The 57,171-nt window shown below is 70.2% G+C and carries 49 protein-coding genes and 4 pseudogenes (1 of these 53 cut by a window edge); 15 read left to right on the top strand and 38 right to left on the bottom strand.

Annotated features, from left to right (window positions below):
* Positions 1 to 48 precede the first annotated feature (48 nt).
* Positions 49 to 243 carry a hypothetical protein gene (locus OH809_RS33055; RefSeq protein ID WP_406425470.1) on the top strand — a complete coding sequence of 65 codons (195 nt, stop codon included), beginning with the start codon at positions 49 to 51 and terminating at the stop codon, positions 241 to 243.
* Between the two features lie 342 nt (positions 244 to 585).
* The gene (locus tag OH809_RS33050) at positions 586 to 1,098 is read left to right on the top strand and encodes a hypothetical protein (RefSeq protein ID WP_406418065.1); all 513 of its coding nucleotides are present in this window, start codon (positions 586 to 588) and stop codon (positions 1,096 to 1,098) included.
* 14 nt (positions 1,099 to 1,112) lie between these two features.
* On the opposite strand, the gene OH809_RS33045 is transcribed toward OH809_RS33050, so the two are convergent.
* Entirely contained in the window at positions 1,113 to 1,715 is a 603-nt protein-coding gene (locus OH809_RS33045; protein WP_406418067.1) for an ATP-binding protein, read from the bottom strand.
* On the opposite strand from OH809_RS33045, the gene OH809_RS33040 reads away from it, so the two are divergent.
* The 3 genes from OH809_RS33040 (at position 1,696) to OH809_RS33030 (ending at position 6,161) form a co-directional block, all read left to right on the top strand.
* The gene (locus OH809_RS33040; protein ID WP_406418070.1) at positions 1,696 to 2,259 is read left to right on the top strand and encodes a helix-turn-helix domain-containing protein; all 564 of its coding nucleotides are present in this window, start codon (positions 1,696 to 1,698) and stop codon (positions 2,257 to 2,259) included. The genes OH809_RS33045 and OH809_RS33040 overlap by 20 nt on opposite strands.
* 76 nt (positions 2,260 to 2,335) lie before the next feature.
* On the top strand, positions 2,336 to 4,324 hold the full coding sequence (locus tag OH809_RS33035; protein WP_406418072.1) for an N-6 DNA methylase: 1,989 nt from the start codon (positions 2,336 to 2,338) through the stop codon (positions 4,322 to 4,324).
* A 562-nt stretch (positions 4,325 to 4,886) separates the two neighbouring features.
* A complete protein-coding gene (locus OH809_RS33030) occupies positions 4,887 to 6,161 on the top strand; it encodes a sulfite oxidase (protein ID WP_406418076.1) in 1,275 nt (424 codons plus the stop codon).
* A gap of 244 nt (positions 6,162 to 6,405) precedes the next feature.
* On the opposite strand, the pseudogene OH809_RS33025 reads toward OH809_RS33030, so the two are convergent.
* Positions 6,406 to 6,537 (bottom strand): annotated as a pseudogene (locus tag OH809_RS33025) (S1 family peptidase); the annotation flags it as partial.
* Between the two features lie 389 nt (positions 6,538 to 6,926).
* On the opposite strand from OH809_RS33025, the gene OH809_RS33020 reads away from it, so the two are divergent.
* A complete protein-coding gene (locus tag OH809_RS33020; protein ID WP_406418078.1) occupies positions 6,927 to 7,820 on the top strand; it encodes an alpha/beta fold hydrolase in 894 nt (297 codons plus the stop codon).
* Between the two features lie 36 nt (positions 7,821 to 7,856).
* Here OH809_RS33020 and fxsT read toward each other — a convergent pair whose 3' ends face one another.
* From fxsT to fxsA, 4 genes are all read right to left on the bottom strand, one after another.
* Complete coding sequence (fxsT, locus tag OH809_RS33015) at positions 7,857 to 11,792, bottom strand: FxSxx-COOH system tetratricopeptide repeat protein (protein WP_406418080.1); 3,936 nt, start codon at positions 11,790 to 11,792, stop codon at positions 7,857 to 7,859.
* A complete protein-coding gene (gene fsxC, locus OH809_RS33010) occupies positions 11,789 to 13,135 on the bottom strand; it encodes an FxsC protein (RefSeq protein ID WP_406418082.1) in 1,347 nt (448 codons plus the stop codon). Before fsxC ends, fxsT begins: the two co-directional genes overlap by 4 nt.
* A gap of 115 nt (positions 13,136 to 13,250) precedes the next feature.
* Positions 13,251 to 15,530, bottom strand: coding sequence for a radical SAM/SPASM protein FxsBH, inactivated beta-hydroxylase extension form (gene fxsBH, locus OH809_RS33005; protein WP_406418084.1), 2,280 nt, complete (start codon positions 15,528 to 15,530; stop codon positions 13,251 to 13,253).
* A 30-nt stretch (positions 15,531 to 15,560) separates the two neighbouring features.
* The gene (fxsA, locus tag OH809_RS33000; protein WP_406418086.1) at positions 15,561 to 15,728 is read right to left on the bottom strand and encodes an FxSxx-COOH cyclophane-containing RiPP peptide; all 168 of its coding nucleotides are present in this window, start codon (positions 15,726 to 15,728) and stop codon (positions 15,561 to 15,563) included.
* A 225-nt stretch (positions 15,729 to 15,953) separates the two neighbouring features.
* Here fxsA and OH809_RS32995 point away from each other — a divergent pair, with 225 nt between their 5' ends.
* A complete protein-coding gene (locus OH809_RS32995) occupies positions 15,954 to 16,880 on the top strand; it encodes a DUF4231 domain-containing protein (RefSeq protein WP_406418088.1) in 927 nt (308 codons plus the stop codon).
* Positions 16,881 to 16,954: 74 nt separating this feature from the next.
* Here OH809_RS32995 and OH809_RS32990 read toward each other — a convergent pair whose 3' ends face one another.
* The 4 genes and pseudogenes from OH809_RS32990 to OH809_RS32975 form a co-directional block, all read right to left on the bottom strand.
* The gene (locus OH809_RS32990; protein ID WP_406418090.1) at positions 16,955 to 17,434 is read right to left on the bottom strand and encodes a hypothetical protein; all 480 of its coding nucleotides are present in this window, start codon (positions 17,432 to 17,434) and stop codon (positions 16,955 to 16,957) included.
* 190 nt (positions 17,435 to 17,624) lie between these two features.
* Complete coding sequence (locus tag OH809_RS32985) at positions 17,625 to 18,524, bottom strand: S1 family peptidase (RefSeq protein ID WP_406418092.1); 900 nt, start codon at positions 18,522 to 18,524, stop codon at positions 17,625 to 17,627.
* Between the two features lie 275 nt (positions 18,525 to 18,799).
* Positions 18,800 to 18,972 (bottom strand): annotated as a pseudogene (locus OH809_RS32980) (DUF1684 domain-containing protein); the annotation flags it as partial.
* Between the two features lie 24 nt (positions 18,973 to 18,996).
* Positions 18,997 to 20,148 (bottom strand): DUF5685 family protein, encoded by a 1,152-nt coding sequence (locus OH809_RS32975; RefSeq protein WP_406418094.1) that lies wholly within the window; start codon positions 20,146 to 20,148, stop codon positions 18,997 to 18,999.
* A gap of 367 nt (positions 20,149 to 20,515) precedes the next feature.
* On the opposite strand from OH809_RS32975, the gene OH809_RS32970 reads away from it, so the two are divergent.
* On the top strand, positions 20,516 to 20,959 hold the full coding sequence (locus tag OH809_RS32970) for a cell division protein SepF (RefSeq protein WP_406418096.1): 444 nt from the start codon (positions 20,516 to 20,518) through the stop codon (positions 20,957 to 20,959).
* Positions 20,960 to 20,998: 39 nt separating this feature from the next.
* On the opposite strand, the gene OH809_RS32965 is transcribed toward OH809_RS32970, so the two are convergent.
* Entirely contained in the window at positions 20,999 to 22,222 is a 1,224-nt protein-coding gene (locus OH809_RS32965; protein WP_406418098.1) for an acyl-CoA dehydrogenase family protein, read from the bottom strand.
* 73 nt (positions 22,223 to 22,295) lie between these two features.
* A complete protein-coding gene (locus tag OH809_RS32960; protein ID WP_406418100.1) occupies positions 22,296 to 24,020 on the bottom strand; it encodes an MFS transporter in 1,725 nt (574 codons plus the stop codon).
* 488 nt (positions 24,021 to 24,508) lie between these two features.
* On the opposite strand from OH809_RS32960, the gene OH809_RS32955 reads away from it, so the two are divergent.
* The gene (locus OH809_RS32955; RefSeq protein ID WP_406418102.1) at positions 24,509 to 25,540 is read left to right on the top strand and encodes a phosphatase PAP2 family protein; all 1,032 of its coding nucleotides are present in this window, start codon (positions 24,509 to 24,511) and stop codon (positions 25,538 to 25,540) included.
* Positions 25,541 to 25,633: 93 nt separating this feature from the next.
* On the opposite strand, the gene OH809_RS32950 is transcribed toward OH809_RS32955, so the two are convergent.
* From OH809_RS32950 to OH809_RS32935, 4 genes are all read right to left on the bottom strand, one after another.
* Entirely contained in the window at positions 25,634 to 25,849 is a 216-nt protein-coding gene (locus OH809_RS32950; RefSeq protein WP_406418104.1) for an I78 family peptidase inhibitor, read from the bottom strand.
* Positions 25,850 to 26,374: 525 nt separating this feature from the next.
* The gene (locus OH809_RS32945; protein ID WP_406418105.1) at positions 26,375 to 27,334 is read right to left on the bottom strand and encodes a helix-turn-helix transcriptional regulator; all 960 of its coding nucleotides are present in this window, start codon (positions 27,332 to 27,334) and stop codon (positions 26,375 to 26,377) included.
* Between the two features lie 48 nt (positions 27,335 to 27,382).
* A complete protein-coding gene (locus OH809_RS32940; protein WP_406418107.1) occupies positions 27,383 to 28,270 on the bottom strand; it encodes a transferase in 888 nt (295 codons plus the stop codon).
* A complete protein-coding gene (locus OH809_RS32935; RefSeq protein WP_406418108.1) occupies positions 28,267 to 29,550 on the bottom strand; it encodes a glycosyltransferase in 1,284 nt (427 codons plus the stop codon). The genes OH809_RS32940 and OH809_RS32935 overlap by 4 nt, the downstream gene beginning before the upstream one ends.
* A 355-nt stretch (positions 29,551 to 29,905) precedes the next feature.
* On the opposite strand from OH809_RS32935, the gene OH809_RS32930 reads away from it, so the two are divergent.
* Both OH809_RS32930 and OH809_RS32925 read left to right on the top strand, forming a co-directional pair.
* Entirely contained in the window at positions 29,906 to 30,688 is a 783-nt protein-coding gene (locus OH809_RS32930) for a hypothetical protein (RefSeq protein ID WP_406418110.1), read from the top strand.
* A 137-nt stretch (positions 30,689 to 30,825) separates the two neighbouring features.
* Positions 30,826 to 31,152, top strand: coding sequence for a hypothetical protein (locus OH809_RS32925; protein WP_406418112.1), 327 nt, complete (start codon positions 30,826 to 30,828; stop codon positions 31,150 to 31,152).
* 117 nt (positions 31,153 to 31,269) lie between these two features.
* Here the strand turns inward: OH809_RS32925 and der are convergent, their stop codons facing one another.
* From der to OH809_RS32895, 6 genes are all read right to left on the bottom strand, one after another.
* The gene (der, locus tag OH809_RS32920; protein ID WP_358858151.1) at positions 31,270 to 32,739 is read right to left on the bottom strand and encodes a ribosome biogenesis GTPase Der; all 1,470 of its coding nucleotides are present in this window, start codon (positions 32,737 to 32,739) and stop codon (positions 31,270 to 31,272) included.
* Between the two features lie 67 nt (positions 32,740 to 32,806).
* Positions 32,807 to 33,508 (bottom strand): lysophospholipid acyltransferase family protein, encoded by a 702-nt coding sequence (locus OH809_RS32915; protein WP_406418114.1) that lies wholly within the window; start codon positions 33,506 to 33,508, stop codon positions 32,807 to 32,809.
* Entirely contained in the window at positions 33,505 to 34,221 is a 717-nt protein-coding gene (gene cmk / locus OH809_RS32910; RefSeq protein WP_406418116.1) for a (d)CMP kinase, read from the bottom strand. Before cmk ends, OH809_RS32915 begins: the two co-directional genes overlap by 4 nt.
* A 158-nt stretch (positions 34,222 to 34,379) precedes the next feature.
* Positions 34,380 to 35,465, bottom strand: coding sequence for a prephenate dehydrogenase (locus OH809_RS32905; protein WP_406418117.1), 1,086 nt, complete (start codon positions 35,463 to 35,465; stop codon positions 34,380 to 34,382).
* Positions 35,462 to 35,824, bottom strand: a complete 363-nt coding sequence (aroH, locus tag OH809_RS32900) for a chorismate mutase (protein WP_406418119.1) — start codon at positions 35,822 to 35,824, stop codon at positions 35,462 to 35,464. The genes OH809_RS32905 and aroH overlap by 4 nt, the downstream gene beginning before the upstream one ends.
* A 142-nt stretch (positions 35,825 to 35,966) precedes the next feature.
* Entirely contained in the window at positions 35,967 to 36,158 is a 192-nt protein-coding gene (locus OH809_RS32895) for a hypothetical protein (RefSeq protein ID WP_406418121.1), read from the bottom strand.
* A gap of 242 nt (positions 36,159 to 36,400) precedes the next feature.
* Here OH809_RS32895 and OH809_RS32890 point away from each other — a divergent pair, with 242 nt between their 5' ends.
* Positions 36,401 to 36,865: a Rieske (2Fe-2S) protein gene (locus tag OH809_RS32890; protein ID WP_406418122.1), complete on the top strand. Its 465-nt coding sequence runs from the start codon at positions 36,401 to 36,403 to the stop codon at positions 36,863 to 36,865.
* A 163-nt stretch (positions 36,866 to 37,028) separates the two neighbouring features.
* On the top strand, positions 37,029 to 37,733 hold the full coding sequence (locus OH809_RS32885) for a DNA polymerase beta superfamily protein (RefSeq protein WP_406418124.1): 705 nt from the start codon (positions 37,029 to 37,031) through the stop codon (positions 37,731 to 37,733).
* A 221-nt stretch (positions 37,734 to 37,954) separates the two neighbouring features.
* Here the strand turns inward: OH809_RS32885 and OH809_RS32880 are convergent, their stop codons facing one another.
* From OH809_RS32880 to OH809_RS32825, 12 genes are all read right to left on the bottom strand, one after another.
* A complete protein-coding gene (locus tag OH809_RS32880) occupies positions 37,955 to 38,800 on the bottom strand; it encodes a DNA polymerase beta superfamily protein (protein ID WP_406418126.1) in 846 nt (281 codons plus the stop codon).
* 3 nt (positions 38,801 to 38,803) lie between these two features.
* Entirely contained in the window at positions 38,804 to 39,826 is a 1,023-nt protein-coding gene (locus OH809_RS32875) for an ADP-ribosylglycohydrolase family protein (RefSeq protein WP_398955870.1), read from the bottom strand.
* Entirely contained in the window at positions 39,823 to 40,554 is a 732-nt protein-coding gene (locus tag OH809_RS32870) for an NUDIX domain-containing protein (RefSeq protein WP_327247151.1), read from the bottom strand. Before OH809_RS32870 ends, OH809_RS32875 begins: the two co-directional genes overlap by 4 nt.
* Entirely contained in the window at positions 40,551 to 41,630 is a 1,080-nt protein-coding gene (locus OH809_RS32865) for an AAA family ATPase (RefSeq protein ID WP_406418127.1), read from the bottom strand. The genes OH809_RS32870 and OH809_RS32865 overlap by 4 nt, the downstream gene beginning before the upstream one ends.
* On the bottom strand, positions 41,627 to 42,280 hold the full coding sequence (gene pnuC / locus OH809_RS32860) for a nicotinamide riboside transporter PnuC (RefSeq protein WP_406418129.1): 654 nt from the start codon (positions 42,278 to 42,280) through the stop codon (positions 41,627 to 41,629). The genes OH809_RS32865 and pnuC overlap by 4 nt, the downstream gene beginning before the upstream one ends.
* Positions 42,281 to 42,420: 140 nt before the next feature.
* Complete coding sequence (locus OH809_RS32855; RefSeq protein WP_393307294.1) at positions 42,421 to 43,539, bottom strand: pseudouridine synthase; 1,119 nt, start codon at positions 43,537 to 43,539, stop codon at positions 42,421 to 42,423.
* Positions 43,539 to 44,195, bottom strand: coding sequence for an SMC-Scp complex subunit ScpB (gene scpB / locus OH809_RS32850; protein WP_406418131.1), 657 nt, complete (start codon positions 44,193 to 44,195; stop codon positions 43,539 to 43,541). The genes OH809_RS32855 and scpB overlap by 1 nt, the downstream gene beginning before the upstream one ends.
* Positions 44,192 to 45,400, bottom strand: coding sequence for a segregation/condensation protein A (locus tag OH809_RS32845; RefSeq protein ID WP_406418133.1), 1,209 nt, complete (start codon positions 45,398 to 45,400; stop codon positions 44,192 to 44,194). The genes scpB and OH809_RS32845 overlap by 4 nt, the downstream gene beginning before the upstream one ends.
* Positions 45,401 to 45,544: 144 nt before the next feature.
* On the bottom strand, positions 45,545 to 46,150 hold the full coding sequence (locus tag OH809_RS32840) for a hypothetical protein (protein WP_406418135.1): 606 nt from the start codon (positions 46,148 to 46,150) through the stop codon (positions 45,545 to 45,547).
* Positions 46,147 to 47,265: a ParA family protein gene (locus OH809_RS32835; protein WP_030917911.1), complete on the bottom strand. Its 1,119-nt coding sequence runs from the start codon at positions 47,263 to 47,265 to the stop codon at positions 46,147 to 46,149. Before OH809_RS32835 ends, OH809_RS32840 begins: the two co-directional genes overlap by 4 nt.
* 367 nt (positions 47,266 to 47,632) lie before the next feature.
* Positions 47,633 to 48,748, bottom strand: coding sequence for an alanine dehydrogenase (gene ald / locus OH809_RS32830; protein ID WP_406424837.1), 1,116 nt, complete (start codon positions 48,746 to 48,748; stop codon positions 47,633 to 47,635).
* A 143-nt stretch (positions 48,749 to 48,891) separates the two neighbouring features.
* Complete coding sequence (locus OH809_RS32825) at positions 48,892 to 50,955, bottom strand: tetratricopeptide repeat protein (RefSeq protein ID WP_406418136.1); 2,064 nt, start codon at positions 50,953 to 50,955, stop codon at positions 48,892 to 48,894.
* A 149-nt stretch (positions 50,956 to 51,104) separates the two neighbouring features.
* Between OH809_RS32825 and OH809_RS32820 the strand changes: the two are divergent.
* Positions 51,105 to 51,239 (top strand): annotated as a pseudogene (locus tag OH809_RS32820) (IS5/IS1182 family transposase); the annotation flags it as partial.
* A 115-nt stretch (positions 51,240 to 51,354) separates the two neighbouring features.
* Here OH809_RS32820 and OH809_RS32815 read toward each other — a convergent pair.
* The gene (locus tag OH809_RS32815) at positions 51,355 to 53,247 is read right to left on the bottom strand and encodes an amidohydrolase (RefSeq protein WP_406418138.1); all 1,893 of its coding nucleotides are present in this window, start codon (positions 53,245 to 53,247) and stop codon (positions 51,355 to 51,357) included.
* A gap of 101 nt (positions 53,248 to 53,348) precedes the next feature.
* Between OH809_RS32815 and OH809_RS32810 the strand changes: the two genes are divergently transcribed.
* On the top strand, positions 53,349 to 54,371 hold the full coding sequence (locus OH809_RS32810) for a LacI family DNA-binding transcriptional regulator (RefSeq protein WP_406418140.1): 1,023 nt from the start codon (positions 53,349 to 53,351) through the stop codon (positions 54,369 to 54,371).
* 183 nt (positions 54,372 to 54,554) lie between these two features.
* Here the strand turns inward: OH809_RS32810 and OH809_RS32805 are convergent.
* The 3 genes and pseudogenes from OH809_RS32805 to OH809_RS32795 form a co-directional block, all read right to left on the bottom strand.
* Positions 54,555 to 54,725 (bottom strand): annotated as a pseudogene (locus OH809_RS32805) (IS5/IS1182 family transposase); the annotation flags it as partial.
* Positions 54,726 to 54,859: 134 nt separating this feature from the next.
* The gene (locus tag OH809_RS32800) at positions 54,860 to 55,486 is read right to left on the bottom strand and encodes an NUDIX domain-containing protein (RefSeq protein WP_406418142.1); all 627 of its coding nucleotides are present in this window, start codon (positions 55,484 to 55,486) and stop codon (positions 54,860 to 54,862) included.
* 88 nt (positions 55,487 to 55,574) lie between these two features.
* Positions 55,575 to 57,171, bottom strand: partial view of a CTP synthase gene (locus OH809_RS32795; protein ID WP_406418143.1) — the 3' portion only. The gene runs 89 nt beyond the window's last position; the window shows 1,597 of its 1,686 coding nt (coding positions 90-1,686); its start codon lies beyond the right edge, outside the window — the gene reads right to left on this strand; the stop codon is at positions 55,575 to 55,577.

The raw sequence follows: 57,171 nt of genomic DNA, 5'->3' as shown, positions 1-57,171 counted from the left end.
CCCCGGCACTCCGCCCCTGGTCGCCGAGACGCGGCCATGGGCCGACGCGTGCCCACCGCCCAGTTCGTCGAGGATGTCGGCGATCTTGTCGGTCATCCTGTGGACAGTCTCGACCTCGCCTTGGCCGATCCGTCCGGCGGGCTCGGTGATCCGCTCCCGGTCGCCCGCGTTCGCCACGCGCTCACGCTGCCGCTGGCCACCAGGACCCGCGAGGACATCAACGCGAGCGTTCAACAGGTCTGAGGGCACCTCAACCTCTTGATGGGCGAGGAGTTGGGCTACGACTCCGAGGCTGACGTGCACGCTATGTTCCGGCAGGCGTACAGCCTGCTCGATCTCGGCCGGCGCCTCGACGAAGAAACACCTGTCTTCGAAGCGTTTACGTACCTCGGTGAGACGGCGGGTTTGACCCAACGCTTCCTGGACTCGAGGTCGGGGCCATCCCCGGCGCGGCCCCGGCGATCTGTCCCGGCGGGCCGACGCAACCAGTCGCAGAGGTCGGCGCCGAGCCCTTCATCCGCCCCGGGTACTGTCCGCTTGTTCGAAACGAGCTCCGAGCCAGGGGCTGCACGCGGGAGGGGCGTCATGAGTGGTACGGAATCGGTCGACAGTACGTGGAAGCTGAGCGACGAGGAGGGCGGGGCGCTCGCGGGCCGGTGGTGGAAGTGGGCCCTGTCCGCCCCTGACGACCGCAGCCCGGTCAAGGACACAACCGGCGAGCACGCCGCCTGGAAGCAGCCGGACGACCTCTGGTTCCTGGCCGGCACCTATGGTGGCCACGTGGTGCGGCGCTGCGCGATCCCTTCGGACCGGCCGGTCTTCTTCCCGGTGCTCAATATGCAGCACACCAGGTCGTACTCGAGGGTCCCTCAGTCCATGACGGTGGCAGAGGCCACGGCATCGCTCAACGGCATTCCGTTGCCGCTGCAGGAGTTCTCCGCACCGTTCAGGACGGGGCCGACCCAGCGCTACGCATGGGGCATCTGGGTCGGCATCGCGTCGCTGCCTCCCGGTCAGTACGTACTGGAGATCAAGGCCAGGGCCACGAATGGTTTCTGGGTCGACACGACCTACCACCTGGAGTCGAAGGCCTCCTGATCCGGGCCGCTTCCCTATGGGGTCGGCGTCGTCTCCAAGAGCGTCACCTCCGCCCAGACCGTCTTGGTATAGGCGTCGCGGACTGTGCAGCCCCAGCGCTTCGCGTAGGCGTCAATGAGCAGTAGGCCGCGGCCAGAAGCGGCGTCGGTGGGGGTGGGGGGCGGGTTCGGCAGAAGTCGGTCGGGGCGGGTGTCCGTTACCTCGATACGCAGGGCATGGGGCAGGAGCAGCAGCGTCAGCCGGAAGTCGCGGCCGGGTAGGTGGCCGTGGGTGATCGCGTTGGAGGCCAGCTCGGCCGTGACCAGGGCGACGGCCCGGGCCGAGCCGGAGTCGTACGGGAGGCCGCACCACTCAGTGAGCCGCTGGACGGCAAGCGTGCGCGCCAGCCGGGCGCCTCGTCTGGTGTTGCTGAGGCGGAGGCTGAACTCCGGCACGGTCGGGCGGGGTTCGGGGGTGATCGCCTGGTGCTTCACCGTGCCATCGTGGGTGGGTACATGTGGCGCTGACCAGGTGTGACGGCCGTACGCGGTGCAGGTCGTACGGGGTGGGGTGCGGGTGCGGGTCTTGGTTGTACGGGTGTTGTACGGGTCCGGGGCCGTGACCCACGAATGGCCCATCCTGTTGAACCATGCCCAGTCGCAGTGGGGTGAGCGGAAGGGCGTGAGGGCAATGCGGGATACGCGGAACGGCCGCGCGGCAAAGACGAAGGAGGACAGCGAACTGCCGGGAGTGTGGGTGGCCTATGGCACGCTCCTCCAGCATCTGCGCAGGCGAGCCGAGTTGAACCAGCAGGCCCTCGGGGCGGCCATCGGCTACTCACTGGAGCAGGTCGCCTCGGTCGAGCAGGGGCGGCGGCCCGCGAAGGAGGCGTTCACGCTGGCCGCGGACCGGATGCTGGCTGCAGGCGGCGTGCTGGAAGTTCTCCAGGCCGAAGTGGACCGGGCCAAGCAGTTCCGACGCGACGGTCTTCACCGCCACGGGCCGCTCCAGGTAAAGATCACGCCCCCGCCATACCTGCCCCATCACGCCACGCCCGAGCACGGACTCGAGCCGGTATCGGTCACGCAGCACCATTCCCGGCGCGAAAGTCTGCATTTCTCCCACCCTCCACACGATTCACACAGCGACACGATGATTCACACCTGTGAACAAAGTCAATGAGCGTAGTAGCCTGACACGTACTACGCCGCTGGGACGCCGACCTGCCCCGACCGCCAAAAGACCCCGGAGACCTTCGATGAGTACACCGAACGCCGTACCGGTCAGCCTGGCCGAGATCGCCCGGATCGCCGGTGTGGGACGTGCGGCGGTCAGCAACTGGCGTCGCCGCCACGACTCGTTCCCGTCCCGTATCGGTGGCACGGATGTCAGCCCTCAGTTCTCGCTGTCCGATGTCGAGCAGTGGCTCCGCGACAACGGGAAACTGACGGACGCCGGCGCGCGCGAATTCCTGTGGCCCCGGTTCGAGGCACTCGGCAGCCGGGACGAGTCCGGGCTCGCCATCGCCGAGTCGGCTCGCAGGATGCGCGCCCCCCGGGCTCGGGCCACGACATCGGAACTCTCGGCCGAGGCCAGGGATCTGGTCGGCGCGGCTGCCCGGCTGGGGCGGAGCGAGGGAACGCGCGAGACGTTCGAGTTCCTGTTGCAGAGGTGGCTGGACACCCACGTACGACAGCTCAGCACCACGCCTCCTCAACTGGCCTCCCTGATGGTACGGATCGCGCTCGGCGCCCGCCTGGGCGCAGGCGATGGCGGGCTGACCGTCTTCGATCCGGCGTGCGGCACCGGACACCTGCCCGCAGCGGCCGCTCAGGAGTACCCCGGTCCGGGCCTGGCCCTCCTGGGATGCGAACGAGACCCGGCCCTTGCCGCACTCGCCACCGCACGTCTCGGCTTCGCGACAGAGGACCGGAACGTACGCACGGAGATCGCAACCGCTGACGCGTTGCGCGACGACCCGTTCGCGGGGCTGCAGGCCGACATCGCACTGTGCAACCCCCCGTTCAACGAACGCGACTGGGGTTACGAGGAACTGGCCACCGACCAGCGCTGGACGCACGGACTGCCACCGCGCACCGAACCGGAGTTGGCGTGGGTCCAGCACGTGCTGACCCACCTCAGGCCCGGCGGCACCGCTGTCGTCGTCCTCCCGCCGGCCGTCGCCTCCCGCAAGGCGGGCCGCCGCATCCGGGGTTCCCTGCTGCGCACGGGAATGCTGCGAGCGGTCGTAGCCCTGCCGCCTGGGTGCGCGCAGCCGCACAGCGTCTCGCTTCAGCTGTGGGTCCTGCGGGCCACTGCCACCGGCGCCCCGGCGCCCCCGGGCCCTCAGGACGCACTCCTGGTCGACGCGACACGGCTCGGGAAGCCAGGAGCTACTCGCGAGCAGGGCCCTGACTGGGACGCCCTCACCGGCTTCGTTCTCTCTGCCGTGTCAGAGCTCGACGCTCCGGAGGCTGCGCTGCCCGAGGGTGCCGTGCGAGTGTCTCTCCTCGATCTACTGGATGACGAGGTGGACGTCACGCCCGGCCGGTACACCGCGTCGGGCACGGAACCGTCCGGCATCGAGCTCGCCGCGTCATGGAACGAATTGACCGGCTACCTGTCCGAGCTGTCCCACTTGGTCCAGCACCTGTCGAAGCTCGGCTTCGAGGGCGGAGAACCTCGCACGACAGCCACGGTGGGCGACCTGGTGAAAGCGGGGGCGCTCACTCTGCGCGCCGGTCAGCAGCCGTCGGACACGGTAACGGCACCCCGGGGTGCGGCCGTACCGCTGCTCACCGTGCCCGACCTGCTGATGGACGGCAGCCCCAGCGGCCTGACGGCGCCCGGCGCGGCCCACACCGTGGCCGAAGAGGGGGACGTCGTGGTGGCCGGAGTGGTCCGCGCCTTCAAGGCGTGGGTGCACGAAGGCCCCCCGGTGGCCCTTGGCCCACAGCTCTACGCCCTGCGTGTGGTCCCGGGGAAACTCGATGCCCACTTCCTCGCCGGCTGCCTGCGCGCACCCACCAACGGCCGACAGGCAGGCACCCACGCCTCCAGCTCATCCAGGGTCGATGTCCGTCGCCTTCTCGTGCTTCCGCTTCCTCTGGAAGAACAGGCAGCGTACGCGGAGACCTTCCGCCGCCTCACCAGCTTCGAGGCGCTGCTGACGCGAACCGACGCCCTTGGCAAGGGCCTGGTGAACGATGTGAGCGACCGGCTCTCAGCGGGTGGTCTTACCGTCTGACGCAGAAGACGGGACTCCCTGTGCCTGCGCCGCCTTGCACATCGCAGTCCGGTGCGCCGCCGGCCGACGTACTCGGCCAGCTGCCAGCCGTCCTCGCGGGAGACCGGGCCCAACAGCCCGTGCACACACGCCTTCGCTCGCCGCCGCAGATCCGCCCGCGGGAAAACATCGCCGACCTGCGGCTTTCCTCGCGGAACACCGTGGGCCCGGGCAGCACTTCGACGGACTGGGGGTTCACCCGCGCCGAGCTGATGGACAGGGCCGAAAGCAGCGAGCAGGCCGCGCCCCCGGAGCAGCCATGACACTGAACGACATCACTGAGACCATGCACGTGGACGCCCCTCCGGCCGCGGTCTGGTGCAGAAGGGCCCAACCCAGTGGCAAGATCGCCCCGTTGACGCCTTCTGACGCCGCATGCTTGCATCCCGTCATGTCGCCGCTGGATCCACTGACGCGCCGCCGCGCTGTGCAACTCGGCCGCCTTCGCGGCGCGCCGCCCTGTGCGCCGGCTCGCGCTGTCCTCTCCCATGTCGTTCTGCCGTCTCAACGATGAGGAACTGTCATGCCTTCACCCATCTCCGCCGCCCGCCACGACGAATCCGCGTACGACCGCCACAGGCTGAGCCAGTGGCTCTCCGGGGACGCCAGGGCGGACGGGGTCACCCGCCGCCGGCTGCTGACTCTGCTCGCCGCGACCGCCGCCGGGGCCGCGCTCCCCGCGCCAAACCTCGCCCACGCCGCCGCTCCCACGATTGTCAAGCCGCTGCCGCCCGAGTGGTTCATCCGGCGCGACACCAACGCCGAGACCCGTTGGGAGGCGCTGCGCGGCACCGGCCACCACACCCCCAACGAACTGTTCTTCGTGCGCAACCACACCGCCACCCCTGTCCTGGACGCCGCCGACTGGCGGCTGAGGCTGTGGGGCAGCGGGCTGCGCGGCGCGCCCGGTGAGGACAGGCCGGTGGAGTTCGGGTACGACGATCTGCGCGCCCTGCCCGCCGTGACCCGTACAGCGTTCGTCGAGTGCGCCGGAAACGGCCGCAGCTACTTCACGAAGCAGCAGGGCGAGACGGTCACCGGCACTCCGTGGACGCTGGGGGCGATCGGCGTCGCGCGCTGGCGCGGGGTGCGCCTGGCCGACGTCCTGCGCAAGGCCGGGCTGTCCTCGTACGCCGTGGATGTGCAGCCGCGCGGTCTGGACGCCGAGTTCTTCAGCGGCGGCGAGAACCTCGGGCGGGTACGCCGTCCGCTGCCGCTGGCCAAGGCGCTGGACGACGTGCTGCTGGCGTACGAGATGAACGGCGAGCCGCTTCCGTACGACCACGGGTATCCGGTGCGGGTGCTGGCGCCGTCGTGGGTGGGGATCGCGTCGATCAAGTGGGTCGGCGACATCGAGGTGTCCACGCAGCCGCTCTACTCGCCCTGGAACACCACCTTCTACCGTCTGTTCGGCCCCGCATACCCGGAGGAGGGCAGCGCACCGCTGAGCCGGCAGGTTGTCAGGAGCGCCTTCGAGCTTGCGAGCGGGGCGAGGTTCACGGTGGGGGAGGGGCAGGTGCTGCACGGCCGGTCCTGGTCGGGCGCGGGGGCCATCGCGCGGGTCGATGTCAGCACCGACGGCGGGGCGAGCTGGCGGCCCGCCCGCCTCCACGACCGGCCCGGTACCGGCACCTGGACCCGCTGGTCCCTGACCTGGAAGCCCGACACAGCCGGCGACACCCACCTCCTGGCCCGCGCCACCGACACGGCCGGCCGCACCCAGCCGGACACCGCCGTGGCCAACACGCAGGGCTTTCTGTTCGACGCAGTGGTGCGTCACCCGGTGACCGTGATCTGACCATCATCACCGCGGGCAGTCCACTCCCGGCCGGGCGTAGGCCTGCGGCCGGTACGCGGCCGGCTGGTAGTGGTCCCGGGCGATGGCCAGCGGCAGCGAGGTCTGCTCCTCGGTCGCAGCTTCGGGCTCGCCGGAACCTCGCCGAGCAGGGAAACCGCCCGGCCGAAGGGGGCGATGTCCTTGGCCTTCGGCGGCGTATGCAGCAGTTGGAGCAGTTCCGCCGGGTCCGTGGTCAGCTGGTCCAGGCAGTGGCGAGCTTTCCGGCCGCGTTCGCCGTCAGCGTCCGTACGGTGAACTGCGATACGTCGTCACTGGCATTCGCATTCTGGAATGTGATTCCCGCTGCGTCCAGGGCGACAACAGCCGAACCAGTCATCGCCGCACGCTTCATGGATATGCGTCGATGCTCCGACGTCGACCTCCTGTGGGGCCGCACACAGGCAAGTGGGGTGCCTGGGTACGGAGGATGGAGCCGCCCACGGTTCCGACTGGGCAGATAGCACACAAGGTCGACTTCAGGACGCACACACAACCGCTTCGTTTCGCCCTCACCCCGTTCACCTACCTGGAGCCGCACCAAGTCGGTTCCGTCTGCGAACACACCGTGCGACCGGCCGGTCGGCGATGGGCGAGGACTGGACCTGTCCGGTATTCGCTGTTGATTTACCTCAATTGCCATTCCATCCAAGGACTTTGATGGGTCATCATCGAATTGGTGGAGAAAGTCGGGCACTCCGTGCCCGCACGGAGTGGAGGAGGCGCGGAGTGCGCAATCGGGTGCGCGCAAAAGACGGGCGGCATCTGACGGTGGAGCGTCTGGGCGACCCGCAGGGGAGACCGGTCTTCCTGCTCCACGGAATGCCCGGCAGCCGGCTCGGTCCGGCGCCGCGCGGCATGGTGCTGTACCAGCGCAAGACACAGCTCATCGCCTATGACCGGCCGGGCTACGGCGGCTCCGACCGGCTGGCGGGCCGCTGTGTGGCGGATGTCGTGGAGGATGTGCGGGCCATCGCGGACTCGCTCGGGCTGGAACGGTTCGCCGTGGTGGGCCGTTCCGGCGGCGCCCCGCATGCCCTGGCCTGCGCCGCGCTGATGCCGGACCGGGTCACCCGTACCGCCGCTCTGGTCGGACTCGCCCCCTGGGGCGCGGACGGACTGGACTGGTTCGACGGGATGGCCGCCTCCAATGTGCTGGCGTACACCACGGCGGCGGCCGACCCGGACGGGCTCGCGGAGTCCTTCATCTCCCGGTCGGCAGTGATCAGACAGGATCCGGTCAAGCTCCTCGACGATCTCCGCCGGGAGCTGACCGACTCCGACCGGATCATCGTCAACGACGTCGGAATCCGTTCCATGCTGCTGCGCAACTACAGTGAGGGGCTGCGCACTTCGGCGTACGGATGGATCGACGACGCGATCGCGCTCTGCACCCCATGGGGCTTCGACCCGGCGGACATCACCGGCCCCGTGATGCTGTGGCACGGCGAGAAGGACGTCTTCTCACCGGTCGGGCACTCCCGCTGGCTGGCAGGGCAGATCCCGGGCGCCACCGCGGTGCTGGAACCGGCGGCGGCGCACTTCGATGCGCTGTCCGTGCTCCCTGGCGTCCTCAACTGGCTGTTGGAGGAGCAGGCCACCGCCGCCCCCTCGGAGGGTTGACCCAGGCCGGGCCCGCCATCGGCGGGCCCGGCCGGCTCAGATCGTGATCGGTTCCAGTTCGCGCTGGAACCGGCTGTCCTCCCGCGCGATCCGGGTCAGCGGATGCTCGTCGCCGAGCTGTCGGGTCAGCTCTTCGACCACTTCCGCCCGCACCTGCAACGCCTCGTCCTTGCGCCCCATCGCATCGAGCGTGACAGCCATGTTCGACGTCATGGCCAACGTCTCCGGATGGTGCGCCCCGAGGGTCTCCCTAAGCTGCGCGGACACCTGCCGCTCCGTCGCCAGCACGACGTCGAGGTCGCCGAGGTCCGCGGTTGCGTTGGCCAGGTTCATGACGCAGAACAGGGTGTGCGGATGCTCGCGTCCGAACACCTCGCGCATCAAGGCGACCACCCGTTTCAGCTGTTTCTCCGCCTCCTCCGCCGCACCGGCCCCCGAGACATAGACGCCGAGGTTGTTCTGGGCGGCCAGGGTGTACGGGTGCTTCTCCCCCGGGACCTTCGTGTACTGGTCGACGACTTCCTGTGCGGTGTCCCTCGCCTCGACCGCCTCACCGGCCGCGAACAGGTCGGCCGCCATGTTGAGATCGCAGGCCAGCGATTCGGGGTTGGCCGAGGTGTACTTGGCCCGGTACCTGGCACGGGTGGCCACCGTCAGTCTGCGGGCGTCCTCCAGCCGGCCCGCCCTGCGCAGCGAGACCGCGAGGCTCTTCGCCGCACTCAGCGTGCCGGGGAAGGTTCGCCCGAGGTGTGTCTTGTAGCTGTCGTAGGTGCGGCTGAGCAGACTGACCGAGTCCTCGTACCGTCCTACGTCCCGCAGATCACGACCCAGGCTCATGGCGGAGGACAGGCTGTACGGATGGTTCGGGCCGAGCACCTCGGTGCGCCGGTCGTAGACGTCCTGATCGATCTCTCTGGCCCTGGCGTGCTGCCCGACGAGGCGCAGGTTCAGCGCCAGGTTGTTGGCCGCCGCGAGCGTCCTGGGGTGTGCGTCGTGGAAGATCTGGCTGAAACCCTCGTGGGCTTCGGTCGCCAGCTCGATCGCCCGGTCGTACTCGCCGAGGGTGCCGAGGTCCGTCGCGAGGCTACTGGTGGTCATGTACGTGTGCGGGTGCTCCGAGCCCAGTACCTCCCGCTGCCGGGCGAGCGTGATCTCGTCGAGTTCCTTCGCCTCCACATAACGTCCGCGCGCACGATAGATGTTGGAGAGGTGGAAGCAGAGGTAGAGGTATTGGAGATCCCGCTCGCCGAGCATCTCCTCCCATGCCTCGCGCAGTTCGGCACCGAGGGTGCCGGCCGTCCTGAAGTCACCGCGCTTCCACAGGTAGCGCACCCGGTCGATCAGGAGCCTGCGGGTCTCGGGTTCCTTGCAGTTGCGCGCATCGGACGGGCCGAGGTGCGGCCAGATGGTGGCGAACCGCGGCCAGGTCAACGGGTTGTCGATCGGCTCGTCGTCATCGGGCCGGGCACCCGCCAGAATGCGGTGGACGACATGCCGGGCGTCGCGCTGCTCCTCCTCGCTGAGCTGTGCCCGGATGACGGCCTGAACGAGGCGGTGCACCTGGATGGAGTTGGAGACCTGGTCGACCTTGGCGAGGGCGAACCGGCCGATCTCCCGGATGACCCGCCCGAGCACCAGCTTCTCCTGGAGCGAGGCGTCGTACGGCTTCAGCGCCTCGATCATCTCCTTGCTGTAGAGCAGATTGGCGTTGATCGGCTCGGGGGCGAAGAAGGCACAGAGCTGCAGCAGCCGCACCGCGGCAGGCGAGCGCTCCTTGAGGCGCTGGATGGAGATGTTCCAGGTGGCGGCGACGGGTTCCGGGTAGCCCGCGGGCTGGTTGAGGGCCAGGACCTGAGGGGCCTGCTGGGCGAGCTGTTCCAGATAGGCGTCGATAGGCGTGGCGGTCTCCGCGATCCAGGCCGCCGCCTGCTCGACTGCGAGCGGCAGGTCACCGACAGCGGTGGCAACCTGCGCGGCGTCCTCGACGCTCAGCCCCGGGGCGCGGCGCTGGAGGTGCTCGATGGACTCCTCCCGCAGGAAGACGTCGACAGGCAGTGCGTCGCCGTGCTGGGACCAGGTCTGGTTCCTGGAGGTGACCAGGATGTGACCGGAGCCGCCCTGCGGGAAGTAGCGCCGGAGCCGTTCGGGGTCGTCGGCATTGTCGAAGACCAGCAGCCAACGGTCCGACGGAACTCCGCGGCGCAGCAGGTCGACGGCCTCCTGGGAGGCCGCGGCCATGTCGTCTCCGCCCTGGGCACCGAGCCGGACGGCGAGTTCGGCGAGGCTGGCCACCACGTCGTCGGTCTGCTCGGACGATATCCACCACACCAGGTCGTAGTCGGCCATGAAGCGGTGCACGTACTCGAGAGCGACCTGGGTCTTGCCGACGCCGCCCAGCCCGTACAGGGTCTGCGGCTGCGGAAGCACGACGGCCATGCCGCCGCCGAGCTGGTCGCGCATCCGTTCCAGGACCAGGGAGCGGCCGGTGAAGCCCGGGTTGCGGGGTGGTGCGTTCCAGATCTTCGGCACGGTGCCGGGGAAGCGCGGCCCCGGCGCGACCCCGTCGACGAGCTGCACCGGGCGGTCCAGGGCACGCATCAGCGCCGCGGTGGCGTGCACCTCGTCGAGCCGGAACAGGTCGACGGGGTTGCGGTCGATGTAGGCCGCGGAGAGGCGTACGTCCCCGACCCTGAGGGGCAGCAGCTGACGCCTGCCACCGCCCGGGTCCTCGGCGGCCGCTCGGTCCCACAGGCCCACGGCCCGCTGGGACTTGAGATAGGCGCTGGAGAGCAGGACGACGGTACGGGTGGCGGTCTCGTCCGCAGTGTTCGCGGGGTCGGCCGCGCCCGGTTCGGCGGAGACATCGCGCGGGACGACGCGGAAGCCGGCCCGGGTGAGGACCGATTCGATCCAGTCGGCCCACATCCGGTTCTCCGCCACATAGTTGAGGAAGAGGTCTGCGGGCAGCGCGGGCCTGCGCCGGGTGAAGGCGTCGCGAATACGGAGCCGCACCTCTTCCCCCACAGGGGGCATCGAGGTGATCTGCCGGTCGGTGATGACGGCGGTGAGCCGCTCGAAGGCGGAGAGCAGCGAGTTGGTCAGACCTGCCTCGTCGCCGAAGGTGGCCAGGGTCTCCTCGTACGCGTAGTAGGGGCGGTACGGAATCTCCACCGCTCCCCAGTAGGCGGTGAGTTCGTCACTGGACAGGTCTCGGGGCAGCCGGTCGAACTTCAGCCGGGCCAGGGCGCGGCCCGCGTCGGCCTTCTCCTTCTCGCCCTCGTCGATGCGCATCGGGACGGGGAAGATCGAGATGGGGCGGCCGGTGTAGCGCTCGGAGATCTGCCGGGCGACGGATGCCGCGCCGTCGATGGACTGGTCGCTGAGCGTGAAGCAGTCGACAAGCAGGTCCGGAAGGTGGACGGTGCAGATGTCGGCGATGTCGCTGAGACCGGTCCGGCTGTCGATGAGGACGTAGTCGTAGTTGGCCTTCATGTCGTCGCGCAGGGCGTCGAAGAAGTGTCCGCCGCCGAGCCGGTCGTAGAAGTTGTCCCAGTCGAAGGTGGAGACGGTCGCGGAGTATTCGCGGTTCTGGCGCCCGGCGGAGACGAAGTCGAGGGTGCCCCCCTGCGGGAACTCCCAGCCGAGTGCTTCCGGGGTGAGGGAGACGGCGTGCGGCTGGATGCGGGCGTAGTCGCGGTGCCAGTCGTCGGCGCGCTGGACCGGGCTGGTCGCGGCCCAGGCGTACTCGGTGATCAGGTCGATGACACCGGTGGTGGCGCCGAGTGTCGAGGGGTCGAGGAAGGGATGGAAGAACCGGTGGAGTCCGGGCGCCTCCAGGTCCCAGTCGACGGCCAGTACCCGTTTGCCGTTGGCAGCCAGGATCCAGGCGGTGTTGGCCAGGGCCATCGTGCGCCCGGTACCGCCTTTGTACGAGTAGAAAGTGACGATGCGTCCGTCACGCCCGGCCGTCATACGTCCTCCGCATCCGTCGCAGGGTCGTGCATGTCCGGTATGAACTGTGTGTTGCCCATGGGCCCCATCAGTCGTGTTCGTTCAGTGTGGCCGCCGCCCGTCGCCGGTGGATAGACCGCCGCGTGGCGCAGATACTGCTGGGCCGCCGCCTCCACGACCTGGGGCAGGACCTGTCCGAAGGCATCCATGCTGGGTACTCCCCTTGCCGCGGCGCGGCAGTAGGCGCGCCCTTGACGGATCTTGGACGGCATGGTCTGTTCGAGTTTCTCGGTCAGCTCGGCCTCGGCGGCTCTGCTCTGGGGGTCCTCACGGTTCCAGGGCACCACCATGGTCACCCACGGACGGTTCTCAGCATCGAAGGCCGCGAGCCTGCGGCGTCGGTCCTCGTCCATCAACGCCCAGCGGTCGACGACCAGGATTTCCGGTCTGTTCGGTGGCCCCTTGCTCTCCGCGTGGCCGGACTCCTCGTCGAAGGAGGTGATGGTGGCCTGGTAGTTGAGTGCGCGCACCAGGTCCTCGGCGACATAGGCCAGGGGGCGCGCGGAGGCCGGGTGGTAGGGGTTCCAGTCGTGCGGGTTGTCGCCGTAGTAGTCGGCGTTACGCCCCTCGGGCAGGTCGTGCCGGGTGGGGGCCACGATGGTCACCTTCATCGGGCGAGGTGCACCGGCACCGCTGCTCAGTGAACCGAAGGCGCTGGGGGCCAGCCGGTAGTCGACGGGGCGGCCCACTTCGATCCGGGCGGTGGCCGCGACGCTGACGATGCGTTTGGCGAGTTCGTAGACGGCCCGTTCGTACTCCTGGGCGAAGAGCCTGAGTTTGATCAGCCCATAGAGTCCGTCGCTGACGTAACGATCCCCGAAATCACGGTGATTGAACTGCAGCCGCTCCGCCGGCCCGGGCAGCTGGTTCGGCGGAACCGGCACCCAGAGCGCGGGCACGATCGCCTCGGCGGGCTGGTTGAGGCGGGCCCGGTGGGCGATGGCGCGCTGTTCGAAGGCGTGCCACTCCTTTCCGCACATCTCGCTGGCGAAGTAGCGTGGCGAGAAGAGCGGAACGAACACCCGGCAGGTGGCCAGCACGCTGCCGAGCCGTTCCGACCACCCCTCGCCGGACCGTATCTCCCGGTCCATGAACCCGGCGGAGGCACCCGCAGGGAGGTCGGTCATGGCCATTACATGACCGCAGAGATCCTGGAACAGCCGCTCGACCCACATATCCGGGTCCGTTCCACCGCCGTACCCCGGTGTATGTGCATAGCTCAAGAAGAAGTACGGCCGATGGTCCGCCGCTCGCTGTTTCGTTGATGCGTGCACACGACCCCCGTCCTGTGTGAGCACTCGCATCCGAGGAGTGTGGAAAGAATGCGAGCGAATTCATCATTCCGGAGCGGACCTTGCTCCACCCCCATGGCGTTCGGTCATTCACCGCTGCTTTTCAGTCATCCATCCTCGCGCTCGGTCAATCAGGTTCTTGATCGAAATCAGTCTTGCAACTGTTCTTCCCGGATGTCCCGTGTGTCCCGCTGATCTCCTTTCGGACTGCGGCGAGCAGCTGCTTTCCGTCGATGGTCAATTCGGCCGCCGCTTCGAGCGTGTCGAGTGCCTGCGGCACTCCGTCCAGGAACCGGGGGTCGAAGAGGCCGAGTCCCACCCGCTCATAGGTCGCGGTCAGCAACCGGGAGAAGGGAACGGACTTTTCCTGCCAGGGCGTCCGATGGTCCCAGGCTCCGTCCGATGCGTACAGATCCGTGACGTCCACAAGGGCCGTCAGCTTGGCCCGCCGGAATCCGCGGAGCAGGCCGAGCGCCAGTTCCTCGCCATCCATGTCCGCCCCGATCCCCAACGCCCCGTAGCCGTGCCGCCCCACCGCGGGGTGTCCGGTGGTGAGCGGCGTCAGCGCGATCAGGCTGCCGGCCATCTCGGCCGCCTGATCCGGTACGACCGTCGTCAGCCGTTCCCAGGCCCCGCAGAGGCGCGCGCTCCACGCATCGGCCTCGGACTGCCCGAGCCGGGGAGCGACGGGCGTACCGAAGCAGTCGCGGTACGGGTCGAGATCGTCGAGTACGAAGCCGGGCGCCCCGACGCCACCCACTCGACGCACCGGAAGCCAGCCGGAGTCCTCCGTCGACGTCCGTACGATCCGCCGTTCGGCGGCGTGCCCTTCCCGCCGGATCAGGAATCCGTCGTCGGTGGCGCGCACGAGGGCAGTGCCGTGCTCCCCCGCCCCACCGATCCGCACCTCCCCGAGGGTGGGGAGGAAGATGCTGCCGTCCCGGCAAGCGACGGGGACGTCCCGTTCGAGTCCGGCGCGTACGGCGGCAGCGGCCACGGACGACGACAGCCGCAGCGTCGCCGCCCGGTCGGCGCCGGGCCGTTCGGCGTACACGGCGTCCAGCGTGTCGAGCAGCCAGGCGCGGGTGTACGGATGGGCCAGTACACCGTCCAGGCCGTCGGCGCCCGCTTCCGTCCGCTCCAGGGCCTGCGCCAGCTCCCAGGCCTCGTCCCAGCGCTCCCCGCCCCGGCCGTCGAGGTCCGCGTGGAGCCGGGCGAACAGAGTGCGCGTCAAGTCCTGGTCAGCGGCGATCAGCTCGTACGGCTGCGCGACCGCGGCCGACTCGGTTTCCGCGGCCGTCCGCACCTCGACGCCCTGCACCAGTGCCTCGAGATCCGTGCAGTACACCGAGGGGTTGTCGAATCCACTGTCCGAACGGTAACGGTGTGTGTAGAGACCTCCGCCGCACGAACGTACGACGGGGCAACGGCGGCAGGTCTCGCTGACCCCGGCCAGCCCGAGCTGCCGTGCCCGGACCCCGGGATGGGCTGCGACCTCGTCGAAGGCGTGCGTGAAGACGTCGAACCCGGTGGAGGCCGCACCTTCGTAGGCACTCTTGAGCGAGTCCACCTGTTCCAGCTGCCCGTCGGTCTCGACGACGACGAGATCGGTGGGAGCAAGGCCCAGGGACTCGGTGAGACTGGGTCCGCCGCTCAGGCTGGACAGGACCGAGGAGAAGATCCGCACCGGCACCGGCCGGCCCTGTTCCCTCCAGCGGTCGAAGATCGCGAGGAGCCAGTCGGCATAGGCCGTGGGTGATCCGTCCGGACGCGGCGGCGGCTGGTCCCAGGTGGCGTGCGGAAGAAGGAAGTCGATGAGCGGTGGTTCGAGTTCGGCCAGGGCGTCGAGCACCGCGTGCGGATCGTTCCGGATGTCGACGGTGCACAGAAGGCCGAGGTTGAGATGGCGGTAGCGCTCCTGGCGCAGCAGCGCGACAGCTCGGAGGACCAGAGGGTGACTGGTGCGTCCGTCGGCGAACCGGCGGTGCCGGTCGTTGGCGGTCCGGTCGCCGTCGAGCGAGATGCCGACCTTGACGCCGAACTCGTCGAAGAGGTCGAGATAGCGCGGGCTGAGCTGCAGGCCGTTGGTATGGATCCGTAGATCCAGATCGGCGACGCCGTCCAAGGCGGCGGTGAGTTCTTCGCAGATGCGCCGCAGTCGCGCGGGGCCCGCCAGCAGAGGCTCCCCTCCGTGCAGGATCACTGACACGGAGGGCAGTGCATGTGTCTTGGCATGCTCAGCCAGGCGCTGAGCAGTCCGGAAGATGACTTCGTCAGAGATAGTTTTCGGACGGGTACGCCAGCTCTGATCTGCATGTTCATAGACATAGCAATGGTCGCAGGCAAGATCGCACCTGCTGTGAACCTTGAGAACGATTTCACGGAAAGGGACCAGGGGTCCTGTCATTCCGCCAGTCTAGCCAGCCCGGAGGGGTGACTAGAGAGCCGAGTTGAAGGTGGGTGCCTGGGTCGGGCGTCCGGCGGAGGCAGCATGCACCCGTCCGAGCTTCCGGGTGGCTTCCTTGCCGCGCGCGTCGATCTCGGCGAGCGGCACACGGCTCTTCTTCGCATCGGCGAAGGAGCGGGAGGATTCAGTGTTCTTCACGGCCGTCCTTGATGGGATTGTTCCGGACACGGAAACTGCACCGTCCAGCTGCACCATTGCAGTGTCCGGCGGCACGACTTTACTCTCATGACCTCGGTTGGCAACTGAGGCCATCCTCTTGCAGCGCCAGCGTCACGTGGGACTGCCCAAGACGCAACGGAACCACCCATTCCGCCATATGGGTGAAGACGAACCGCAGACGCAAAACCGCAGACGGGAGTGAACATGACGGCGATTCCCGGACCACTGCAGAGCCTGGTCTTCCGGAACGCTGATCTTCCGGCGCTCTTTCACCACACGGATGCCATCGCGATCGCACGGCAACGGGAGGCCGTGAACACCACCCGCTGGCAGCTGATCCTCCTGGTCGTGGGCGCAATACCGGCAGCGCTTCCCTGGCGCTGGGAGGTTGCTGACACGTTTCAACTCACCGATGGAGTCGGAGCGTTGGCCTACCTGGGTGTCCTGATCACGACCTACCTCTCCTCCCGCCGCAAAGCAAAGTCGCATTGGCAACTCAATCGCTCGGCGGCAGAGTTCATCAAATCGATGTGCTGGCGTTACTCGGTGCACGGGTCACCTTTCGACACCAGCACCCAGCACCCGGAGGCGGTGTTCGCCAACCGGCTGGAAGAGGGGCTGCAGGAGCTCAGAAAAGTCGGCTGGGCGGACCCGCGCGACCAAACGGCGGATTCGGGCGGACTCATCACGGATTCCATGCGCGAGTTACGGGACAAAGCGTTCACCGTACGCAAGGAGACATATGTACGGGATCGACTGATCGAACAGCGCAGTTGGTACCGCCGCCGCCAGGAGGTGTCCCGGCGCGCCACCCTGGTCTGGTCGACCACGATCGCCGCACTGACCACCTTCGCCCTGGTCCTCGGCCTGTTGAGGACGTTCTCCGTCGCCCAGTCCTTCGCCGCGACTGGAGTGCTGTCGGCGGCTGCGGCGGCCTGCCTGGCGTGGAGCGAGATGCGCCGCCACCATCCGCTGATCTCCGCCCACTCGCTGGTGGAGAAGGATCTGGAGTCGATGCAGGTCGCGATGGAGACCACGCTGACCGAACGGCAGTGGCCCCGGGCGGTGTTCGAGACCGAGCGCGTCGTCTCCCCGCAGCACACCGACTGGCTCGCCCGGCACCAGATGTGACGAGCGGCCAGTAGATCCGTACACGAAGTGCTGTTGCACATCCGGCCGCGTACGACCGGCGCCTGCAGATCCGGTCAGGCGCGCTCGACCCCGTCGCGCCAGATCACCGTGACCGGGCGGCCGAGCGTCCGCGCGTACGTCACGATGTCGCCCGTGCCGCCGAAGCCGCGGGCCGGCCGGCCGTCCCACACCGCGAGCAGCCGGTCGCAGTGATCGGCGATATAGGCACCCGCCGCGTAGTACGCCTCGTCGGTGGAGTGCGGGAAGTCCAGCAGCACCTCCCGGGCCGCCCGGTCCTTGAGGCTCCGGTACCGGGCCAGTTCGGCGCCCGCGGCGAACGATGTCTCGTAGTCCCCGCTGGGGATGACGACGGTCAGTTCGGCCCCGTGGTCGAGTGCCAGGTCGGCGAAGAGCTGATCCGCTCCCACGGCCAGGCTGGAGAGGGCTTCCAGGGAGCCGTCGAGCCCGCAGAGCGCCGCCCGGATCCCGGCCAGCACATGGGCGTGCGCCTCCTCGGGAATGCTGCGATGGCCGGTCACTCCGATGCGTTTCACGGACTGGAACCCCCTGGAGTGTCTCCGGGGGGTTCCCGGAGGACATCCCTCCGGGAGGCACAGCATCCGCCCCCGTTGTTCCTGCGCGACCGACCTCCCCACATCCTCTCAAAAGCCGCGGGGTGCGCGGGAGCCCCCGCCCGGAATTCGGGCGAGGGCTCCGTCATGTGTGCGATCGGGCGCCGGTGCGTCAGTAGACGCTGACGCCGTATGCGCTGAGCGCCTCGGTGACCGGCTGGAAGTACGTCGTACCGCCGGAGCTGCAGTTGCCGCTGCCGCCGGACGTGAGTCCGATCGCCTTGGTGCCGGAGTAGAGCGGACCGCCGGAATCGCCGGGCTCCGCACAGACATTCGTCTTGATCATGCCGTAGACGATGTCTCCACCGCCGTAGTTGACCGTGGCGTTGAGACCGGTGACGGATCCGCTGTGGATGCCGGTGGTGGAGCCGCGACGGGTGACGGACATGCCGACCGTCGCGTTGGCCGCGCTGGTGATGTCCTGGCTGCCGACGGTGCCCGCGTGGGCGACGGAGGTGTTGTCGTACCGCACCAGGCCGTAGTCATTGGTCGGGAAGCTGGATCCGACCGTCGGGCCGATGTACGTCGAGTTCGACGAGTTGGTGTACCACGGCGGATTGCCGTCGGTGCAGTGACCGGCGGTCAGGAAGTAGTAGGTGGTGCCGCTGCGGACGTTGAAGCCGAGGGAGCAGCGCCAGCCGGGGGCGTAGATGGCGTCGCCGCCGGAGATCAGCTTGCTGAAGGTGCCGGACGTGCGCTCGATGCGCAGCGCGCCCGCGTTGGCGCCGGCGGACTTCTTGATCTGCTTGATCTCGGCCTGGGTGACCGTGCTGTCGGCGGTGACGACGAGGGTCTTGGTCGCCGGGTCTATGTTCCAGGCGGTACCGGCGATGTCGGCGCCGAGCACCGCATCACTGGCGGCGGAGAGCTGGTTGGCGCTGAATGTCGTGGTGGAGTTGGCCTGGGCGTTGGGGACGGCGATTGCGGCGACGGCCACCAGGCCCGCGGCGACCGCGACGATCCGGCTGCGTCTCGCTGTGGCGCTGAGGGGGGTGGTGCGCTTGTTCCTCACTTGTCATTCCTCCCGAGGGGAAACGGGGGTCCGCCTGTGGGGTGGTCGGACCCGTGAGGCGCAGTCGGGGGCACGGCCGCGTGTCCACGTTCCGGATGCGACGTGCTCCTGACAAGCGCTGCTCCGGAGTATTCAAGGCCTCAACTTCTCGCGCAAGAGGGCCCTTTGGCCTGAACTCGGCGGAACGGGCCGGCCATCCGTACCGCCACTCGCCCACAAAGGCCCCGGCAGCGCGCGGACTGCCGGGGCCTGAACCGATCGGGTGCGGTGGTGCGTCAGTGGTCGATCCGGTTTCGCTCCCCCGCCCCGACGGCGATCGGCAGGGTGTTGCCGGGCGGCCGGAAGGGGCAGATGAAAGGGTCGGCGAGGCGCACGGCGGCAGCAGTGCGCGGTTGAGGTCGACGGTCACGCTGCCGTCCTCGGCGGGCGCGGCCGGCCGCAGGAATCTGCCGAGCCGCGCCCGAAGCACGGCTCAGCAGTCGCACCCGCAGTCGCAGCAGTCGCAGTTGCTGCAGCAGTCACCGCAGTTGCTGCAGCAGTCGCAGGCATCGCAGCAGTCGCATTGGCTACACAGCCCCTCGCGGCGCTGACGGCTCCACGGGTCCTCGAAGGTCCCGCAGCACATCTGGCAGGTGCAGGCGAGTCCCGCCCACACCAGACAGCCCATGATCAGCCCGCGCCGGTCGCGCGGCGGCTCCGGCGGGGGCGACGGCGGGCCGAACGGGCTGCCGGGGGTGTCCGGTGCGTACGGATTGCCGGGCGGCGGCCCGAAGGCCCCGGTGACGCCGTGTCCACCGGCCCGGCGGGCATCCGCCTGGTGGGAGCACGTCTCCGTGGCGAACGCGCGGTCCACCGATCGGCGCAGTTCATGCACGAGCAGCACATGAGCCAGCTTGTCGTCGGTGAACTCGGCGTCGCGCAGCGCCAACCGTACGCCGCGCAGCGCGTCGTCGCACAGCCGCCGGGCCTCGGAACGCGAGGTACCGGTGGCGGTGAGCGGGTTCCAGGCGCCCGACGCCGCGTCAGCTTCCTGGTCCTCCACGGCATCCAGCAAATGGGCCAGCCGCCCGAAGAGCCGGCCGGCCTCGGCGAGCGGCTCGGCGTTCTGCGGCTTGCCCGCGAGTACGGCGGTGTGGGCGAAGGCCGCCGCGGTGGCCGTCTCGGTGGGCTCGGTGACCGTCAGCAGCGGGGTGCCGAGCCCCGCGAGTCGCTCGATGCCGGTCTGCCGGTCGACGGCGTCGACGAGGACCGCGGTGTCGAAGCCCAGCTGGGCACCGGTGCGCGCTCCGGCCCTGTCCCAGCCCGCGGCGACCCGGCGGGCGGCCGCTGCGACCGGGCGGCGCTTCAACAGCCCGTCCCGGTCGGCGACGTGGTCCCGTACCTTCGCCGAGGCCAGCACCAGCGAGACGGCGGCGGCGAGCCTGGCCCCTTCGCCGCGGGCGACCGGCGCGGTCCGCATGGCGCGCAGCGGGCAAGGACCCGCGGTGCGCCTCCGGCCCGTGGTGCGCTCCGCCTGAGCCTCCGTCAGGACCGAGACGATCAGGCCGTCGTAGTTCGTGACGACCCGGGCGAACTGGCCGTGGTCCGAGCGAAGTGCGAGACAGAGCCCGCAGAGATGGGCCATCCACGCGGTCCTGAGCCCCTCGGACAGCCGATGGGTGCAGGGCCTGACTATTCCGAACACGACAATCCCCCGAGAGCCGTTCAGGCATGCGCAGCGCTCGTGCGGGTGCGCGACAGGCATCGTATCGAGTGACCCGTTCACCCGTACGTCCCCCATGTCACCCGTACGGGCCGGAGCATCATATTTTCTTTTCCCAGGGGTCCCATGCGGGAGGAACCATGACGAATCGCCAGATCTTCTGCACCAGTACCGTCACGAATCGCCTGCACGCCGACTATCCACTTGGCGCACGATCCGCATCATGGTCGACCATAGGGATACGAAAGAGATGCGGAACACCAAGGAACCGCGGTGAGAGGAGGCGTCCATGGGATCGGTGCGCAAGGCGAGTGCCTGGCTGGGCCTCGTAGAGGACAACGACGAGCGTTACTACGACGACGACGAGTACGCCGAGGGTGCACGGACCGGGACCGGCAATGCCTGGGTGACCGACCCACGGGTGCAGGTGGTCTCCGAGGCGGCCGAGGAGACGGGCCGCCGGATCGCCACCGTCACCCCGGACAGCTTCCGGGACGCGCGCGCCATCGGCGAGCTCTTCCGGGACGGCGTCCCGGTGATCATCAACCTCACGGCCATGGACCCTGCCGACGCGAAGCGTGTCGTGGACTTCGCCGCAGGGCTGATCTTCGGACTGCGCGGATCGATCGACCGCGTGGCCACCCGGGTCTTCCTGCTGACCCCGGCCGACACCCGAGTGCTCAACGGCGAAGCCGTCGGCCGGCGGGCCGACGGCTTCTTCAACCAGAGCTGAGCAGGGCGCTCGCCGGATCGGTCCGGCCGGCGTCCCGTTCTACCGGAATGCGTCCAGGCCGGTGAGCGCCTTGCCCAGCACCAGCTGGTGCATCTCCACGGTGCCCTCGTACGTGAGCACCGACTCCAGATTCGTCGCATGCCGCATCACCGGGTATTCGAGCGAGATCCCGTTGGCGCCGAGGATCGTGCGCGAGGTGCGGCAGATCTCGATGGCCTCCCGCACATTGTTGAGCTTTCCGAAACTGACCTGTTCCGGGCGGAGCCTGCCCGCGTCCAGCCGACGGCCCAGATGGTGGGCGAGCAGGATGCCCTTGTGCAGTTCGACGGCCATGTCCGCGAGCTTGGCCTGAGTGAGCTGGAAACCACCGATCGGCTTGCCGAACTGTTCACGGGTCTTCGCGTAGTCGACCGCTGCCTCGAAGCTGGCCCGGGCCGCGCCCATGGCTCCCCAGACGATGCCGTAGCGGGCGTGGCTGAGACAGCTGAGCGGTCCGCGCAGGCCGGTGACCCCGGGGAGTACGGCGTCGGCGGGCAGCCGTACCTCGTCGAGGACCAGCTCGCTGGTGACCGAGGCACGCAGCGACCACTTGTGCTTGATCTCGGGCGCGGAGAAGCCGGGGGTGTCCGTCGGCACGACGAATCCGCGGATGCCGCTGCCGTTACTGCCCTCGTCGGTCTGCGCCCAGACGACGGCGACCCCGGCCACCGAGCCGTTGGTGATCCACATCTTGCGGCCGCTGAGCACCCAGTCCCCCCCACCGTCGCGCTTGGCGTGCGTCCGCATCCCGGCCGGGTCGGAGCCGTGGTCCGGCTCGGTGAGCCCGAAGCAGCCGATGATCTCGCCGGCCGCCATGCCCGGCAGCCACTGCTGCTTCTGCTCCTCGGAGCCGAAGCGGTGGATGGCGTACATGGCGAGGGAGCCCTGCACGGAGACGAGGGAGCGGATCCCCGAGTCCGCCGCTTCGAGCTCCAGGCAGGCCAGTCCGTACTGGACGGCGGTGGCGCCCGCACAGCCGTATCCCTGCAGCGACATGCCGAGGGCGCCGATCGAACCGAGCTCGCGGGCGAGCTCGCGGATGCCGGGCAGCTCGCCGTTCTCGTACCACTCGGCAATGTGCGGCAGGATCCGGTCGGCCGCCCAGGCGCGGACGGTGGACCGGATCGCGAGGTCCTCGGGGCCGAGCAGATCGTCGATGCCGATCGGGTCGCCGGGGTCGAAGGGCGGGAGCTTCGACGGCTTCGCGGGAGATGGAGTGGACATGAGGGTGCCTCCGGCGGCTCGCACGATACTAAAACTAGCAGTGTTAGTTATGGCCTCGTGCTGACGTTACGGCTCAGGGTGCCGCGCGTCCAGAGCCTGCGGCCTCGGCGGGTTGCCGCCGGGCAGGCCCCGAAAGGGGCCCTTTCGGCAGCCCCTGGACCGGCTCGCCCGGGGAAGCAGGGAACGCGCGGGGCCCTCGCGACTCCACGGCGACGGTCACCTCGGCGGCCTCGCGGGGTTCGCAGATCTCCACCGGCGAGCATTCCATCACCCGCGGCAGTCGCAGCGCGGCGAGCGCGCCCAGCAGCAGCAGACCCGCACTGACCAGCAGCGTGACATGCAGCCCGTTGATGAAGGCATGCCGGGCCGTGCTCCGCAGCACCCCGCCCAGCGGACCGCCCAGCTGCGAGGCGACCTGATACGCCTCGCCCAGTGAGTGGGAGGCGGCGGCGGACGCTTCGGCGGGGACCCCCGCTCCGGGGAGCTTGGCCAGTCCGGGCACGTAGGCGGCATTCATCACGCTGCCCAGCAGGGCGATCCCCATGCCCGCACCCAGCTGGTACGAGGTTTCTCCGATGGCCGCCGCACCACCCGCCCGGTCCGCCGGAACCTCACTGAGCATCGATTCGTACGCCCCGAAGAGCGTGGACTGGAGCCCGAAGCCGAGCACGACGAACGCCACGGTCAGCAGGGCGGGCCGGTCATGCTGCCCCATCAGGGTCAGGATCAGCACCGAGGCGGCGGTGAGCACGAAGCCCCAGCCGACCATCCGGCGCGGTCCGATCCGGCGCAGGGTGTACGAGCCGGTCGCACCCGCGGCCATCGCGGCGAAGGTGAGCGGCAGCAGCCGCAGGCCGGTCTCCAGCGGGCTGAGGCCCAGGACCAGCTGCAGATACTGGACGGCGATCAGTTCCAGACCGACCAGGGCAAGCATGGCAAGGACGATGCAGCCGACCGCGGCGGAGAACGCGGGCCGCGCGAACATCGCGATGTCGATCAGTGGATGCGTACGGCGTTTCTGCCGACGGACGAACGCGACGAGCAGCGCCGCCCCGAGCAGCAGCGGCACGAGGGTGGCGGGGCCGAAGACGCCCTCGCCGGTGCCCGCGCGCTTCACGCCGAGGACCACACCGAGCACTCCGGCCGCGGCCATCAGCGCGCCGAGCACATCCCAGGGGCCGCCGTCACTGCCCCGCGATTCGGGGAGCAGCAGCCGGCCGACCGGCAGGATCAGCGCCATCAGCGGGATGTTGATCAGAAAGACCGAGCCCCACCAGAAGTGCTCCACGAGGAAGCCGCCGATGACCGGTCCGGTGGCCGCACCGACGGCGGCGACCGCGGTCCACACCCCGATGGCGACGGCCCGCTCGCGCCGGTCGGGGAAGACCTGGCGGAGGATGGACAGCGTCGCGGGCATGATCATCGCGCCGCCGACGCCCAGCAGGGCGCGCGCCGCTATCAGCACGCCGGGACTGTCCGCCATCGCGGCGATCGCGGAGGCGACACCGAAGAGCGCGTAGCCGAGCAGCAGGATGCGGCGGCGGCCGACCCGGTCACCGAGGGTGCCGAAGAGGATCAGCAGCGAGGCGCAGACCAGTGGATAGGCATCCACGATCCACAGCAGACCGACGGCGCTGGGCCGCAGATCCTCGGTGACGGCGGGTACGGCGACGTGGAGCACTGTCGCGTCGAGCGCCACAAGCAACAGACTGAGGCAGAGGACAACCAGGACGACCCATCGATTGGCACCGTCGGCGGCTGCGCGCAGCCGGAATCGGGCTGTGGTCGTCCCGGACATGCATGTACCTCCCAAAGGTCCCTCGCGCTCGGCAGGCCAACCGGGGATGCAGCGTGCGCTGCCCCTCAAGGCCCGGCATCGACGGGCGAGTGATCCGTCAGCGTACGCGAGTTCGACGTGGCCACACGTGGTCGATCTCATACCCCGACAGGTCACGAGGTGTGGCGTATGCCACGCAGGACCCGCTCCCGGCTCCGCGCCGGACCGGCCCGCCAACGGCGCGTGACCGTTCCGTGACCGGCCGGGCACCGTCCGTCCACCCGCCCAACACGGCCGGAGAAATGGACACCTGCACCGGCTCCCCGTTTATCCGGAGATACTCAAACACCCCTCCGGAATAAGCGCGGAAGAAATAGAGCACGAGGTCACCGGGATTCACTGACGGGTCAGGAATATTGACCTGACTGAGACATAGTCCACATCACATCGTCATCACAAAGCGGCCGGAACGACCGGATCACGCACTCACTCGCTGTAACGTCGATTGGGTGCGTACCGACATCTTTGCCCGGCTGGACCGGGAGCCGGAACCGCCGAAGATAGAGCCACCGCGGATGAGCCGTCACCGCATCGCTCTCTTCGGCGGGACGTTGGCGTTCTATCTCGCCATCGTCGTTGCCGTGCTGATCGGCTCCTGGCTGGTGACCCTGGACTGGAAGGTCATGCTTTTCCGGCCCTACCAGCAGTGGCCCGGAATCCATGCCTTCCTCGACTACTACGTCGTCCTCGGCCAGCGAGGCCCGACGGCCGTGATGGTCGCCTGCTGGCTCGGCTGGCGCTCCTGGCGGCAGCACACCCTGCGGCCCCTGCTGACCCTGGGCGCCTCGCTGCTGCTGCTCAATCTGACCGTGGGCGCCGTCAAGCTCGGCCTGGGCCGGCTCGGCCCGCACTACGCGACCCAGATCGGCTCCGCAGAACTCTTCGCCGGCGGCGATATATTTCCGTCCGGCCACACCGCCAACGCGGTGGTGACCTGGGGAATCCTCGCCTACCTGGCCACTACGCCGCGGGCCAGGCGCTACCTGTCGGCCATATCGGCGGTGGTCTCACTCGGGGTCGGGCTCACGACCGTCTATCTCGGTACGCACTGGCTGAGCGATGTGCTGCTCGGCTGGGCCGCGGGGCTGCTGATCCTGCTGGGCCTGCCGTGGGTCGAGCCGTTGATCACCCGTACCGAGGACTGGATCTTCGCGGTGCGCGAGCAGTTGCGTGCGCGCCGCCGGACCGCTCCCCCGGTGCCCGTCGCGGCCGGTGTGCCCCAGACCGTGCCGCTGCAGCAACCGGACAGTGGTGACGGCGCGGGCGGGAGCCCGGTGCTCGAACCGGTCGCCACAGGCGGCCGCCCGGCCGCCTCGGCACCTGCCGCTCCGGCGGCGGGGACCCGGCAGCGGGCCCACACGCCGCACATCGTGCGCTCGGAGCGGACGCCGGTCACCCCGGCCGGCAGCCGGCGCCCACCGCACGCGGACCGAACGCCGCGAGGCGGCACAAGCCCGGCCCGCCCGGTGGCCGGCGGCTGACGGACCGCCCCCCATGCGAGGACGGTACGCACAGCCTCACCCCGCACAGTCAGGGCCCCGACCTCGGTCGGGGCCCTGCTCATGACAGGGGTCTCAGCCGACCCAGCAGCGGGTCACCACGGCGTTGTCGACCTCGAAGTTGATCCGCCCGGCCAGGTACTCCATGGTGATGATCGCCCCCGGTGGCAGAGCCCTGACCGTGCGCCAGCCGCGGGCACGGGCCCTCCGCTCGGCGGCTTCTGCAGCGAGGCCGACATACGCGTCGGGCGTGTCATGGGGCTGGGCGGGAGGGGTCGGGATAGGTGCCATGCCACTCACCGTAGGCGGCCCCGGACGGGTACGGAAGCCGGACGCGGGCACCCGGCACGGCATCCTCACGTACGCCACCGGTCACGCTTGTGTCACAGGATCACGACAGCCGTTTCCCTCGAACCGCTTCACTCGAACGCGCGACTCTCAGGCCGACGCACAGTAATCACGCACACTTATAAACAATCACCGAACGGCTCGCGAAACCAGAGGAAATATGACATACCCGATGGTCGGAATTCCCTTCCCTTAAGGCCTTCCAAAACGGGCCCGTCACCGGGAATTCACGCTTCCTTATGGCAGCCTTATCTTCTGGTCGGGATATCCACACCATCGGACCGGGACCGCCGCCCGCATCCGCCCGTATACCGGACACAAGCCCGCCGTGACCGGCCGGACACAGCTGGCGAGCGGTCGGTCGAAAGTCCGCGGGTCCCTTCAGAGGCTGTCGGGCTACCTCTGATCGGGCGGTCGTGCCCTGGCACGCACACTTCCCGATCGCAGGTAGCCGACAGCCTCTCAGCCTCAGCCGAGGGCCCGGGAGAGCCGGTCCCGGGCCGCCCTGATCGCTTCGGTGAGCTCCTGCGGTTCGACGACCTCGAAGTCGAAGCCCATGAGCATCACGTGGATCACCAGGACGTCGAGGCTCGCCGCGCCGGTGCGCAGCAGGCAGCTGTCCGCGTCGATCGCCTCCAGCGCTCCGGAGGACGGCGAGATGCGCTCGGCGGCCAGCTCGACCGGCGCCTTCAGCCGGATCACCGCATGCGTCGCGTACGCAGTGGTGGAGACGCCCTTCGAGACATAGGCGGCCAGGTCCTCGGCGGGCGGGCGGCGCGGAACGAAACGGGGACCGTGCGGCGGCGTGGGGGTGATCCGGTCCGCCCGGAAGGTACGCCAGTCCGCGCGCTCCAGGTCCCAGGCGACGAGGTACCAGCGGCGCTCGGTGCACACCAGCCGGTGCGGTTCGACGGTCCGGCGCGATACGGAACCGCCGTGGGACCGGTACGCGAAGCGCAGCCGCTCGCTGTCCCGGCAGGCCCCGGCCAGCTCGGTGAGGACGCCAGGGTCGACGGTGGAGGCGCCGGGTCCGCGCATCATGGGCACGGTGAAGGCGCTCAGGGCACCGACCCGGCGGCGGAGCCGGTTCGGCAGGACCTGCTCGAGTTTGGCGAGTGCGCGTACAGAGGTCTCCCCGATGCCCTCGACGCCGTGACCGGCCGCGGTACGCAGCCCGACCGCCACCGCGACCGCTTCCTCGTCGTCGAGGAGCAACGGCGGCAGCTCGGCCCCCGCGCCGAGCTGGTAGCCGCCGCCGGTCCCTGGGCTGGCGTTGACCGGGTAGCCGAGCTCGCGCAGTTTGTCGACGTCCCGCCGGACGGTCCGTGGGGTGACGCCGAGCCGTTCGGCGAGATCGGCTCCGGACCAGTCCCGGTGGGCCTGCAGGAGTGAGAGCAGGCGCAGCAGTCGTGCCGAGGTCTCCAACATGGGGCGAGTCTGCCAGCGGTCGAGGACAACTGCTGTCCTCGATCCGCGTCAGTCGTGCTGCCGGGCCGGTTCCAGCCGTAGACAGAGGTCGTTGTCGGCCGAGTAGCAGGGGGCGGCGAGGATGTCCCCCGTGGTGGCTCGGGGCGGGTAGACGAAGATCTTCTTGCGGTCCCAGATGTCGTCGAGGATGCGCGAGATCCGGATCCTGCCGGTACCGCTCCCGCTCGGCCCGCCGGGGAGCAGCCACAGTTCCCACAGCTGCGGCGCGGTCACCGGTCCGGCGGTCGGCGGGTCGTACGGGAGGCTGAAGGAGAAACTCCCGTCCCTGCCGGTCACGGGCGCCCGGCAGCTCCGCTCGGGACGGCCGGCCGGCCGCGCCTCCACGCACGCGTCGTCGCCGAGCTCCGCCCCGTACAGCGTCCCGTCGACGGTCATCGCGGCCGGGCCGAAGGTGATCGGCCCGGCCTCCGCGTGCGGCGCGCGAACCCAGCAGCGCACGGCGAGCCGGCCGTCGGCGGTCGGGTACGGGATGCGGACCACAACGCCGCCGACTGCGCCGCCGGGGTCGGGCGTGCGGTCGACCAGAGCCCGCAGATCCCTGATGCCCGGTGCGACAGCCGTCTCGCCGTCCGTGCCCGGCTGCTGCACCCAGGCGTCCCAGCGGCCCTCGGCCAGCTCCGCCGTGCCCGGCAGCACGGCGCGCAGCCGCCCGTCGCCGTCCGGGCTCAGGGGCAGCCGCACGTCCTCGACCGCCCGGTCGCTCCTCCCCTTCGTACCGCGCAGGCGCAGGAGCAGGACGGCCCCCGATGCCCCTCCCTCTCGGCGGTCCCGGAGGAGATCGAAGGTGATCCGGCCGTCGGCGTCGGCGATACAGTCGGCGACGCAGCCGGCAGTGGACTCGGCGGGCGGCGTCGGCCGCAGCGCGGGCACGGTCACGCGGTCCTCCCCTTACGGAGCGCATCGCCGGCCTTGTGGCGCAGCGCGTACATGCCGTCCAGCACCGCGCCGCGGGCCCGGTGCACACCGGTGCGCAGGGCGCTGTGCGAGTACTGGCGCCCGCCGCGCCTGGTGAGTTCGGTGTAGAGCCCTTCGTGGCGTTCGGCGATCAGCGCAGGGTCGAACCGTCGCGATGCGGCGCGGGCGGCCCGTCCCATCCGGTGCCGTGTTCCGTCGTCTTCGATCAGGCCGAGCACGGCGTCCGCGACCGCGGCCGCGTCCCCGACCGGCACCAGCCGTCCGTCGGTGCCGTCGTCGATGATCTCGCGTGGGCCGTGCGGGCAGTCGGTGGCGACGACGGGCAGGCCGCAGCGCATCGCCTCGACGATCGTCATGCCGAAGGACTCCCGGTCCGAGGTGACCGCGGCGATCGCCCCCTTGGGCCACTCGGTCTCCAGTGGGTTGACCGAGCCCATCAGGAACACATGGTTGTGCAGGCCCAGTTGACCGATGAGCGTGTGCAGTGCCTGCCGTTCGTCGCCGGTCGCGTCGCCGCCGCCGTAGATGCGAAGACGCCAGTCGGGGCGGACGGCCACCACGTCGGCGAACGCGCGGACCAGCACGTCGTACCGCTTGACCTTGTGCAGCCGCCCCGCTGCGATCACCCACTTGCTGTCGCAGTCGGCGGGTGCGACCGCGGGCTCGGGTACCCCGTTGGGGATGGACTCGATACGTACGCCGGGCAGCCGCAGCCCGGTCCGGTAGGCGTGCGCGTCGGCCTCGGTGACGGTCGTGATCGCGTCGAGCAGCGTGTAGCGGTGACCGATCTCACGGCGCAGCCGGTAGCTGTGACTGTCAAAGGTGAGGTGCTCCTGCCCGATCCGGACCGGACCGCGTCGGGCCTGCCGGGTGATCTGGACATTGAGCCCGGGGCGGGTGCCGACGACGACATCCGCCTCCAGGGAGCGCAGATGGTCCGCCACCCGTGCGTCGGTGAGCCTGCTGTACTGCCGGTGCCGGCTGTCGCCGCGGGCGAAGACGGCGGCGGGCCTGGTGTGCTCGATCGCGTCGCCGTCGTACGTCGGGCTCTTCTTCCGCAGGTCGACGAGGTGACTCATCCGTACGCCCGCGGGGGCGCCCAGCGCGGGGGCGTCGCGGTGACGGAAGACCGACACGATCTCGATGTCATGGTGCTCGGCCAGTTGCCCGGCGAGGTTGAACGTCGTACGGATGGTGCCCCCGACCCCGTAGGCGTTGTGGAGCAGAAACGAAATGTGCATGACTTGCCGTGTCCCCCGGTTCGACCGATCTGCTGCGAGCTCCACCTGTCATGACGGTAAGAACCGATCGCCGGTTCACTCAAGGTATCGACGAGTTTCAGCCACTTCCGCGTTCGCAGATTTCGTGATTTGTCGACCTGTTGCCGAATCGATCGCCCGTTGGGCCAGGCAGACCAATGCGCTTCCAATCAGCAACGATTGACCGAAAGTAAACCCTTCGGGGCTCCGATTCACCCTCTGCGCCGGACGGTTCGATTCCGTTCCCTTTCGCGCGTGACCCCGGCCACGGATTGCCCGTTGTCTCTTCATGAGCCGGGAACCGCCCGGCGCACGTACCGAGTTCGAGGAGCCACCCGTGCCGCGCATGCTCGACGTCAGCGAGGACGTACGCGCCGAGATCGGCGATGCCGAAGCCGATCGGTTGCTCGTCGGCGACAACGCCCCAGGCAGCTACGACTGCACCTCCTGCCGCACCCCTGGCGATTCCGAGCAGGAGCGCACCAGCACGGTGCTGTTCGTCGGCGACGAGACCGCCGTTCTCGCCTTCGCGCACGCGACCTGCATCCCCTCCCAGGTCGTCCAGGTCTCCGAGGAGCAGCTGCAGGGCGCCGTGCGCAGCATCACCGGCAGCGAGCCGGAGGGCCCGGAGGGGCTCATGCCCGGCCAGGCCGTCCTCGGCGTCACCAGCGGTCTCGTCCTGATCGACGACGAGCTCCACCCGGCGCTGGTCGTCGAACCGACAGGCGCGATCGCCCGCCCCGGTACGGACGGCAGCGGAGGCGACGATTTCCTGCAGCTCCTGCTGGAGCAGGGCTTCCAGCCGGTCCACCGGATGGGCCGACTCCCCGCCCTGCTGCACGGCTGGTCGATCCTGCTCGCCATGGGCCGGCTGCACGCCGTCCTGCAGCCGGGCACGGCCGGCGGCGCCCCCGTCGCCTGGTGGCAGGCGCACGCCCCGCTACAGGTCACCGAGGGCTGGCGGACCGCGGCCAACAAATCGCAGACCGTTCTCGTCTTCGCCGCCCCGGCCGGATCGATCGGCCAGCAGCCCCGCGAGGACCTGCTGCGCGACGCACTGGAGAAGGCCGCGACCGGCGGTCTCCTGGTCGCGGCGGCGATGCCGCTGGCCGGGACCTGATCATGTCCGTACGCTCCTCGCACCCGCAACGAACAGCTATTTCTTCGCCGGGCCCGCATCCGACGGCCGGTGGGGTCGTTGGCACCTACGTGCACTCATACGACCCCTCCCACCAGCGCCCGAGCCCGATCCCTGCCATGCGCCCGTCGCGGGAGCCATCGGGCGGCCAGTCCCACACCCCGATCTACGACGCGTTGTACTCCGAGTACCGCCGGTCGTTCCGGGCGCTGCCAGGTGATCGGAGCGGCGAGGAGGGCCTGGCCTTCATGGCCTTCGGTACGGGTCTGTTCGGCACCCGCACCCCGCTGAGCGTCCACTCCGGCCATGCGAGCCACTCCGGCGGCGCCTCCGGCCCCTCCGGTCAGGGGCCGCGCGCCGGAAACCTCGGCTCCTGGCAGCGGGTCGGCCGGCACGCCGGGCGCACCACCCCGGCGGCGCTGCCACCGGGCTCCGGAGGAGCCTGACCGTACGACGAAGCCCCGCACCGCTCACAGCAGGAACGGTGCGGGGCTTCGCCATGTCCGGGACGGACAGACAATCGGCCGGCCGGCCCGCCGGTCAGTCAGCGGGCCGGCCGGGTGTCACTTCTTACGGCCGCGCTTCTCGCGGACCCGCACCGAGATGTGGATCGGGGTGCCGTCGAAGCCGAACTCCTCGCGCAGTCGGCGCTCGACGAAGCGGCGGTAACCGTGCTCCAGGAACCCGGAGGCGAAGAGCACGAAGCGCGGCGGCTTGGTGCCGGCCTGGGTGCCGAAGAGGATGCGGGGCTGCTTTCCGCCACGGACCGGGTGCGGGTGGGAGGCGACGATCTCACCGAGGAAGGCGTTCAGCCGACCGGTGGGAACGCGCGTCTCCCAGCCTTCGAGCGCGGTCTCGATCGCCGGGACCAGCTTCTCCATGTGACGGCCGGTGACAGCCGAGACATTGACCCGCGGGGCCCACGCGACCTGCGCGAGCTCCGTCTCGATCTCGCGCTCCAGGTAGTAGCGGCGCTCCTCGTCGAGGGTGTCCCACTTGTTGTACGCGATCACCATCGCGCGCCCGGCCTCCACGGCCATGGTGATGATGCGCTGGTCCTGCACGCTGATGGACTCGCTGGCGTCGATCAGGACGACGGCGACCTCGGCCTTCTCGACGGCGGCCGCGGTACGCAGCGAGGCGTAGTAGTCCGCGCCCTCCTGGAGGTGGACACGGCGGCGGATGCCGGCCGTGTCGATGAACTTCCAGGTGATGCCGCCGAGCTCGATCAGTTCGTCGACCGGGTCACGGGTGGTGCCGGCCATTTCGTTGACGACGACCCGGTCCTCGTTCGCCACCTTGTTCAGCAGCGAGGACTTGCCGACGTTCGGACGGCCGATGAGGGCGATGCGGCGCGGTCCGCCGAGGGCGGTACCGAAGCGCTGGGCCGGGGCCTCGGGCAGTGCTTCGAGGACGGCGTCGAGCAGATCGCCGGTGCCGCGGCCGTGCAGCGAGGAGACCGGGTGCGGCTCACCGAGACCGAGCGACCAGAGCGCGGTGGCGTCGGCCTCGCCGCTCTGGCCGTCGACCTTGTTGGCGCACAGGACGACGGGCTTCTTGGCCCGGCGCAGCAGCTTGACGACGGCCTCGTCGGTGTCGGTCGCGCCGACGGTCGAGTCGACGACGAAGACGACCGCGTCGGACGCCTCGATCGCGTACTCGGCCTGGGCGGCGACGGAGGCGTCGATGCCCAGCACGTCCTGCTCCCAGCCGCCGGTGTCGACCACCTTGAAGCGGCGGCCGGCCCATTCGGCCTCGTAGGTGACTCGGTCCCGGGTGACTCCGGGCTTGTCCTCCACGACCGCCTCGCGGCGGCCGATGATCCGGTTCACCAGGGTCGACTTGCCGACATTGGGGCGGCCGACGACGGCGAGGACGGGCAGCGGTCCGTGACCGGCCTCGTCGATCGCGCCCTCGACGTCCTCGACGTCGAAGCCCTCCTGCGCGGCGAGCTCCATGAACTCCGCGTACTCGGCGTCGCCAAGCGCTCCGTGCTCGTGGTCCGAGCCGCCGGAGTGAATCTGGTCGTTCATGAAGTCCGTTCCTCTTTGCATCATCATCGATGGACCACGATCACGCGGCCCACTACTCAAGTCTTACTTAGCGCCCGGTGAAGCGCCTGGCCCCGTCCAGGTGCGAGGTCAGCCGCTCCTGGATCCGAACCGTCGCCTCGTCCAGCGCCTTCCGGGTACGCAGGCCACTCCCGCCCACCCGTCGCCCACCGCCACCCTTGGCCGAGCTTCGCGCACCTTCTTGTGCTTCGAAGGCGTCGCCGAAGACGACATCGACCCGGCTGCGCAACGGCGGCAGTGCCGATATCAACCGCCCGCGGCGCCCGTTGCTTCCCAGGACGGCCACGGGGACGATCGGCGCCCCGCTGCGTACCGCGAAGTACGCGAGTCCGGCCCGCAGCGAGGCGAAGTCTCCTTCACCCCTGGTGCCCTCGGGAAAGATCCCCAGCACCCCGCCGTTCTGCAGCACGCCGAGGGCATGGGTGATGGCGGTGCGGTCGGCGCTCGTACGGTCCACCTTCAGCTGACCGATTCCGCGCAGGAACGGGTCGAGGGGGCCGACGAACGCCTCTTTCTTGATCAGGAAGTGCACGGGCCGGGGCGCAGTGCCCATCAGCATCGGCCCGTCGATGTTGTGGGAGTGGTTCACCGCGAGTATGACGGGTCCGGAGGCGGGTACCCGCCACGCACCGAGGACGCGGGGCTTCCACAGCCCGTACATCAGCCCGATGCCGATCCCGCGCCCGACCGCCGCTCCACGCAGCGTGGGCGTGCCCGTGGCAGGGGTCACTTCGCGGCCCGCTTCTCCTCGACGAGGGTGACGACGCACTCGATGACCTGCTGCAGGGTCAGCTCGGTGGTGTCCACCTCGACCGCGTCGCCCGCCTTGGCGAGTGGCGAGGTCTTCCGGCTGGAGTCCGCGGTGTCCCGCTTGATCAGCGCCTCCTTGGTGGTGGCGAGATCGGAGCCCTTGAGCTCTCCGCTGCGGCGGGCCGCGCGGGCCTCCGGGGAGGCGGTCAGGAAGATCTTGAGGTCGGCGTCGGGCAGCACGGTCGTGCCGATGTCACGGCCCTCGACGACGATGCCGACCTCGGCGCCCGCGGCGATGGACCGCTGCAGCTCGGTGATCCGGGCCCGCACCTCGGGGACCGCGCTGACGGCGCTGACCTTGGAGGTGACCTCCGGCGTACGGATCGGGCCCGCGGCGTCCTCGCCGTCGACCGTGATCGTCGGGGCGGCCGGGTCCGTGCCCGAGACGATGACCGGCTTGTCCGCGGCGGTCGCGACCTCCCCGGCGTTCTGCACGTCGATGCCGTTGTTCAGCATCCACCAGGTGATCGCCCGGTACTGGGCGCCGGTGTCCAGGTAGCTCAGGCCGAGCTGGGCGGCGACGGCCTTCGACGTGCTCGACTTACCCGTGCCGGACGGGCCGTCTATGGCAACGATCACTGCGGCCGGGGCCGTCCGGGCGGCGGCGCTTACGGTTTCCACGGTGGTGGACACCTTCCTGGTACTCGGGGTGGGCGGGACGGGGACGCGCGAACCCGCCCCGCTCAAGGTTACCGAGTGTCTGGACGGGCCTTTGCACCCTGTGGACAAGTGCCCCCGGACCTGGCCACCGCGGGCCCGGGGGCGTCCGGCCGTGATGCGCGGGACGCCTCCTACTGGCGGATCGACCAGCCCCGCTCGCGCAGCGCCGTGGCCAGTGCGGGGGCCGCGCTCGGCTCGACCATCAACTGCACCAGACCCGCCTGCTGCCCGGTGGCGTGCTCGATGCGGACGTCCTCGACGTTGATCCCGGCCCGGCCCGCGTCCGCGAAGATCCCGGCCAGCTCGCCCGGCCGGTCGCTGATGAGCACGGCCACGATCTCGTACGACGCCGGGGCCGCCCCGTGCTTCCCAGGCACCCTGACGCGGCCCGCGTTGCCGCGCCGCAGCACGTCCTCGATGGAGTCGGTGCCCTCGCGGCGCTTGTCTTCGTCGCCGGTCTGGAGGCTGCGCAGCGCCCGTACCGTCTCGTCGAGATCGGCGGCGACCCCGGCGAGCACATCGGCGACCGGGCCGGGGTTGGCGGAGAGGATCTCCACCCACATCCGGGGGTCGGAGGCGGCGATCCGGGTGACGTCCCTGATGCCCTGGCCGCAGAGGCGTACGGCCGTCTCGTCGGCCTCCTCCAGGCGGGCGGCGACCATCGACGAGATCAGCTGCGGGGTGTGGGAGACCAGGGCGACGGCCCGGTCGTGGGCGTCGGCGTCCATGACGACCGGAACGGCGCGGCAGAGCGCGACCAGCTCCAGGGCGAGGTTGAGGACCTCGGTGTCGGTGTCGCGGGTCGGGGTCAGGACCCAGGGACGCCCCTCGAAGAGGTCGGCGGTGGCGGCGAGGGGGCCCGAACGCTCCTTGCCGGCCATCGGGTGCGTACCGATGTACGGCGTGAGGTCGACGCCCAGGGCTTCCAGCTCGCGGCGGGGGCCGCCCTTGACGCTGGCGACGTCGAGGTAGCCGCGGGCGACGTCGTCCCGCATGGCGGTGGCGAGCACCGAGGCCACATGGGCGGGCGGTACGGCGATGACCGCCAGGTCGACGCGGCCCTCGGGCGCCTCGTCCGTACCGGCGCCGAGCGCGGACGCGGTGCGGGCGGACGCCGGGTCGTGGTCGACGAGGTGGACGTGGACGCCGCGCCCGGCGAGGGCGAGGGCTGCGGAGGTGCCGACCAGGCCGGTTCCGATGACGACGGCGGTTCTCACTGGGCGATGTCCTTGCGGAGGGAGGCGGTGGCCCCGAGGTAGACGTGCGCGATCTCGGACTTGGCGAGGTATGTCTCGACATGGGCGAGGATGCGCACCACGCGGGGCATCGCCCCTTCGATGTCCAGCTCCTGGGCGCAGATCAGCGGTACGTCGACGATGCCGATGCCGCGTGCGGCGGCGGCCGGGAAGTCGCTGTGCAGATCGGGGGTGGCCGTGAACCAGATGCTGATCAGGTCGTCCGCAACGAGGCTGTTGCGCTCCAGGATGGCGGTGAGCAGGCCGCTGACCCGCTCGTCCATGTGTCCGGCCTCGTCCCGGTCCAGCTGGACAGCTCCACGGACCGCTCGTACCGCCACGTCTGGCTCCTCACTTCTTCGTGCCCTTGTTCTTCGTGCCGCTGCATGGTTGTCGCGCCTGCTCGGCGCCAACCTGCGCGTTTTCAGCCTAGAGGGGCGAGGCGCCCGACGACCGAGGTGCTCTGTCCGTGAGACACAGCGGTCATCGGGACGCGGTGGTGGCGTGCACGGCGAGCAGCGTCCGCCGGACCCGACCGGCCAGCTGCGCCGGACAGGCATCGATCCGGCCGTGCACCCAGTCGGCGAGGACGCCGGTGAACAGTCCCGCGCCGCCCTTGTCATCGCCCAGCGCGCCCAGCAGCGCTCCGACGACGTTCCCGGCGCCCGCCGGCACCCCCGCTCCGGCTCCCGCCGCCCAGCAAGCTGCCCAGCAGGCTGCCGAGGTCGTTTCCTGCCATGGTTCTGCCCTCCGGAAGAGGGCTGGAATATCGACAATGTCGGCCAGAACCGGTGCTTCTGCCACTCGGGCGAGTCTGCCGCCAGGTTGCTAGGCCCTCGGCGTCCGCGGAGTCACGATGCCCATGCCGGGAGCAGACGGCTCACCCGGTCGCGGCCTCACCACACAGGGAGCAAGCCATGGATGCACGACGAAGGACGGTCCTCACGGCAGCCGCGGCGGGCGCCGCCGGGCTGGTGACCGCTTGCGGCTCGTCCGGAGACGGAGGCAGCACGGCATCCGCACCGAAGACCTCACCGGGCGCCACCCCGAGTACCACGGCAAGCACCACGGCGCCGAAAGGTTCCACCGCGAGCGGCACGGTTCTCGCCAAGACCTCGGACATCCCCATCGGCGGCGGCACGATCTTCACGGAGCAGAAGGTCGTGGTGACCCAGCCCAAGGAGGGCGAGTTCAAGGGCTTCTCCGCCATCTGCGCCCATGCGGGGTGCACCGTCGACTCGGTCAGTGACGGCACCATCAACTGTCCCTGCCACGGCAGCAAGTACCGCATCACGGACGCGGCGGTCGTGGCCGGTCCCGCGCCGGGCCCGCTGCCCACCGAACGGATCACCGTCACCGGTGACACCATCCGGCTCGTATGACACCGGCCGTCCCGGCGGGAGCCGAAGCCCCCGCCGGGACGGTCACCCCAGGGCAGTCTGCGGGTGCCCGCGAGCGACGCGGCCTCGGCGTGTACGGAGCAGGACGGCCGTCGCCTCCGGCTCCCTGCCCGTAACGCAATGACCCTCACGTACGCTCACCTGCATGACCACCCCGGACGCCGAGGCCCTGGTACGCGACCACACGATCTACTCCTGTGTGATGGGCTCACGCGCGTTCGGGCTCGCCACGGACGGCAGCGACACCGACCGGCGCGGTGTCTTTCTGGCGCCGACCCCGCTCTTCTGGCGGTTCGAGAAACCGCCGACCCACGTCGAGGGCCCGGCGGAGGAGCAGTTCTCCTGGGAACTGGAACGCTTCTGCGAACTCGCGCTGATCGCGAACCCCAATGTCCTGGAGTGCCTGCACTCCCCCCTGGTGGAACGGGTCGACCCCATCGGCCGCGAACTCCTCTCGCTGCGCGACGCGTTCCTGTCCCGTCTCGCCCACCGGACCTTCGTCCGCTACGCGCTGGGCCAGCGCAGGAAGCTGGAAGCGAATGTCCGTCAGCACGGTGCGCCGCGTTGGAAGCACGCCATGCATCTGCTGCGGCTGCTGGCGAGCGGCCGGGATCTGCTGCGTACGGGAGAGCTGACGGTCGACGTGGGCGCGGCCAGGGAGGAACTGCTCGCGGTGAAGCGCGGCGAAGTTCCCTGGCCGGAGGTCGAACGCCGCATGACCCGCCTGGCCGAGGAGAACGACGAGGCGGCAGCGGGCTCCCCGCTCCCACCGGAGCCGGACCGGGCCCGGGTGGAGGACTTCCTGATCCGAACCCGCCGAACGTCGGCGCTGTCACCCGGCACCGGCTGAACGGGCCCGCCCGCAACCACCACCAGTCTGCTGCCGCGTGACGGCCGGTCCGGGTCCGCTCAGGGCAGTCCCCAGGGCGATGGCCGAAAACCCCGGGCTCCCCTGCGTCGCGCCGAACGTTCGTCGCGCGAGGAGACGCCCGGAGGGACACCGGACCACCACGCGCAGCCCCCCGTCGAGGTCGACCCCCGGAAGACCAGCACCTCGCGAACGAGCCCCCCTCACGCCCGTCGAGGGGCCCCATGCCCTTCAGGCAATGGCGAGAGCGAGGACAGAGCCCCGCCCCCGGTCAACCGCGCACGCACCACGAGCTCATGCAGCCCGTCGAACCCCGCACGCCCGGCCACCTCCGGCAGCCCGGACTCCTCCTGCGCCTCGTCGAGCGCCCGGTGCAACGCCTCCACGTCCCGGGACACCACCGCGCCGTCCACACCCTCGGCGCCCCCGTGCTCAGCCTCCGCCTTGGCCGCGATCAGCCCCGGCAGATACCCCGGCGCTGCCACCACCCCCAGCAGGGTCGGCAGGTGCGCCCGAACCTCGCCGCTGCGCATCAGATGGATACCGGTCAGCAGCGCCCGGAACGTGTAGAGCAACGGCTTCAGTTCATGGGTCCTCTCGTACAGCCGCCACTGCGTCCTGGCGAACCCCCGATAGTGGTGGGCATGGTTGCGTGTCACCACCCGAGGTGCCAGCTCGACCAGTTCCGCGTGCAGCTCGCTCGTCTGCACCACCAGCGGCGAGAGCAGCTGCTCCAGCACATATCCGTTCGGCTTCAGCATCAGCCGGACGAACTTCCGCAGGTCGTGCGTGACGAGATCCATCTCGACCCCGTCCCGGTCCCACATCCGCGAACGTGTCTCCTCCGGCTCGCGCAGCCCGACGAGATCCTCCGCCGGCAGGAGGTGGACCCCCCGCAGGTCCACATCCGAGTCCCGGGACGGAAACCCGTACAGATGCGCCCCGGAGACCGTGGCGAACAGCAGCGGTCCGGGCTCCTCGGCCAGTACCGGGCCGAAGTCCGTGACCGGCAGCCCGGCCCCGTGCAGGTGCATCGTTTTCGTGCGCATGGATCAAGAGTCCCAGAGCGCCCCCAGCGACAGCAGATCGCTGCGGTACTCGATCCGCTCCGACCACTCCTTGGGCCAGGCCGCGGCCCCCAGATGTGCCCCGGCCAGCGCCCCGGTCAGGCAGCCGATCGAGTCGGAGTCGCCGCGCGTGCAGGCGGCCCGGCGCAGGGCGGTGACCGGTTCGTCGGGGAACAGCAGGAAGCAGTGCAGGGCCGTGGCGAGGGCGTCCTCGGCGATCCAGCCGTCACCGGTCGTCTCGCACGGGTCGTCCTCCGGTGACGGGTCGCGCAGGGCGTCCTGCACCCGGGCCAGTGCGGTCAGGCACTCGTCCCAGCCGCGCCGGATGTAGCTCTCGCCGGAGTCGTCGCCCGCGTACCGCCACAGGTCGCCGAGCCAGCGCGAGAGGTAACGGCTGCTGTTCTCGTAGGCGTACGAGCGCAGCTGCCCGATCAGCCCCGCCGGCTCAGCGCCCTGCGCCAGCAGGTACACCGCGCGCGCCATCAGGTCGGAGGCGGCGAGCGCCGTGGGATGTCCGTGCGTGAGGGCGGCCTGCAACTGCGCCGCGCCGGAACGCTGTTCCTCGCTCAGCCCGGGTACGAGTCCGACGGGCGCCACCCGCATATTGGCGCCGCAGCCCTTGGAGCCGGTCTGGCTGGCCTCCTGCCAGAGCCGGTCGCTGTCGAGCAGCCGGCAGGCGGTCATGCAGGTGCGGCCGGGGGCGCGGTTGTTGTCCGGTGAGTGGTACCACTCGACGAATTCTTCGCGTACCGGCCGGGTCAGTCGCAGCGCGGTGAGCAGTCCCCGGTCCATGGCGGTGCGGATGCCCCGCGCGAGGGCCAGCGTCATCTGGGTGTCGTCGGAGACGATCGCGGGACGCGGCAGCCGCATCTGCCGCCACGGCCCGCACTTGGCGAGGATCGAGGGCACGTTGTTGAATTCGGTCGGGAAGCCCAGCGCGTCACCGAGCGCGAGCCCGGTCAGCGCGCCGGTGGCAGCGCCTTTGGTGATGGTCCTGGTCACGATCATGTGCTTCTTCCTTCCGGTCGCAGCAGTGGAGGATGCAGGGCGGTGGCGGCACCCGCCCGGTACAGGGCGGCCGGTTTCCCCCGTCCGCCGGTGCGGCGCGGTGATCCCTCCACGGCCTGGACGAAGCCGGGCGTGGTGAGGACCTTGCGCCGGAAGTTGGGTCGGTCGAGCTCGACGCCCCAGACGGTCTCGTACACCTGTTGGAGCTCGCCCAGGGTGAACTCGGCCGGGCAGAAGGCGGTGGCAAGACACGTGTATTCGAGTTTGGCGCCGATCCTGTCGTGTGCGTCGGCGAGGATGCGGTCGTGGTCGAAGGCGAGCGCGCCGAGTGCTCCGGCTTCCCACCAGCGGGCGTTGGCCGCGTCCCCGCCGCCGCGCGGCTCCGGCAGGTCGGGGACGAGCGCGGCGTACGCGACGGAGACGACCCGCATCCTGGGGTCGCGGTCCGGATCGCTGTAGGTGCGCAGCTGTTCCAGGTGGAGGGCGGAGACGGTGGACTCGGTCAGCCCGGTCTCCTCCGCGAGCTCCCGGCGGGCGGCGGACTCGGCGGACTCACGGGGCAGGACGAAGCCGCCGGGCAGGGCCCAGTGGCCCTTGTACGGGTCCTCGCCGCGTTCGACGAGCAGGACGTGCAGCCGTCCGCCGCGGACCGTGAAGACCGCGAGGTCGACGGTGACGGCGAACGGCTCGAAGGCATGCGGGTCGTAGCCCTCCGGGGCGGTGCTCATCGTCGCTCCGGGAGGGGTGCGGCAAAGTTCCAGCCTGCGGCGAGCAGGGCGTCGACGGCGGTGAGCGCGGTCTCCAGGCGCTTCTCATGCGTCCCGGTCAGCTCGACGAACGTCCTTCCGGTGCGGGTGAGTTCGGCCCGGAACCGGTCGGTCATCCAGGGCCGAAGCTCCTCGCCGTCGCGCAGCCCGTCGTCCTCGAAGGCGAGGCCGTCGTGGTCGGTGAGCAGCCACAGGTGGTGGCCGACCCGGTCGGCGGTCTCCTCGACGAGCGGGTTGCGGCCGCCGACGTACCGCTCGTGCCAGACGGTGGTGGCGAAGGAGTCGGTGTCACAGATGAGCACCGGGGACCCGGTCCGGGCGGCGGTCTCCTCCTTGGCATTCTGCGCCTCGGCGATCAGCGGGAAGTCGTCGGTGGTGAAGGCGACGTCCTCCCACTGCGCCCGGGGCCACCGGGCGCGCAGTGCGGCCAGCTTCTGTTCGCTGAACTCCCGCCCGTACTCGGCGACGTACCGGGTCTGTGCCCAGACGCCGCCGCGACGCCGGTAGTGGTCGGCGAGGGCGCGGGCCATCGTGGTGGTTCCGGTGGACTCGGCGCCGAGGACGACGATCCGGCGGGTGAGCGCGGCCCGTACGGGCGGTTCGAGGAAGTCCCAGCAGCCCACCGGGTCCTTCCGGACGGCGGTGCCGGAGACCGGAAAGACCGTGCGGTCGGGGTCGACGCAGACGGATTCGACACCGAAGCGGCGGGCCAGTTCGTCCCCGTACGACTCCGAGGTGAAGACGGCGTCGACCGGTTCCGGGACGGCCTCGGTGACGACAGCCATGTGGGCGTCCCAGATCGCCGGGTCGTGGAGATCCATCCGGGTGTCGTCGACGGCGCCGACGACCCGTACGTCCGGATGCACCTCCCGCATCCAGGCGACGCGATCGGCGAGCGGGACGGACTCGACGGAGGCGGCGCAGACCAGGACGGTCAGCCGCTCGCAGCGGTCCTGGGCGGTGCGGACGAGGTGGTGATGGCCGGCGTGCGGCGGATAGAACTTGCCGAGCACGAGCCCGTGCGTGAACCGCTTCATCGGGCCACCTCCGCCAACTCCCGCTGCCGCACGGTGAGATCGAGTTTCCAGTTGCGCAGCCCGACCAGACACAGCGTCAGGAACCCGACGTACAGCAGGGAGGTCAGATAGAGCTCCTTGTACGCGTACGGCGGGATGTACACCACGTCGGCGGCGATCCACAGCCACCACGACTCGACCAGCTTCCGGCACTGCCCGTACGTCGCCGCCAGCGACAGCGCGGTCGTCAGGGCGTCCCAGAACGGCACGGTCGAGTCGGTGGCACGGTCGAGCAGGATGGTCAGGGCGAGGGTCCCCGCCACCCCTGCCGCGCACAGCCAGGCCCATTCGGTACGCGTGGTACTGCGCACCGGCAGGGCGGACGAACCCGGTCCACCCCCGTGGGTCCAGGTCCACCAGCCGTACACGGCAAGGGGGATGAAGAAGATCTGCAGGCCGACGTCGGCGTACAGACCGGACTGGGTGAACAGCAGGATGAAGAAGAGGTTGTTGGCGATGCCGATCGGCCAGTTGGCGAGGAGCTGACGGGCCACGAGCCAGACGCACAGCGCTCCACTGCCGAAGCCGAGGACCTCGGTCCAGCTGACCGGGGTGTCCAAGGCCGTCACCAGGGGTTGCGGCAGGGGATCGAGGATGTCCGCGAGACTCACACCCGCCTCCTTAATAGTCACTCTGACTATAAAGGCGCAACGACGGCAGCAAAAGGCCCGCGGCCGATTCCTGTTCGAAAATCGAAGCCAGGAACCGGCCGCGGGCCGGAGAGCGGACGGAGCCGCGGGCGAAGGGGTCCCTAGAGACCGACCTCCCGCATCAGCATGCCCACCTCGGTGTTGGTGAGGCGGCGGAGCCAGCCGGACTTCTGGTCGCCCAGCGGGATCGGCCCGAAGGACGTCCGTACGAGCCGCTCGACCGGGAAACCCGCCTCGGCCAGCATCCGGCGGACGATGTGCTTGCGGCCCTCGTGGAGGGTCACCTCGACCAGGTAGTTCTTGCCGGTGTTCTCGACGACCCGGAAGTGGTCGGCGCGGGCGTACCCGTCCTCCAGCTGGATGCCGTCCTTGAGGCGCTTGCCCAGCTCACGCGGGAGCGGTCCCTGGATGGCGGCCAGGTAGGTCTTCTTCACGCCGTACTTGGGGTGGGTGAGACGGTGGGCCAGCTCGCCGTGGTTGGTGAGCAGGATGATGCCCTCGGTCTCGGTGTCCAGCCGGCCGACGTGGAAGAGACGCGTCTCACGGTTGGTGACGTAGTCGCCGAGGCACTGGCGGCCGTCCGGGTCCTCCATCGAGGAGACGACACCGGCGGGCTTGTTCAGCGCGAAGAAGAGATACGACTGGGCGGCGACGGTCAGACCGTCGACCTTGATCTCGTCCTTGTGCACATCGACGCGCATGCCCTGCTCGACGACGATCTGCCCGTTGACCTCGACACGGGACTGCTCGATCAGCTCCTCGCACGCGCGGCGCGAGCCCATGCCGGCGCGGGCGAGGACCTTCTGCAGGCGCTCACCCTCCTGCTCGGCGCCCGGGAATGTCTTGGGCGTCTTGATGTCGGGCTTGTTCGCGTACCTGTCCCGGTTGCGCTGCTCGATCTTGGCGTCGAGCTCGCGCGGACGGGACGGGGCGCCCTGCGGTCCACGCCGCGGGCCGCCGCTCCTGCCGCCGCCCTGCGCGGTCTTCGGCCCGCCCTTGGCGCCACCGCGCGCCGCGGCGCCGCGACCCTTGCGGGGGCCGTCGCCGCTCTTCTCGCCGGCACCGGTCGTGCCGCCCACGTCGTAGCGGCGCTCCTCGGGCCGGGGCCGGCGGGGACGCTGGTCCTGCCTGTCGTCACGCCCGGCGCCGCCACCCCGGGGGTTCCGGTTGCCGCCGCTCTTGCCGCTGCCGCTGCCGCTGTTCCTGCCACTGCTTCGCATCAAAATTCCGTCTTGTCGTCTGCGTGAGTATCCGGGGTGTCCGGTGCGTCCGGATCGAACGACGGCACACCCTCTAGCGTCTCAGCCTCGATCGCGTCCGCCTCGGGGAGGAAGGGCGCGAGCTCCGGGAGCTCATCCAGGCCGCGCAGGCCCATCCGCTCCAGAAAGTAGTTCGTCGTCCTGTACAGGATCGCACCTGTTTCGGGTTCCGCGCCCGCTTCCTCGACCAGGCCCCTCTGCAGGAGGGTCCGCATCACGCCGTCACAGTTCACACCGCGCACCGCGGAGACGCGTGAGCGGCTGACCGGCTGCCGGTACGCGACCACTGCCAGGGTCTCCAGAGCCGCCTGGGTCAGCCGGGCCTGCTGGCCGTCCAGCACGAAGCCCTCGACGGCCTCCGCGTACTCCGGGCGCGTGTAGAAGCGCCAGCCGCCCGCGACCAGCCGGAGATCGAAACCGCGGCGCTGCACGGTGTACTCGTCGGCCAGTTCCCGCAGCGCATCGGCGACGGCCCGCCGGGGCCGCTGCAACACCTTGGCCAGGTGTTCCTCGGTGGCGGGCTCGTCGACGACCATCAGGACCGCCTCCAGGGCGGGCTTGAGCTCAAGATCCGCGACGGTGGCGCCGATGCCGTCCTGCTCGCTGCGCTCACTCATGCCTCTGCGTCCTCCTGTGCGTCCTGCTGTACGTCCTGGTCGAACTCGTCCGTCACCCTCGGTGCGGCATCCGCTCCCCCGGCCCAGCGGACCATGAGCTCGCCGAGCGCCTCCTCCTGGTCGAGGGTGACGGCCTTCTCCCGGTAGAGCTCCAGCAGCGCGAGGAACCGGGCGACGACGGTGAGGGTGTCCGCGGCGTCCTCGGTGAGCTGCCGGAAACTGATCTCCCCCGTCTCCCGCAGCCGCGCCACCACGATCTCGGCCTGCTCCCGCACGCTGACCAGCGGGGCGTGGATGTGATCGACGTACACCTGCGGCTTGGGCTTGGGCTGCATCGCCTTCACGGCGAGCCCGGCGAACCCCTCGGCGCCGATGCTGATGACCACCTCGGGCAGCAGCTCGGCATGGTGCGGCTCCAGCCCGACGGTCCGTGGAAAACGCCGTCCCTCCGACTCCAGCCGGGCGCTGAAGATCTCCGCGATGCGCTTGTACGCGCGGTACTGCAGGAGCCGCGCGAAGAGCAGGTCGCGCGCTTCGAGCAGCGCAAGATCCGCCTGGTCCTCGACCTCGGCGGCGGGCAGCAGCCGGGCCGCCTTGAGATCGAGCAGGGTCGCGGCGACGACGAGGAACTCGGTGGTCTGGTCGAGATCCCAGTCCGGCCCCATGGCCCGGATGTGGCCCATGAACTCATCCGTGACCTTGGAGAGAGCGACTTCGGTCACATCGAGCTTGTGCTTGGAGATGAGCTGCAGAAGAAGATCGAACGGTCCCTCGAAGTTGGCGAGCCGAATGGTGAACCGCCCGTCGCCCGCGGGGTCAGCGGGTTCCACGGGCCCAGCGGGATCCGGCAGCTCCAGCTCCGCGGGTTCCACGGCCTCTGTGGGCTCTACGGGCTCTGCGTGCTCTACGGGCGCCGCAGGTTCTCTGGCAGCAGCGGGGCCGCCGGCGTCCGCGGACGCGGTGCTGTGCCCGTCCGCCGCGGTCGCCGGGTCGCCGTACGCCGACGTCACGTCGCCATATGTGACCGCCGAGGACTCCGCGGTCCCGGTGACGGGGAGCGGCGTGGCGGGCGGTACGACCGGGGCGCCGGCCTCCCCCGGCACCACGCTCGCCGACGGCTCCTCCGCACCCGGCGCAGGCCGGCTCCCCGGACCGCGCCCCAGGGGGCGCCGGGGGGTGCGGGCGGGCTCGTCGTTCGTCGGCATGGAGGTCCAGGGTGCGGCGGGATACGGGCGGCGGGCGGCAGCCCGTTCAGGACGGGCCGGACCGCCGGCCGACGGTGGCCGCTACGGTACGATCCGCCCGCCGAGCAGCGCGGCTCTCCGGGCAGGCTACCGGCGCCCCGCCGGTCAGCGGCCGCGCAGCCGCCGTACGAGGATGCTCGCGTCGCCCCGCGCCTCCAGGTCCGCGAGGACCACCGCGACCGCCTCACGGACGATCCGCCCGCGGTCGACGGCGAGCCCGTGCTCGCCGCGCAGCACGAGCCGCGCGTGCTCGAGGTCCATCAGTTCCTCGGCGGAGACATAGACGGTGATCTTCTCGTCGTGGCGTTCCCGGCCGCTGGGCCGCCGGTTCGCCCCGCGCCCGCCTCCGCGCCTGCGTTGCTGCTGGACGGCCGGAACAGCCTCCTGCTGCGGGGCGGCGGAAGGGGAGGAGGCCGAGGGGCGGCGGCCCGCCTGCGCGGCCACGGCCACCCGGTCGCTGTTGTCGCCGCGGCTGCGGGAATCCCCCGTGTCGGCGTCCGCCGGCGCGTGCTCCTCCTGGGAGGGTACGGCGCCGGCCTCGGCCGCTCCCCCGGCCGCTCCGGAGCTGTCCGCCGCAGTTTCGTTCTCACCGGCCGGAGCCGGTACCCGCGCCTCGCCGTTCGCCTTGCGCCGCCGGTCCGCGGGGGACGAGGACTGCAGCCCCATCCCCCCGGTGGTACGGAACAGTTCGTCGGCCCCGGGCAGACTCACTCGGCGTGACACCGGGCGAGCACCTCCCTGGCGAGCTGGCGATAGGCGGCGGCCCCGACCGAGTTGGAGGCGTACGTGGTGATGGGCTCACCGGCGACCGTGGTCTCCGGGAAACGCACCGTGCGCCCGATCACCGTGTGGTAGACGTGCTCGTCGAAGGCCTCGACGACCCGCGCGAGCACCTCGCGGCTGTGCACCGTACGGGAGTCGTACATGGTCGCAAGGATGCCGTCGAGCTCCAGCTCCGGGTTGAGCCGCTCCTGGACCTTCTCGATGGTCTCGGTGAGCAGTGCCACGCCGCGCAGAGCGAAGAACTCGCACTCGAGCGGCACTATCACCTTGTGAGCGGCCGTCAGAGCGTTCACCGTGAGCAGGCCCAGCGAGGGCTGACAGTCGATCACGATGTAGTCGTAGTCGGCCATCAGCGGCTTCAGGGCGCGCTGCAGCGTGGACTCCCGGGCCACCTCGCTGACCAGCTGCACTTCGGCAGCCGACAGGTCGATGTTGCTCGGGAGCAGGTCCATGTTGGGCACGGCGGTCTTCAGGAGGACCTCGTCGGCCGACATGCCCCGCTCCATGAGCAGGTTGTAGACCGTGAGGTCGAGCTCCATCGGGTTGACGCCGAGACCGACGGACAGAGCGCCCTGCGGGTCGAAGTCGACGAGCAGGACACGGCGTCCGTACTCCGCGAGTGCGGCACCCAGGTTGATGGTCGACGTGGTCTTGCCGACGCCGCCCTTCTGATTGCACATCGCGATGATCTTCGCGGGACCATGGTCGGTCAGCGGACCCGGGATCGGGAAGTAGGGCAGGGGCCGGCCGGTGGGGCCGATCCGCTCGCGGCGCTGGCGGGCAGCGTCGGGCGCGAGGGTGGCCGCGTACTCCGGATCGGGCTCGTACTCGGCGTCGGGGTCGTAGAAGTGCCCCTGGGGCACCTCGTCGAAGTCGGCGAAGTGGGCGGTCTCTCGGCCACTCTCGTTGCCGGCCATGGCGTTCACGTTTAGGCCGTCCATCATCTGGGGGGCTGTCGTCATGTGCTGGTGGGTGGCGAAGGTGCGGACAGCGACGGAGCCGACAGCCTCCAGCCCGATCGGGCTCTGGCCCCGTGCAGGCATCCCTGGTTGAACACCCCCGGGAGTAAATGTCGACTCATTCACAAGTCGTCTTACCTCCTTGGACGTAACCAGGAAACTTATCGATAGGTCAGCGTGACACCATGCCGACGATTGGCGACTCTATGGCGTGTCACCGGTTCGCAGCAACACAATCCGCCGGACCCGGCCCGATGTGTCGGCAATCGAACACCCCCTGTCAAGGGTGCACAGTCACTCCGGCGCACATTTCACAACTGCACGAAACGGGTAAAGGGTTACATTCAACGCGAGTTGCGCGAAGGCCTCACGGGGGCCGACACACGTCCGGCCGGACCTTGCTCGGCAAGGTCCGGCCGGACGTGCAGGGTTGACGGGATGCGTTGACTCGTCAGCCGAGAAGCGTGCTCAGCTCGACGTGATCCAGGCCGTGCGCCTCCGCCACCTCGCGGTAAACAACCTGGCCCTCATGGGTGTTGAGGCCCTTGGCCAGCGCGGCGTCGCGGCGCAGCGCCTCGACCCAGCCGCGGTTGGCGAGCTCCATGATGTACGGCAGCGTCGCGTTGGTGAGCGCGTACGTGGAGGTGTTCGGCACCGCGCCAGGCATGTTGGCGACGCAGTAGAAGACCGAGTTGTGGACCGTGAAGGTCGGGTCGGCGTGCGTCGTCGGGTGCGAGTCCTCGAAGCAACCACCCTGATCGATTGCAATGTCGACAAGTACACTTCCGGGCTTCATCTTGGCGACGAGCTCGTTGGTGACCAGCTTCGGGGCCTTCGCGCCGGGGATCAGCACGGCGCCGATGACGAGGTCGGCCTCGACGACGGCCTTCTCCAGCTCGAAGGAGTTGGAGACGACGGTCTTGACCTTGGTGCCGAAGACCTTGTCGGCCTCGCGCAGCTTGTTGATGTCCCTGTCGAGCAGCGTGACGTGGAAGCCGAGCCCGACGGCGATCTGCGTGGCGTTCCAGCCGGAGACACCGCCGCCGATGACGACCGCCTCACCGGGGGCCGTGCCCGGGACGCCGCCCGGCAGCACACCACGGCCGCCGACCGAGCGCATCAGGTGGTAGGCGCCGACCTGGGGGGCCAGGCGGCCCGCGACCTCGGACATCGGCGCGAGCAGCGGGAGTGCGCGGTTCGCGGTCTCGACGGTCTCGTACGCGATGGCGGTGGTGCCGGACTCCAGCAGCGCGTCCGTGCACTCGCGGGAGGCGGCGAGGTGCAGGTAGGTGAAGAGCGTCTGGTCCTTGCGGAGGCGGTGGTACTCCTCGGCGACCGGCTCCTTGACCTTCAGCAGCAGGTCGGCCGTGGCCCAGACCTCGTCGGCGGTGGGCAGGATCTGCGCACCGGCGGCGGCGTACTCCTCGTCCGTGATCGAGGACCCGGCGCCGGCGTTCTGCTCGACGACGACCTGGTGGCCGTTACGGACGAGCTCATGCACACCGGCGGGCGTGATGGCCACGCGGAACTCGTTGTTCTTGACTTCGCGGGGGATGCCGACCTTCACGTCGATCACGGTCCTTGACTCAGAGGGTTACTCGGGCACTGCGGTACGTACCCGGACACACTTAGTGTAAATGGAGACACCACGGAGGTTCGCGGTAGGACCAGTCTAATGAAGGGCTTCCTGCTGTCTAGCCTTACAAAGCATTAATTTTCTGCCGACGCACTGCGGATTTCGTAGGCAGAGCCCTTCTCGCTCAGCAGTCTGTCCGCCATACCGCGGTGCAGCCGGGCCGCAGCGGGGTCTCCGAGCCGTTCGAGGGTGTCGGCCAGCCGGAGCTCCAGCGCCGCCTGCAGGCGTACGTCCTTGGCCTGCCGCGCCCACTCCACGGCCTCCTGGCAGGTCTGCAGCGACTCCTGCGGCCGCCCCGCGTACTCCTGCACCCGCGCGGCCTCACTGAGCGCCCGTGCCTGGGCGGGCAGGTCACCGAGCCTGCGGTACCCGGCCGCCGCGGCCCGCCAGTTCCGCAGCGCCTCGCCGTACCGCCCGGCGTAGGTGTGGACGGCACCGAGCCGCCCGTACAAGCGCGCCTCGTCGGCACGTTCGCCCTGGGTGAGCCGCTGCGCGAGCGCCCGGCCGAACCAGTCGGAGGCCCGGTGGAAGTCCCCCAGCTCGGCGTAGGCGCCGCCCACGGATTCCATCGCCCGGCCGGTCGCGTACGGGTCCTTCGCCGCCCGCCCGGCGTCCAGCGCGGCCCGGTATCGGGTCAGCGCCTCCTTCGTACGCCCGGTCCTGGCATCCAGATCGGCGAGATTGAGCAGCGCGGCAGCCCGCTCACGGGGCAGCTCACGCCGCTCGGCGACGGCCAGGACCAGTCCGTGCAGCCCGTACAGATCGGGGGCGGCGGCCTCGGTTCCCTGGTGCACGGCCAGCGCCCGCACCAGCGCGGCCACCAACCGCCGTGCCAGGGTGTCGAGTTCACCGTCCTCGACGGCGGTCCGGGCAGAGGCGAGCAGAGCGGGCCGACGGATCCGCAGCCAGGCGGCGGCCGCTTCGGGATGCGGGAAGCGCAGCGAGCGCGGCAGCCCGGCGAGCTTCTTGCCGGCCGGGGAGCCCTCCGGCTCGGTGACCGCCCGGCAGGACTGCAGCTGCCATACGGTCCGCTCCAGCATCCGGGCCCGGGCCAGCTGGATCTCGGCCGGCCGGTCCCGGTCCGCCAGCAGGGCGCGCAGCAGCGGGACGAGGCAGCCGGGCACCTCGTACTGCGACAGCTCCGCGCCATTGGTCCGCAGCAGGCCCAGCAGGACGAAGCCGTCGAGGGTCGACTGGGCGGCCGAGACCGAGCAGCCGGCCAGCGCGGAGGCGGTGTGGGCGTCGGCGAGTCCGGCCGGGGCGAGCGCGAGCAGGCGCAGTATCCGGGCGGCGGTCGGCGGCAGGGACTCGTGGACCAGCCGGAAGGCACGGGCCAGCGGGCGGGCACCGGTGGACTGCTCGTCGTCGTCCGGCAGCTCGTGCAGCTGCTTGGTGACGTCGGCGACCGATGCCATCGGATGGGTGGCGAGCCAGCCGCCGATCATGACCAGGGCGGCCGGCTGCCCGCCGCACACCTCGGCGAGGGTCTCGGCGGTCCGCGGGTCGACAGTGATCCTGACCTGGCCGATGGTGCGGGACAGCAGCTGGACGGCGGAGCCCGCGTCGAGACCGCCGACGGTGCAGGGCCGGACGCCGGGAATGCCGGTCAGCGGGCCCTGCGCGGTGGCGACAACGAGGCAGTCCGGGTTGTCCGGCAGCAGCGGGTCGACCTGCTCGGCATCGGCCGCGTCGTCGAGCAGCAGCAGGGCACTCCGTGCGGCGAGGGCCTCGCGGACCATCTCGGACAGTTCGTCACCGTCCGCGCCGGGCGGGCCGGTGACGCCCAGTTGGTCGAGGAGTTCGCGTGCGGTGCGTTCGGTGGGGACGGGGGCGCCGCCGGGTTCGGCGAGCCGGACCCGGAGCAGCCCGTCGGGGTAGTCGCCGGAGTCCAGGAGCCCGCGGGCGAGTTCCTCGGCGAGTGCGGTGCGTCCGGAGCCGGGGCGTCCGGCGATCAGCAGGACCCGGGCACGGGCGGTCTTGCGGCCGGCCAGGGTGTCCAGCCCGGCCCGTTCGATATCGGCCCTCAGCGCCTTCAACTCGCGTTCACGGCCGAAGAATCGGGGTGGTGCGGCGCCGGACGGCTCCTCGGTACCCGCTGCCGTCGCCGGGCCGCTGGTGTCCACCGCCTGATCCGTCACGGGCCACGCTCCACTTCGCTGCACGCGTTGCCCGCCGGGACTCCGGTCAGGGCATTCCGAGCGTAGTTCAGGCGTATGCGCCCTCAGGGTGGAGCGCGGCGGGGGCGCCCCCCGATCGGATCAGCAGCGCGTCCGATCGGAAGACTTAGGACGGCTCCAACACCAAAGCTCCCGGGGGCGGTGAAGTCGCCGGACGCTCACCAGTCGATCGCGGCAAACAGGGCCTGAAACGCTCGGGCATGACGGATGGCTGCGGAATCCCGCTGGGCCGCGTGCCGGCTGGCGGCGGATGCTGGCGCCCTGCTGAAAGCGCCAGGTGGGGCCGCCTTCGACGCTGTCTGCCTGCGGGCCCAGGTGTGGGCCCGCAGAGCTGGACGCGGCCATACGGAGGCCGGACCGCTACGGTCGGTCGTCGCCGTGGCCGCAGGCCCGGTGTCGTCCGCCGTGCACCGCCGCGTACGCCGCCGGGCGGGGCGCGGCGGCGGCCCGGTCGAGTCGCGCGACCGCGGCCCGGCCCGCCGATGAGTGCGCGTCGTGGACGACCCGGCCGCCCACCAGGGTCAACGCGACACGGGTGTCGCTGATGTCGGCCACCGGGCATTCCGTCACATCACGGTCGAGGACGATCAGATCCGCCGCCAGACCGGGGCGGACGGTTCCCGTCAGCCGGTCCATGCGCAGCTGCCATGCCGTCCCGTGCGTGTGCATCCGCAGCGCCGACGTACGGCTCAGCCCCTCCAACTCCCGGTAGAGCGGCCCCTCGCCCTCCACGCCCGTGCGGTCGATCGCCGTACGGATCTGGTTCCACACCTGGAGCGGGTCCACCGGCCAGTCCGAACCGCCCGAGAGCCGGGCCCCGTGCCGCTCCAGGGAGCGGGCAGGGTACATCCACCGGTGCCGCTCGGGCCCGATGTACGGCAGGAGGGCCTCCATCGTCCACACGTCCCGCAGCGCCCACTGGAGCTGCATGCAGGCCACCACACCCAGCGCGGCGAACCGCCCCAGGTCCGCCGGGTCCACCAGTTGGAGGTGTGCGACGGCGTTCCGGGCGTCGCGCAGCCCGGTCGAGCGCAGGGCGTAGGCGTACCCGTCGAGCGCCGTGCGCACCGCGCGGTCGCCGAGCCCATGGGCATGCATCTGCCAGCCGGCCCGGTTGAAGACCGCGGTCAGCCGCCCGTAATCCTGCGCGGAGACATACAGCTCACCGCGGTTGTCTGTCGGGTGCCCCGAGCCGTCCAGATAGGGCGCCAGAAGCGCCGCCGTCTGCGCCGGGTACTCGATCACCCCGTCGAGGAACACCTTGATCATCCCGAACTGCAGCCCCGGTACGTCCCCGAAAGCGCGCTGCAGCCCGCGCGCATACGCGAGCGCCGCCGCCGGGTCCTTCGCCAGGTCCGCGTCGATCCTGATCGCGGGGACGATCCGCTGCGGCAGCTTCCCCGCGTTCGCCAGAGCCTGGTACATCGTCAATCCGCTTGGTCGGGCCCACGCGTCCATCATCGTGGTCACCCCGGAGGCCGCCGCCTGGGCGAGGACCCGGGAGCAGGCGGCGACCAGATCGGCCTCGCTCGGCTCCGGGATGTGGCGGGTCACCAGGGGCTGGGCGTCGTCCTTGAGTACGCCGCTGGGCTGCCCGTCCGGCCCCTTCACGATCTTTCCGCCCACCGGATCGGGGGTCGCCGCGGTGATGCCGGCGATCTCCAGGGCGCGGCCGTTGACCCAGGTGTTGTGGCCGTCGGCCCCGAGGAGGGCGACCGGGCGGCGGGTGGGGAGGGTGTCGAGCAGGGAGTGGTGGGGAAGGGTGCCATGCGGCAGCAGCCCGATCGGGTTCCAGTCCGAGACCACCAGCCAGCCGTCGGGCTCCTGGCCGGGCGTGTCCTTGAGGAAACCGGTGAGGATCGCCAGGAGTTCCTCGGCGGTCGTCTCGGCGCCCTCCAGGGAGGGATGCAGTGAACGGTCGCCCGCGCCGAGCGGGTGCACATGGCCGTCGTGGATGCCGCTCATCACGGTCGCCCCGCGCGCGTCGACGATTTCGGTGTCCCGTCCGGCGAGGCGTTGCAGTTCGCGGCCCCGGCCGGTGGCGAGAATCCGGCCGTCGTGCCCGACGGCCACGGCCTCGACGGGTCGGGCGCCGGGGAGCCCGGTGAACACCCGTGCATTGTGGACGACCAGGGCCGCGGCACTCCGGTGCGCGGCGCCCCGGTGCACGGCGGCCGCGGGGGCGGCCGCCGCACCCACCAGTCCGGCCGCGCCCGCGGCGAGCATGGTCCGCCGGGCGAGAGAAGAAGTCATGACCACTCCAAGGGTTTAGCTGCATTCGCTGTGGCGGACCCTCTTTGATTAACGCCATAACCAAAACCCGCCCGGAACGACGGATTCCGTAGGATGAGGCCATGTCAGGGCCCACTCTCGCCGATGTGGCACGCGCCGCGGAGGTCTCCACCGCCACCGTCTCGCACGCTCTCAACGGAACCGGCCGGCTGACCGACTCCACGCGCCGCCGGGTCTGCGAGGTGGCCACCATGCTCGGGTACGGCTCCCAGCGGACCCCGCGGACTGGGAAAACCCTGGGCGTGGCCGTCACGACCTACGCCGGATCGGCTTGGAACTTCTTCAACGTCCCGTACTTCGCCCGGCTCCTCACCGCCGCCACCGCCACCGCGCACGCGCACGGCTACGCCCTGACGATCCTCCCCGCCACCTGCGGGGCCGAGACGCCCTGGCACACCCTCACCGTGGACGGCATGCTGCTCATCGACAGCCCCACGGACGACCCGGTGCTGCGTGCGCTGCGCGCCCGGGACATCCCGCTCGTCTTCGACGGCCGACCCGTCGATCCGAGGCCCGGGGACGTCTGGGTCGACAACGACCACACCGCCACCACCCGCGAGGTCCTCGGCCACCTGGCGGCCTCGGGCGGCCGGCGGATCGCCCTGCACGCCGGGTACGGCGACGAGCACTACACCCGGGCTGTGACCCGCGCGTACGAGCAGTGGTGCCACGAGCACGGCCGGACGCCACTGCTCCTCACCTTCGACCCGTACGACGACCCGGGCCACGGCTTCGACGCGGTCTTCGCCGCCCACGCCTGCGACGCGGTCTACACGGTCTACGACCGCGGCGGCCGCCAGGTCCTGGCCGCAGCGGCCCGCCACGGCCTGCGGATCCCCGACGACCTCCTCCTCGTCTGCGCCAGCGAGGACCAGGCCTACGCCGAGAACGATCCGCCGGTGAGCACCGTGACCCTGCACCCCGCAACGATCGCCGAGACCGCGGTGACGGCCCTGGTCTCCCGCCTGTCTCCCACCGCCCCGCCACCACCCCCCGGCGCCCTGACGGTCCCGGCGGTCCTCCACCCCCGCCACTCCTCACGCCGCCGGGCCCGGCCTGGCTCTACTCAGCAGGGAGGTTGGTGACACGCCCCTGTCGGTTGTCGGTCATGGAAGGACCTCCGGACGTAGGGCCTTCTCCGCACCGGGATCAGCAACAGCTTCCCGGCCTCCGGCCACAGGACGCGACTCCCCAGCCAGGCGGTCACGTCATGCCCCCACCCTCCCGGGCGGGGCACCACTGCTTCCTCGTTCTCACGAGCGAAGCGAAGAGCAGCCGAAGCGCAGGAGCTGCAGCAGCTTGTCGAAGACGATCCAGTCACTGATGCGTGGGCGGTGGCAGCCCAGCGGATGGGTCGGCGCGTAGACCGGCCGCTCCGGCAGCAGGGCAGCGAATTGGTCCCGGAGCGGGTCGGTCAGCCATGACGGCAGTACAGGCACAGGTCTCCCCGGTGATCACAGAGCGTCGCAACTCCATGATTGCCAAGACCTGTGCCTGTACTGCTGCCGGGGTCCGCCGCCGCGCCTGTCTGCGCGACCTCTTAGCTTGAAGCCAAGACCGACCGGCGGACCGCTCAGACCTCGAACGGCCGGGCCGGCCACGGCGCCTCGGCCGGCCGCAACGAATCGATCCCGTCACCGGCGAGCACCGCCGCGAGCGAGAGGACGCCCACCACGAGGCAGTTGTTGTGCAGCTCCCCGGCGAGCACCCCCCGTACGAGCTCCTGCAGCTCCACCCGTGCCAGCTCCATGTCGGCCTCCTCCTCGGAGACCACGAAGCGCTCACCGTCCGCCTCGGAGAGGTTCCGGGCGAGGAAGATCCGTACGGCTTCGTCGCAGCCGCCGGGCGTGGTGTAGACGTCGGTCAGCACCCGCCAGTCCTCGGCCTTGGCGTACGCCTCCTCGTAGAGCTCGCGCTGCGCCGCGTGCAGCGGGTTCTCACCGGGGACGTCGAGCAGTCCGGCGGGGATCTCCCAGAGCTTGTGGCGCACGGGGTGCCGGTACTGCCGCAGTACGAGGACCCGGCCCGCGTCGTCGAGTGCGAGCACGGCGACCGATCCGGGGTGGACCTGGTAGTCGCGGCGGACGACCGATCCGTCGGGCATCACCACGTCATCGGTGCGGACGCTGGTCTTGTTGCCCGTGAAGGGGGTCCCGGTCGCAGTGACCTGCCACTCCTCGGGCGTGTCCTGGATAACCATCTACGTCCTCCCACAAAAACTGAAACCGGGGTACGGATCCTCGATCGATCCGTACCCCGGTCAACGGTAACGCCTGCCTGCCGCCGGACTACTTGCCCGACGTGGCGCCCTGCTTGCTGTCTGTCCGGGCGCCCGTCTTGCGCTCGACTGCCGCCTTCACCAGGCCCGCGAAGAGCGGGTGCGGGCGGGTCGGGCGGGAACGGAGCTCCGGGTGCGCCTGGGTGGCGACCAGGTAGGGGTGGATCTCGCGCGGGTACTCGACGTACTCGACGAGCTTGTTGTCCGGCGAGGTGCCGGAGAAGACCAGTCCGGCCTTCTTCTCCAGCTCGGCGCGGTAGGCGTTGTTGACCTCGTAGCGGTGGCGGTGACGCTCCTCCACGTACGGCTGGTCGTCGTACGCCTCACGGACCAGCGAGCCCTCGGCGAGCTTCGCCGGGTACAGGCCGAGCCGCATGGTGCCGCCCAGGTCACCCGCGCCCTCGACGTAGGCGAGCTGCTCCTCCATCGTCGAGATGACGGGGTGGGAGGTGGCGGCGTCGAACTCGGTGGAGTTGGCGTCGGGGATCTCGGCGAGGTTGCGCGCCGCCTCGATCACGATGCACTGCAGGCCGAGGCAGAGGCCGAGCAGCGGCACCTTGTTCTCACGGGCGTACTGAATGGCGCCGATCTTGCCGTTGACACCGCGGTCGCCGAAGCCGCCCGGGACGCAGATCGCGTCGACGTCGGAGAGCTGCCTGGCGGCACCGGCCGGGGTCTTGCAGTCGTCGGAGGCGACCCACTTGACCTTGACCCGGGCCTTGTTCGCGAAGCCGCCGGCCCGGATGGCCTCGGTGACGGAGAGGTACGCGTCGGGCAGGTCGATGTACTTGCCGACGAGCGCGACGGTGACCTCGTGGTCGGGGTTGTGGACGCGGTCCAGCAGGTCGTCCCAGGTGGTCCAGTCGACATCGCGGAACGGCAGGTCGAGCTTGCGCACCACGTACGCGTCCAGACCCTCGGTGTGCAGCACCTTCGGGATGTCGTAGATCGACTTGGCGTCCACACAGGCCACCACAGCGGCTTCGTCGACGTCGCACATCAGCGAGATCTTGCGCTTGATGGCGGTCGGTACGTCACGGTCGGCGCGCAGCACGATGGCGTCCGGCTGGATACCGATGTTGCGCAGCGCCGCGACGGAGTGCTGGGTGGGCTTGGTCTTGAGCTCGCCGGACGGGCCGATGTACGGCAGCAGCGAGATGTGCACGACGAAGACGTTGTCCCGGCCGACCTCGTGACGGACCTGGCGGACGGTCTCCAGGAACGGCAGCGACTCGATGTCGCCGACCGTGCCGCCGACCTCGGTGATGACGACGTCGACGTCGTCGGTGGCCATGCGGCGGATGCGGTGCTTGATCTCATTGGTGATGTGCGGGATGACCTGCACGGTGTCACCGAGGTACTCGCCGCGCCGCTCCTTGGCGATGACCTGCGAGTACACCTGGCCGGTCGTGACGTTGGCGGAGCCGTCGAGGTCGACGTCGAGGAAGCGCTCGTAGTGGCCGATGTCCAGGTCGGTCTCGGCGCCGTCGTTGGTGACGAACACCTCGCCGTGCTGGAACGGGTTCATCGTGCCTGGGTCGACGTTCAGGTAGGGGTCGAGCTTCTGCATGGTGACCCGAAGGCCCCGCGCCTTGAGCAGGGCACCC

Origin of the sequence: Streptomyces sp. NBC_00873 (assembly GCF_045207415.1) — a bacterium.
GTDB lineage: Bacteria > Actinomycetota > Actinomycetes > Streptomycetales > Streptomycetaceae > Streptomyces.
Note: the sequence above shows the minus strand (reverse complement) of the source record. Positions and strands in the feature narration are given on the sequence as shown.

Coding starts and splice junctions, on each gene's coding strand:
- OH809_RS33050 (WP_406418065.1), top strand. CDS start 586: ATGAGTGGTACGGAATCGGTCGACAGTACGTGGAAGCTGAGCGACGAG.
- OH809_RS33045 (WP_406418067.1), bottom strand. CDS start 1,715: ATGGGCCATTCGTGGGTCACGGCCCCGGACCCGTACAACACCCGTACA.
- OH809_RS33035 (WP_406418072.1), top strand. CDS start 2,336: ATGAGTACACCGAACGCCGTACCGGTCAGCCTGGCCGAGATCGCCCGG.
- OH809_RS33030 (WP_406418076.1), top strand. CDS start 4,887: ATGCCTTCACCCATCTCCGCCGCCCGCCACGACGAATCCGCGTACGAC.
- fxsT (WP_406418080.1), bottom strand. CDS start 11,792: ATGACGGCCGGGCGTGACGGACGCATCGTCACTTTCTACTCGTACAAA.
- fsxC (WP_406418082.1), bottom strand. CDS start 13,135: ATGCGAGTGCTCACACAGGACGGGGGTCGTGTGCACGCATCAACGAAA.
- fxsBH (WP_406418084.1), bottom strand. CDS start 15,530: ATGACAGGACCCCTGGTCCCTTTCCGTGAAATCGTTCTCAAGGTTCAC.
- OH809_RS32995 (WP_406418088.1), top strand. CDS start 15,954: ATGACGGCGATTCCCGGACCACTGCAGAGCCTGGTCTTCCGGAACGCT.
- OH809_RS32975 (WP_406418094.1), bottom strand. CDS start 20,148: ATGGCCCATCTCTGCGGGCTCTGTCTCGCACTTCGCTCGGACCACGGC.
- OH809_RS32970 (WP_406418096.1), top strand. CDS start 20,516: ATGGGATCGGTGCGCAAGGCGAGTGCCTGGCTGGGCCTCGTAGAGGAC.
- OH809_RS32965 (WP_406418098.1), bottom strand. CDS start 22,222: ATGTCCACTCCATCTCCCGCGAAGCCGTCGAAGCTCCCGCCCTTCGAC.
- OH809_RS32960 (WP_406418100.1), bottom strand. CDS start 24,020: ATGTCCGGGACGACCACAGCCCGATTCCGGCTGCGCGCAGCCGCCGAC.
- OH809_RS32950 (WP_406418104.1), bottom strand. CDS start 25,849: ATGGCACCTATCCCGACCCCTCCCGCCCAGCCCCATGACACGCCCGAC.
- OH809_RS32945 (WP_406418105.1), bottom strand. CDS start 27,334: ATGTTGGAGACCTCGGCACGACTGCTGCGCCTGCTCTCACTCCTGCAG.
- OH809_RS32935 (WP_406418108.1), bottom strand. CDS start 29,550: ATGCACATTTCGTTTCTGCTCCACAACGCCTACGGGGTCGGGGGCACC.
- OH809_RS32925 (WP_406418112.1), top strand. CDS start 30,826: ATGCGCCCGTCGCGGGAGCCATCGGGCGGCCAGTCCCACACCCCGATC.
- der (WP_358858151.1), bottom strand. CDS start 32,739: ATGAACGACCAGATTCACTCCGGCGGCTCGGACCACGAGCACGGAGCG.
- OH809_RS32890 (WP_406418122.1), top strand. CDS start 36,401: ATGGATGCACGACGAAGGACGGTCCTCACGGCAGCCGCGGCGGGCGCC.
- OH809_RS32885 (WP_406418124.1), top strand. CDS start 37,029: ATGACCACCCCGGACGCCGAGGCCCTGGTACGCGACCACACGATCTAC.
- OH809_RS32880 (WP_406418126.1), bottom strand. CDS start 38,800: ATGCGCACGAAAACGATGCACCTGCACGGGGCCGGGCTGCCGGTCACG.
- OH809_RS32875 (WP_398955870.1), bottom strand. CDS start 39,826: ATGATCGTGACCAGGACCATCACCAAAGGCGCTGCCACCGGCGCGCTG.
- OH809_RS32870 (WP_327247151.1), bottom strand. CDS start 40,554: ATGAGCACCGCCCCGGAGGGCTACGACCCGCATGCCTTCGAGCCGTTC.
- OH809_RS32865 (WP_406418127.1), bottom strand. CDS start 41,630: ATGAAGCGGTTCACGCACGGGCTCGTGCTCGGCAAGTTCTATCCGCCG.
- OH809_RS32855 (WP_393307294.1), bottom strand. CDS start 43,539: ATGCGAAGCAGTGGCAGGAACAGCGGCAGCGGCAGCGGCAAGAGCGGC.
- scpB (WP_406418131.1), bottom strand. CDS start 44,195: ATGAGTGAGCGCAGCGAGCAGGACGGCATCGGCGCCACCGTCGCGGAT.
- OH809_RS32845 (WP_406418133.1), bottom strand. CDS start 45,400: ATGCCGACGAACGACGAGCCCGCCCGCACCCCCCGGCGCCCCCTGGGG.
- OH809_RS32835 (WP_030917911.1), bottom strand. CDS start 47,265: ATGCCTGCACGGGGCCAGAGCCCGATCGGGCTGGAGGCTGTCGGCTCC.
- OH809_RS32815 (WP_406418138.1), bottom strand. CDS start 53,247: ATGACTTCTTCTCTCGCCCGGCGGACCATGCTCGCCGCGGGCGCGGCC.
- OH809_RS32810 (WP_406418140.1), top strand. CDS start 53,349: ATGTCAGGGCCCACTCTCGCCGATGTGGCACGCGCCGCGGAGGTCTCC.
- OH809_RS32800 (WP_406418142.1), bottom strand. CDS start 55,486: ATGGTTATCCAGGACACGCCCGAGGAGTGGCAGGTCACTGCGACCGGG.